The organism is Sulfitobacter delicatus, from assembly GCF_900102535.1.
GTDB lineage: Bacteria > Pseudomonadota > Alphaproteobacteria > Rhodobacterales > Rhodobacteraceae > Sulfitobacter > Sulfitobacter delicatus.
Genome location: NZ_FNBP01000006.1, coordinates 1 through 57,671, shown reverse-complemented (window position 1 = coordinate 57,671; position 57,671 = coordinate 1). Strand labels below are relative to the sequence as shown.

Genomic DNA, 57,671 nt, shown 5'->3' with positions numbered 1-57,671 from the left:
AGCGTCCCGCCGCGCTATGCAGTGCGGATTGCGCCTTGGATGTGGCGTTTTTGGAAGGCAAGCTGGCCCGCGCAGGTGCAGGCCTCCACGGTGGCGCAGACGGCACTGATGCGGCGTTCGAAGGACGCACTTGAGCCACATCTGGAACACTGCGGGCTAACACATATGCTTCGGCATGAAGGCCAGTTGCAGGTTTATGAGGGCGAAGCCGAGTTCCGCGCGGCGCTTCCCGGTTGGGACGCGCGTGAGGCGGCGGGAATTCCCTTCGTCCACCTCAAAGGCGATGAGGTTTCCGCCTATCAGCCGGGTCTCGCACCGTCTTTCACCCATGCGACCTTCACCCCCGAATGGCAGGCAATCTCCGACCCGCGAGATTATGTGTGCGTCATGGCCGACCGCTTTCGTGCGAATGGCGGGGAGATCACCATTGCACGCGCTGAGCGTTTGGTGGCCGGCGGGGTGGAGACTTCTGACGGAGTGATGCGAGGCCGTATCGTCCTGGCAGCGGGTGCCCATTCGCACCATCTCGCGCGGACTGCTGGTGTGAAAATCCCTCTGGAAACCGAACGGGGCTATAACACGACGCTGCCAAAAGGCGCCTTCGAGCTGAAACGGCAGATCACTTTCGGCGGCCATGGGTTCGTCATCAGCAAAGTCGGCAACGGCCTCCGCGTCGGCGGCGCGGTGGAGCTGGGCGGGCTTGATCTGCCGCCGAACTACGCCCGCGCTGATGCGATGCTGAAAAAGGCAAAGCGTTTCCTGCCAGACCTCGACATTACAGGCGGTACACAATGGATGGGGTTCCGCCCCTCGCTGCCCGATAGTCTGCCTGCCATCGGGCCTCTGCCGGGGCGACCGGATGTCCTTTGCGCCTTCGGCCACGGACATCTGGGGCTCACCCAATCAGCGGGCACCGCGGCCATCGTCGCCGACCTTTTGACAGGCCAAGACCCCGGCATTGACCTCACCCCCTTCTCCCCCGCGCGTTTCTCGAGGCTGACATGACGCAACACACCTTCCCCTGTATCGATGGCCATACCTGCGGCAATCCGGTAAGGCTCGTCACCGGCGGCGCGCCTCTGCTTAAGGGGGCGAACATGCTGGAGAGGCGCGCGCATTTTCTGGCGGAGTATGACTGGATTCGTACCGGGCTCATGTTCGAGCCGCGCGGTCATGACCAGATGTCGGGCGCGATCCTTTATCCGCCGACGAGGGATGATTGCGATGTCGCCGTGCTCTTCATCGAAACCTCGGGCTGCCTGCCGATGTGCGGCCATGGCACCATTGGCACTGTTACCATTGCGCTGGAAAATGGGCTGGTGCATCCCGCAACACCCGGCCACCTCCGGTTGGAAACCCCCGCCGGACGCGTCGACGTGACCTACCGCCAAGAAGGGCGTTTTGTCGAAGAGGTGCGGCTCACCAATGTGCCTGCGTTCCTACATGCCGAAGGGCTGGCAGCTGAAGTCGAAGGGCTTGGCGAAGTGGTGGTGGACGTGGCCTATGGCGGCAACTTCTATGCTATTGTCGAGCCGCAGAGGATCTTTCGCGATATGGCCGACTTCACCGCCTCCGAACTGGTCCAGCTAAGCCCCCAGCTGCGCCAAGCGCTGAATGCCAAATATGAGTTCGTCCATCCAGAGCATCCAGACATCAACGGCCTGACGCACATCCTCTGGACCGGCGCACCGCGCGCAGCCGAAGCGCACGCTCGCAACGCGGTGTTCTACGGCGATAAGGCGATTGACCGCTCCCCCTGCGGCACCGGCACGTCGGCCCGAATGGCGCAGCTTGTGGCGAAGGGAAAACTGGCCGTGGGCGATGACTTCGTGCATGAATCGATCATCGGCTCGATGTTCAAGGGCCGCGTCGAAGCGGCTGCGGAAGTGGCAGGAAAGCCAGCAATCATTCCCTCCATCTCAGGCTGGGCGCGGGTCACTGGGTTTAACACGATTTTCATTGATGACCGTGACCCCTTTGCGCATGGTTTCAGCGTTACCTGACCGAAAGTCCCTCATGGCCCAAATCATCGTTCCCGCTGTCGCCGAAGGCGCGGTTCTTGCCTCGGCCGAGGGGCTGAGCTTTTGGGGAGGCGTTGATCCCGCCACCGGTATGGTCATTGACGCACATCACCCGCTCTGTGGACAATCGCTGGCAGGCAAGGTGGTCTTGATGCCGACCAGCCGCGGCTCTTGCACAGGCAGCGGGGTCTTGCTCGAAATGGCGCTTAATGGGCATGCGCCGGCAGCGCTGGTGTTTCGCGAGGCGGAGGATGTCCTGACCCTCGGCGCGCTGATCGCGGGTAAGATGTTCGACAAGCCGCTGCCTGTCATGCGGCTGGGGGCAGAGGATTTCGACCGGCTGGCCAAGACCCGTCGAGCTCAAATCTCGCCGGACATGCTGCGTGCGGATGGTTGGGCTTTGCCGCTAACAGGCCAATCGGCCCGAAGCTTGATGCTCAGCGCTCAAGATCAAGCGATGCTCGACGGTGCCGAAGGCCCTGCGGTGCAATTGGCGATGGAGATCATCTGCACGATGGCAGGCGGGCAGGGGGCGGCCCAGCTTATCGACGTGACGCGTGTGCATATCGATGGCTGCATCTATGCCAGCCCCGCCAATCTACTGTTCGCGCAGACGATGGCCGATATGGGGTCGCAGGTGCGGGTGCCGACGACGATGAATGCGATCTCGGTCGATCACGGCAACTGGCGCACTCAAGGTGTCCCGCCCGATTTCGGCCTGCCCGCCAGTCGCCTCGCCGATGCCTATGTCACCATGGGCGCACAGCCGAGTTTCACCTGCGCCCCCTACCAATTGCCCGCCCCGCCCGAGCACGGCGAGATCATCGCTTGGTCCGAGTCGAACGCGGTGATCTATGCCAACAGCGTGCTCGGCGCGCGAACGGTGAAGCATCCTGATTTCTTTGACCTCTGTATCGCGCTGACCGGAAGGGCGCCGTTGTCGGGTGTCTATCTTGACAGTCAGCGCGCGCCGCGCCGCGTGATCGAGGTCGAGCTACCTGCGCAGTATGACGAGGCGATCTGGCCCATGCTTGGCTGGCTGGCCGGACAAGCAGCGCCGGATCGGATTCCGCTTTTGCGCGGGCTAGAAACGTCCGCGCCGAACGAAGATGACCTCAAAGGTCTTTGCGCCGCCTTCGGCACGACCTCTGCAGCGCCGATGTTACATGTGGCCGGGATCACGCCTGAGGCGGATCTACCGACAAGCGCGCAGGCTGATACGGTTCAGATCACGCTCGACGATCTGCGACAGGTTTGGCGACGGTTTAACGCGGGGCCGGCTAAGGTTGACTTGATCGCATTCGGCAGCCCGCATTTTTCGCAGGCTGAATGTCAGGCCTTGGATGCCGCGCTCGCCGGGCGACGATGCCATTCCGACACGGCGGTTATCGTCACCTTGGGTCACGACACACTTAAAGCCGCGCGCGAAGATGGGACTGCCGCGCGGCTCGAAGCGGCAGGGGTTCAGGTGGTGCCTGACATTTGCTGGTGCTCGATTTCCGAACCGGTGTTTCCACCCTCTGCGGAAGTATTGATGACCAACTCCGGCAAATACGCTCATTACGCGCCCGGCCTCTCGGGCCGTGCTGTGCGCTTTGGGAGTATTGCGGATTGTGTCGAAGCGGCTGTCACAGGTTATGCCCCTGACGCCCTGCCGAAGTGGCTTGCAGAAGCGTAAGTGCTGTAGAAAGCATCTTCGCCCTTCTGGTTTTCCCGTTCTTCGCGAAACAGGTGAAGAAGATAATTGCAAACGCATATAAATTTGTCTAGCGTTCCTGTGGGATCACCGCACCGGGAGAGGGTGCGTCAATCAGGGAGAAAGATAAATGAGTGCAACAGACGTAATGCGCGATTTCGGGGCGATGTTGGCCTCAGGCGGTGTCGAAGTGGTGGACTGCTCCGGCGTCCTTGGCCCCGACACACCGATTCTACAGCTGCCCGCAGACTTCGCCAAGCCAACCCCCAAGGTCGAGATTCACAAGATCAGCGAATACGACGAAGACGGCCCGTTCTTTGCTTGGAACTGGATGGTACTGGGTGAACACTCGGGCACCCATTTCGACGCGCCGCACCACTGGATTACCGGCAAGGATTACGAAGATGGTTTCACCGACACGCTCGACGTGCAGCGCCTTGTTGCTCCGGTAAACGTCATCGACTGTTCGCAACAATCCCAAGAAGACCCGGATTTCCTCCTCGACGCAAAGGGCATCAAGGAATGGGAAGCTGAATATGGCGAGATCAACGCGGGCGACTGGGTCGTTATGCGGACCGATTGGGACCAGCGGGTAAACGACGAAGCGCGCTTCCTCAACGCGGATGAAACCGGGCCGCACAGCCCCGGACCAACCCCGGACGCCATCGAATACCTGATGAGCAAAAAGATCGTCGGCTGGGGCACCCAGTGTATCGGGACAGACGCGGGCCAAGCTGGCGGGATGGAGCCGCCGTACCCTGCGCACAACCTGCTGCATAAGAACAACTGTTTTGGTCTGGCCAGTCTTGCGAACCTCGACAAGCTGCCGCCAAAGGGTGCGGTGCTGATCGCGGCCCCGCTCAAGATCAAGAACGGCACCGGCAGCCCGATCCGGGCGCTGGCGCTTGTGCCAAAGGGCTAAACGATGAGCAAACCGTCCCATGATAACGCGGACGAAGTGCCGCTGGAGCAGCTCGGGCTCGACAATTTCGCGCCCTATCTGATGAACCGGATCATGGGGCGGTACAACGCTGCCCTATCCACTGAAATGGCAGCCCTTGGGCTGACGACGCCCCAGATGCGTTCGCTCGCGGTGCTGTCGGTGATCGACGGCATTTTGATCCGCGAATTGGCAGTCTATGCGGTGGTGCAGCAATCGACATTGAGCCGCGCGCTTGATGCTTTGGTGCGCGACGGCATGGTGCGGCGCGAGACCGACGCGACCGACAGCCGTGCCACCCGTGTCTATCTGACCGAAAAGGGGCGCGAGGCTTACGAGCGGCTCTGGCCCCATATGGCGGCCTCCCATGACGCGATGTTCAAGGGCATCGACGCCGCCGAAAAAGAGGCCTTTGTGGCCACCCTGCGCACCATGCTGCGCAACATCCGCAAACACGATTTTTAAGAGGGTCCGATGGCCGAGCGTTCGTTCAAGGCAGAGGTAGAGCACCTGCGCAAGGGAGACGGCGACGTCTTCACAGGTGAGGGTATCCTCGCGATCACCAAGGCGTTGTTGGAAAACGGGGTCGGCTATGTGGGCGGCTATCAGGGCGCGCCGATCTCGCATCTGATGGATGTGCTGGCCGATGCCGAAGAGCTAATGGGCGAGTTGGGCGTGCGGTTCGAGGCGAATGCGTCCGAGGCAGCAGCAGCGGCGATGCTGGCGGCGAGCGTGCATTACCCCATTCGCGGCGCGGTGACCTTCAAAGGGCCGGTGGGCGTGAACGTCGCCTCGGACGCTTTGGCGAACCTTAGTTCTTCCGGCGTCACCGGCGGCGCTTTGGTGATCGTGGGCGAGGACTACGGCGAAGGCTCCTCGATCATGCAGGAACGCTCCCACGGCTTTGCCATGAAATCGCAGTTCTGGATGCTCGACCCGCGCCCGAACCTGCCTTGCATCACAAAGGCGGTGAAGGACGGCTTTGAACTCTCGGAGGCCAGTAATACGCCGGTCATGCTGATGGTGCGCATCAGGTCGTGCCATGTGACCGGCAGTTTCGAGACCAAAGACAACCAGCGCCCGCCGCTGACGGTGGCCGAAGCCGCCGCCAACCCGCGGTCGGATTTCAACCGCGTGGTGCTGCCGCCGATGTCCTATCTGCATGAGAAGGACAAGATCGAGAACCGCTGGCCCGCGGCGGAGAAATTCATCCGCGACAACAAGCTCAATGAGGTCTTCGGCCCCGAGAAAGCGCCTTTGGGCATCGTGGTGCAGGGCGGCATGTACAATTCGGTCATCCGTGCGCTTCAACGGTTGGGGCTGGCGGATATCCACGGCGAGACCGACGTGCCGCTTTATGTGCTGAACGTGACTTACCCGCTGCTCAAGGACGAGTTCGACAACTTCTGTGCGGGCAAAGAACATGTGCTGGTGGTCGAGGAAGGGCAGCCCGATCACATCGAACAGCAGCTTGGGTCCTACCTTTATAAGTTGGAGCGTAAGGTGAAGCTGCACGGCAAAGACGTGCTGCCGATGGCGGGGGAATACACCGGGCAAGTGCTGCTCGACGGGGTCACGGGCTTTCTGAAAATCGCAGCACCGGAGATGCTGCCCGGCGCGGTGCGCGCGCCCAACGCCGAAGCCCCCGCGATCCCCGACCTCACCGACACCGTGCCAATCCGCCCGCCGGGTTTCTGCACCGGCTGCCCGGAACGTCCGATCTTTGCCGCGATGAAACTGACCGAGCAGGAATTGGGCAAACACCAGATCACCGGCGATATTGGCTGCCACCTCTTTGGCGTTCTGCCGCCTTTCGAGATCGGCGGCTCGACCATGGGCTATGGCCTCGGCCCGGCCTCCAACGCGGCTTTTGACGGAGGCGGTGACAAGCGGGTGATCTCGATCCTGGGCGACGGGGGGTTCTGGCACAACGGTCTGTCGACCTCGATCGGCAACATGGTGTTCAACAAATCCGACAGCGTCGCGGTGATTGTCGACAACTACTATTCCGCTGCCACCGGCGGGCAGGATGTGATGTCTTCGCGGGCGCATAACGACACGAAATCGACGAACAACCCGATCTCCAAGGCGCTTAAGGGAGTCGGCGTCGAATGGGTCCGGCAGATTGATCGGACCTATGACGTGGGCAAGCTGCGTGAGGTGCTGCGCGAGGCGCTGACCACGGATTACAAAGGGCCGAAGGTCATCGTCGCCTCGTCGGAATGTATGCTGAACAAACAGCGGCGCGAGAAGCCGCTGCGCAATAAGGCCATTAAAGAAGGCCGGCGTATGGAGGTGCCGCGCTTTGGTGTGGATGCCGATGTTTGCACCGGCGATCACGCCTGTATCCGACTGTCGGGCTGCCCATCGCTGTCGCTCAAACGCCTCGATGATCCGCTGCGCGACGATCCGGTGGCGCATATCGACCAGACCTGTGTGGGCTGCGGCAACTGTGGCGAGGTCGCCGATACGGCGGTGCTTTGCCCGTCTTTCTATCAGGCCGATGTGGTGCATAACCCAACCCGGTTCGAGCGCTGGCGCGCCGATAAGACCGCGCAGATCATCCGCTGGCTGCAAGATCGGCGTGACGCCAAACGGCTGCGCAGCGAAGGAGTGACGACGTGAATATGGTGCTGCCGCAAAAAACCCCCGACGTGCGGGTCGAGAAGATCATCAAGCTGGCCGTCATGGCCGTGGGCGGGCAGGGTGGCGGCGTGCTGACCGGCTGGATTGAGGCCATGGCGCGGGCCGAGGGCTATGTCTGTCAGGCGACCTCGGTCGCGGGCGTGGCGCAGCGCACGGGGGCCACGATCTACTATGTCGAAATGGCCCCGAAAGGCGCGCTCGACCCGGTTTTCGCGCTGGCCCCGGCGGCGGGGGACGTCGATGTGCTGATCGCGGCTGAAATGATGGAAGTCGGGCGCGCGGTGATGCGTGGCTTTGTGACGCCGGATCGCACGACGCTGATCGGCTCGACCCACCGCGCGCTGGCGGTGAGCGAGAAAATGGCCCCCGGTGATGGCATTGCTGACGCCGATGAAGTCCGCGCGGCGGCTGAAATCGCGGCGCAGAATTTGATCCTTGAGGATATGGAAGGGCTGGCGGTTGGCGCTGGCTCGGTCATCTCAGCGTCGCTTTTTGGTGCGCTGGCAGGCTCCGGCGCGCTGCCCTTCCGCCGCGAGGCTTATGAGAACGCCATCCGCGCAGGCGGCAAGGGGGTCGAGCCTTCCCTGCGTGCCTTCGCCGTGGGCTTTGACGCCGCACAGGGCAAGCTGCAGCAGACCGCCCCCGCTGCGGCAGAGAAGGAAGCCGCACCGTTCCAACTCGTCGGGCCAGAGGCACTTCAGGCGGAGTGGACTGCCCTCGTCAGCCGCGCTGACCGTCTGCCCGAGCCCGTACATGACTTGGCACTGGCCGGACTGGCCAAAGTGGTGAATTTTCAAGACTGTGCCTATGGGGCGCTCTATCTCGACCGGCTCGACACAGTATTGGCCCGCGACAGTGCGGCGCGGGACTGGCGACTTTCGGCAGAGGCCGCAAAATACATTGCCAATGCCATGGCCTATGACGACATCATCCGCGTCGCAGACCTGAAAACCCGCGCCCCGCGTTTTACCCATATCCGACAGGAGATGCGTGCCGGCGATGCAAACCTCATGCAGTTGACCGAGTATTTCCATCCGCGTGCAGAGGAAATCGCCGGTCTGATGCCCGCGCGCCTCGGCGCGAGGGTTGAGGCTAGCGACAAATGGATGGCGCGCCTGAACCGCTGGTTCGACAAAGGCCGCCGGTTGCGCACCGACCGGCTACCGGCATTCCTGATGCTGCATTTTCTGGGAGGGCTGAAGGGATACCGCCTCAAGACACATCGACACGCGATTGAAGTGGCACATCTCGACAACTGGCTGGGCAGGTGCCTTGACGAAGTCGACGCTGACTACGCCCTCGCGGTGGAACTGGTGAAATGTCGGCGGCTGATCAAGGGTTATTCGGACACCCACGCACGGGGCCTCGGCAAGTTCGACAAGGTGGTGGATGCCGCTGATCTTTTGCGCGGACGGGAGGACGCGGCAGACTGGGTGGCGCGTTTGCGCGAAGCGGCGCTGCAGGATGCAGATGGCGAGGCGCTGGACGGTGCAATTGCGACGGTGCGGTCCTTCGTCTGAGCCGAGGGGGGGAGATCGCAGGATCTCCTCTTTTCGCCTAGCCTGTTCCGGGGAGGGGCATTAGCTCTTCTACGGCGGGGCAGCACTGCGGGTCAGCGCCGACCGAATAAGGGCAAGCCCTGCAACGACAAATAGCGCGGCTGTAACGCCCTCTATCCAACATTTGAATTCTGCGTAGCCACGCATAACGGGCTGGAACGAAAAAGCGACGGCATAGACGGCGTAAATGATCAAACCGATCAAGGCACAGCCGACGGTGGCAATGCCAAGGCCAAGAATGCCGTCATCACCCCCAAGCCCGACCGACAGGGCTGCCATCCAAGCAAAGACAGCTTTCGGGTTCGACAGGTTCAAGACCAAACCGCGCCAGAACCAATTATCCTTTTGCGGCAGCATTGGATCACGTTCCACCTGCGACGGACGCCAAGCAGATCTGGCAGAGCCGTAAGCAAGCCAGAGGAGATAGAGCCCACCTGCAATCTTCAGACCTGTCAGCAAAACGCCGGTGCTCTGAAGGATCGCCCCGAGCCCCGTTGCAGCAACCAGTCCCCAGAACCCCAACCCTATGGCAAGGCCAGCACCAAAGATTGTGCCGCTGCGCCGTCCGGATGCAGCTGATACGGTCGCCAGGGCCAATGTCGCCGGGCCCGGTGAGGCTGCAACGACGAAGAATGCGGCGAAGACGGCGAGGATTCCGTGCCAATCGATCATGATGCTTGCGACCCTGTTTGCAGTAATAGGGTCGATGCTAACGAGGGTATCGCGAAAGGTCGCGCGAAAACTGCAGCGCTCCTTACAGTTCCGCTTCCCACCGCCGTGACAGTCTCATCGCGCCGTTGATGATGCCCACCATGGAATAGGTCTGCGGGAAGTTGCCCCAGCCTTCGCCGGTCGCAAATGCGGTGTCTTCGGACATCAGACCAAGGTGGTTGCGCGCTTCCAAGAGCTCTTCGAAGAGCTTGCGCGCCTCTTCCTCGCGGCCAATCCGGGCCAGCGCGTCGATGCGCCAGAAGGCGCAGACGTTAAAGCCCACTTCCGGCACGCCAAAATCGTCAGCTTCCTCATAGCGCAACATGAAGGGGCCGCGGCCCAGGACTTCGGACAGGCGTTCGACCGTGGCGATGAAACGCGGGTCATTCGGCGGGAGGAAACCGACTTCGCCCATCAGCAGCACGCTGGCGTCCAAGGTCTTGCCGCCGAAGCTTTCCACAAAGGCGCCGCGCTCTTCGGACCAAGCATTGTCGAGGATCTTGTTGCGGATCACTTCGGCGCGTTCGGCCCAATGAGTTGCGCGTTCGGCTAGCCCGAGGTGTTTGGCGATCTTTGCCAGACGGTCACAGGCGGCCCAGCACATGAGCGAGGAAGACGTGTGAATCCGTGCACGGCTGCGCAGCTCCCAGATCCCGGCGTCAGGCTGGTCATGCAACTCCCACGACTGTTCGCCAAGCGGCTCCAACCGTTCAAAGGCGGTGCGGCCAGTGTTCAGCGGCAGACGGTGATCAAAAAAGGCCGGAGCCGCGCCGAGGATGATGTTGCCGTATGTGTCGTGCTGGAAATGCTCATGCGCTTGGTTGCCGATCCGCACCGGTCCCATCCCGCGATAGCCCTGCAAACTGGGGGAGATGCGCTCGGTCAATTGCGTCTCTAAGCCGAGGCCAAGCACTGGCTGGATATGTCCGCCTTCGGCGTCGGCCACGGCGTTCATCAACCACTGAAAATAATGCTCCAAGGTCCGCGTCGCCGCGAGACTGTTGAGCGCGCGGACGGTAAAGAAAGCATCGCGCACCCAGCAATAGCGGTAATCCCAGTTGCGGCCTGAATCCGGGGCTTCGGGCAGAGAGGTGGTGATGGCGGCAATCACCCCGCCGGTTGGCTCATAGCTGCAAAGCTTTAACGTGATAGCGGCGCGGATGACGGCTTCTTGCCACTCAAAAGGGATCGCTAGACGTTGCGTCCAGCGCTGCCAATAGCGCAGGGTTTTGGTGCGGAAGGCGGTGCCGATCTGCTCAGGGCTATCAGAGAGCGTTTCGTCCGGGCCGAGGATAAAGGTCATCTCGCCTTCGAGGTTCATCAACCGCGCGTCCAGAATGTGATCAATTGGCGCATCTGTTGTCAGGCGCATCCGTTGTTCGGGCCCGATAAATCGCACGTGGTTCGAGCCGCGGGTCAGGGTGGGGGCCGCTTCGCCATAGTCGAAACGAGGGCGCAGGCGGATGCGGACGCGGGGTGACCCTTCGAGCCGGCGGACCTGACGCACCAGCATTTGCGGTCGAAAGCTACGGCCATAGGCGGTGAAACGGGGGCAGAAGTCGACGATCTCAACTGCGCCCTTTGGGCTGCGTAACACCGTGCGCAGGATGGCGGTGTTGGGCAGGTAGTGTTGTTCGGTTGCAGTCACGTCCTCCAGATCAACGGCAAACTCACCGTCACCCTCTTCGCCCGCGCCGTGGCCCATCAGGCTGTGGAACACAGGATCACCGTCAAACCGCGGCAGGCAGAACCAATTGATCGCCCCCTGACGGTTTACCAAGGCGGAAACCGCGCAGTTACCGATGACACCCAGATCCATAGTATCCTCTTTCAATGTCTTTAGCTGGCCCGCGCAAAGACGGTCAGCGTAATATCAGTTCAAGCCAATCCGCGAAGGCTTCGACGTCGTCCAACCGGTGCACCGCATGCGTTTCGCCGGTGCCGATCTTGATGCCAAAGCCGCCCTGCGCCTGCGCGGCGCGGAACCCGTCTTCGTCGGTGACATCATCACCCACCATGATCGGGGTCCGGCCTACAAACCCATCTGTTGCAGAGATTTTCTCGAGAGCGCCACCCTTGTCGATGCCCTTGAGCGCGACTTCGCTGACCATTTTTCCGTGTAAGGCGCGCAGGGTTTCGTCCTCGGACGTCAATGTGTCTACAAAGGCCCGGCAGGCATCGGCTTGGTCAGGCGTTTTGCGGTAATGCAGGGCGATGGCGCCGGGCTTGCGCTCAGAGGTGACACCGTGGAGCACCGCAAATTCTTCGACGCGGTCTATCACGGGGTTGGGCATGCCGGACTGATCCGCCGAACCGCCAGCACCATTGGCGAGCCGCAATTCCATCCCATGCGAACCCGATATGGGCAGTTGCAACGTACCGAGGATCCGGTCGACATCGGCCAGCGCGCGACCGGAGACAACCGCAACCGCCCCATCCGTGGCGGCAACCAGACGGGTCAGCAAATGCCGTGTGCGGTCGGGCAGGGATACGTCTTGCGGGTTGTCCACGATGGGCGCGAGTGTCCCGTCAAGATCGAGGAAGAACCCATGCGCGGCAGGATCGATCTGCGGCGGAATGTCGGACTGATGAACCGTGTCGGGCATTTGTTTTACATTCTTCAATGTCAGGTTAAGGCTGCTCAGCAACCTATGCGCCTGAAGCATGAAATCAATGCACGGTTTTGACTAGACGCTTCTTGCGGGAACTGGGCCGCTCTTTCCACGTTGACCTGTTGTATCGCAAGGACAGGCTGTTTTTTAAGCAGCTCAGCGACCGGTGCCAGCCCCTTTCGATCAATCGGAGCCCCCATGACCGCGCCTGCTTCTCTGAGATACTACCCCGACAGCTCCCCAGGCATCTCGCGTCGTCGTTGTGGTAAGGGGTTTTCGTTCTTCGCGCCCGATGGGCGTTGTATCAAGGACAAGGAGGAACGCGCACGGCTCGTCTCACTGGCCGTGCCGCCCGCGTATAAAGACGTCTGGATCACGCCCTATGAAAACGGGCACCTGCTGGCCACCGGTTTTGACGCGAAGGGCCGCAAGCAATACCGTTACCATCCGCTATGGGCAGAAGCGCAGGCGCAGGAGAAATATGCGGGTTTGGCAGACTTTGCCGAGACGATCCCCCGGCTGCGCCGTCGCGTGCGGCGCGACCTGAAAGGCGAATTAGGGGCACGCGCCTTCGCGCTGGCTGCAGCGGTGGCTATGATCGACAGGCTGTCGCTACGGGTCGGCAATCAGATCTACGCCGAAACCAATCAGACCTATGGCACGCTCACATTGAAGCGCCAGCACCTTCGGTTGCGTGACGGTAAATTGCAGGCGTCTTTTATGGCCAAGGGCGGGAAGCGGGTGCGGCGTCAGATCGCCAACCGGACCTTGATGCGCGCCTTGCAGAAAATTCGCGATCTGCCGGGTGCGGAGTTGCTGACGTGGTTGGACGACGAAGGGCAGCCGCGCAGTCTGACATCGTCTGCTTTGAATGATTATATCAGCGAAGTCACCGGGGCCGAGGGGTTCTCAGCCAAGACCTTTCGCACCTGGGCCGGGACACTGGCCGCCTTTGAGGTCGCCTTGGCCGAGGACACGCCCACGATCAAAGCAATGGCCGAGGCCGCGTCCAAACGCCTGCATAATACGCCGACCATCGCGCGAAATAGCTATATCCATCCTGAGGTAATTGAGCTGTGCAAGACCCCGCAACCGCTGCCGGAAGCACGCGATATCGACGAGATGACACAGGCTGAGGCCCGTCTCCTGACCTTTCTACAGGAAAAAGCCTAAGGTCTTTGCTGAACTTTTGCTCCGCTCAGGCATTAATTTGTTAACAGGTGGTATAACCGCTGGGCAGAAGGAGTTCCCACTCATGGCCGACAAAGACGCGCCATCCCTGAACGGGGTATTGGACCAGATGGAGCATCTCTCGGGCGGGGAGGATCGGCAGATCACCGTGGAAGAGATAATCGATTGCCTCGGAAAGCATTCCTTTGCCTCTACGATCCTTGCGTTCTCGCTGATCTCTACCTCTCCCGCCAGCGGCATCCCCGGCATCACTGCATTCGTGGCCCTCGTCGTTATGTTCTTAGTGGTTCAAATGATCGTCGGGCGCGATAGCCTGTGGCTGCCCGGCTTTATCATGCGGCGTGACATTGCTGCGAAAAAGCTGCGCGAAGGGGTTTCGTGGCTGCGCAAACCCGTGGGTTTCGTGGACCGTTTCTTGCACGAGCGTAGCACCTATCTTCTGCACCGCCCTTGGGTATATTTGCCCCTGTTTATGGTTTTGGCACTCACACTTTTTATGCCGTTTATGGAGGTGATCCCAACTTCGGGCTCGATTGCTTCGGCCATGATTGCTATATTTGCAGCGGGATATCTGATGCGAGATGGCCGGGTGGTGATCCTTTCAATGATCCTGATGTCATTGCTGCCAATCGGCGTTGCCTGGTTTCTGATGGGACGTTGAGAGGGCAGGGCTGCACATAAATTAGGCGTGTCTCGCCGATCCATTCGGAACTGTCGTGTTATGCGGGAACCTTCGGGCTTCTCGGTCATTGTTCCGTTAAGAGTGCAGTACGCGCGCCTTTTGCGCGGGTCCCGGTGCCTAAGCCGGTAGAGATGTTCCTGAGGCTAAAAGATGGCTGGAAAGCTGATTGTCATATCAAACCGTATTCCATCCGAAGCTGCGCCTTCCGGTGGTCTGGTTTTTGCTTTGCATGAGACGCTGCGGAAAACCGGCGGCATCTGGATAGGCTCGCATCCCGATATTGCTGACAAACCATCCGAAACCCTGAGCGAATATGGTGAGCAGGGGGAATATTCGCGCTTCAGTTTCACCCTTTCTCAATCAGATTACGAAGAGTTCTATCTCGGGTTTTCCAACTCCGTGCTCTGGCCGGTTTGCCACCGCCGTGGGGATCTGGTGGAGCTCAACCGTGGTTTTGAAGAGGGCTATGCCCGCGTGAACGCGCGTCTTGCCCGTCAGGTGGTTAAAGTCGCCGGCCCGGACGATATGATCTGGGTTCATGATTACCATTTCTTCCCTCTCGCCAGTGAGTTGCGCAAGCTCGGCTACACCGGCAAGATTGGGTTTTTCCTACATATCCCCTTCCCCGCTCTGGGTGATATGGGGGCCCTCCCGCGTGCGGCAAATCTGCCACATTGGCTGGCGGACTATGACTTAGTGGGCCTCCAGACCCGGGCGGATGTCGCGCGTTGTTTGGAGATGTTCCGCGCCGAAAGCGATGCTGAATTTATGATGGACGGGACCGTGAAATGCGGATCGCGGACGGTGGCGGTCCGGTCCTTCCCCATCGGCATCGACGTTGAAACCTTCGTTAAAGCAGCGCAGGAACGGACCGAGCAGGACAAGCTTGCGGATGACATGGCGGGTGATCTGGTCATCGGTGTGGACCGGCTGGATTATTCCAAAGGTCTGCCCAACCGGTTCCGCGCCTTCGGGCGTTACCTCGAAACCCGCGATGAACGCGAGCGCCGCGTGAGCATGGTCCAGATCGCCCCGCCGAGCCGTGAGGAAGTCGCGGCCTATCGGGAACTCCGGTATGAGCTCGAAGAACTGGTTGGTCGCGTGAACGGGGAGCATGGCGAGATCGACTGGACCCCGCTGCGCTACATTCACCGCAATCTGGATCGCGGCTTGCTGGCGCGGCTCTACCGCCGCGCGCGTGTGGGGATCGTCACGCCTTTTGCCGACGGTATGAACCTCGTGGCCAAAGAATATATCGCGGCGCAAGATCCCGAGAACCCGGGCGTGCTTGTGCTGTCCCATATGGCCGGTGCGGCGGAAGATTTGACTGATGCCCTGCTTGTTAATCCTTATGACATCGAAGACATGAGCGAAGCGCTGAAGACCGCATTGGCCATGCCGTTGGATGAGCGCAAGCGGCGGTATGCGAGCTGTATGAAAAAGGTGCGGGAGACCGATGTTAGCAACTGGAGCCGAAAATACGTCCAAGCGCTAAAGAGTTGCCCCGCGACGCTGCCGGTTAGGTCAGCGCCGCGGGTCAAATCAGAAGCTTAACCACCGACGGGCGTACCGCCATTCGGGTGCAGCACTTGCCCGCTCATATAGGATGAATCCTCACAGGCGAGAAACAGCAGCGACGGCGCCACCTCATTTGGCTGGCCGGGGCGGCCAAGAGGGCTGTTCTTGCCAAACTCTTCGACTTTGTCAGCGGGGAAAGAGGCCGGGATCAGCGGTGTCCAAATTGGACCAGGCGCGACACCATTCACCAGAATGCCCTTCGGGGCCAGTTTGCTTGCCATTGCGCGTATGAAGGCGAGGATCGCCCCCTTGGTGGAGGCATAGTCAAGCAACAGGTCTTGGCCCTTATAAGCGGTGATCGAGGTTACACAGATGATCCGCGCGCCTTCTCTCAGATGCGGCAGAGCGGCTTGGGTCATAAAGATCTGCCCGAAGATATTAGTGCGGAAGGTGCGCTCGACCTGCGCTTCTTCGATGTCTTCAAGGCTGTCTTGCGCATGTTGCTCGCCCGCGTTGTTAACCAAAATGTCGAGCTTGCCAAAGTTTTCCAGCGTGCGGCTTACCGCCTCTTCGCAAAAGCTTTTGTCGCCAACATCGCCCGCCAACAGCAGGGCTTTACGGCCCTCGCCTTCGACAAGACGTTGGGTCTCTTTCGCGTCACGATCCTCGTCGCGATAGACAATCGCCACATCGGCCCCTTCACGAGCATAAAGCACTGCGGTCGCGCGGCCAATGCCGCTGTCCCCGCCGGTGATCAGCGCGATCTTTCCTTTCAGCCGGTCAGAGCCGGGGTGGCGTGGCATATACTCCGGGGCAGGATCCATCTTGTACTCGCGCCCGGGCTGCTCCTGCGGACTGTCAAGGGCGTCAAAGTTCTCATCGGTCATAACAGTCTCCTGTTCTGCGGAGGTCGGCAAAGCTGACCTCCGTGAGAGATTGAAGATACGTTGGACCAATGTTTGACCGCGGAGCCAGTTCCCCGGTGGCAGGTAGATGGGAGGTTTCCCGCTCGCTCAGGCTCAGCCCTCAGCTGGGGCGAATACCACCTCGGTATGCCATTCGCGGCAGTTCTCAGACAGGCCGGGGGGCAGGGGGAGATCGGTGAAAAACATATCCATCTCGCGCGCCGAGGCGATGCGGGCCGGGGCCGAGCGTTTGAACTTGGAATGATCGGTGACCAGAAATGTCTTGCGCGATTGGGCGATGATGCTCTGGCTAACGCCGACCTCTTCAATGTCGAAGTCGAGCAGATCGCCGTCGGCATCCATTGCCGAGCACCCGATCACCGCAATGTCGAATTTGAATTGGCGGATCGTCTCGATCGTGAGGTTCCCGACCAAACCCCCATCCGCGCGCCGCAATGCGCCGCCGGTCAGAACGATGCGGCATTCCGGATTGTCGACGAGGATGTTCGCCACATTCATATTGTTGGTCACCACCATCAGATCACGGTGGTGCAAAAGCGCGCGGGCCACGGCCTCAGTGCTGGTGCCAATGTTGAGAAACAGCGAGCAACCGTCGGGGATATGCTCGGCACAGGCACGGGCAATGCGGGTCTTGGCTTCCTCATGCAAATTGCGCCGTTCGGCATAGCCGATGTTGCTGGCGCCCGAGGGGAGCACCGCCCCGCCATGCACGCGCTCAAGCTTGCCGCTATCGGCCAACTCGGTCAGATCGCGCCGGATGGTTTGATGGGTAACGCCAAAATGCTCGGCCAAGCCATCCACGGTGACTTTACCCTCGCGCCGGGCGATTTCCAGAATGTCGGGATGGCGAAAAGTCTGTGAAATGATGCCGCTCCTGCCTGATCTGCTTCGTTTTATCGCCGATCCGAGTGCCAACGCAAGCTGTCGCGCAGTTCGACATGCCGAGAATGTTCGCAGTCGGACTTAAACGAACATAAACGAAAATAAAACTTGTGCAGTTGAGAGTCGTTTCGTAACACTACCGCCAAGGCAGACAGTCAACGCTGGGGAGGGCCGAATGACGCAATGCATGCCCGGACAGGCAGAGGCCCAGAAACCGGTCGATCTTTTCGTGATCGGCGGCGGTATCAACGGGGCAGGTATCGCGCGCGATGCCGCTGGCCGGGGCCTGAGCGTTACTTTGGCCGAGATGAATGATCTTGCTTCAGCGACCTCGTCGGCCTCTACCAAACTCTTCCACGGTGGTCTGCGCTATCTGGAGTATTTTGAGATCGGTCTGGTGCGTCACGCGCTTGCGGAACGCGAAGTGCTGCTCAAGGCGATGCCGCATATCTCTTGGCCCATGCGGTTCGTTCTGCCCTATCATCGCGACATGCGGTTCGAGGGGGACACGCCCACCTCAAAACTGCTGCGGGTTTTCATGCCGTGGATGCGGGGCCGCCGTCCGGCCTGGCTGATCCGTCTGGGGCTTTTCCTCTATGACAACCTCGGCGGGCGCGAAATTCTGCCCGCGACGCGTAGCCTAGATCTGCGGAACAGCCCCGAAGGCGCGCCGCTGGAAGACCGGTTCGAGAAGGCCTTTGAATACTCTGATTGTTGGATCGAAGACTCCCGTCTAGTTGTCCTCAATGCCCGCGATGCGGCTTTACGCGGTGCGCGCATCATGACCCGCACGAAAGTGCTTTCGGCCGCGCGGGAGGCCGATGGTTGGGCCGTTACCGTCGAACATGGCGCAAGCGGGGCGCAAGAAATAATTCGCGCGAAAATGCTGGTGAACGCTGGCGGGCCTTGGGTGGGCGACATCATCCACAACACGGCGCGGTTGAACTCTTCCGAAGGGGTGCGGCTGGTGCGCGGCAGTCATATCGTGACCAAGCGCCTTTATGACCACGACAAATGCTACTTCTTCCAAGGCACCGACGGGCGGATCATTTTCACGATCCCTTATGAGCAGGATTTCACTCTGATCGGCACCACGGATGCGGATCACCCAGACCCGTCAGTCGCACCTGTCTGCACGCCCGAAGAGCAGGAGTATCTGATCAACTTCGTGAACGGCTACCTCAAGCAGGACATCAGCCGCGACGATATTGTCTGGACCTATTCCGGGGTGCGCCCGCTCTACGACGACGGCGCAAGCAGCGCCACAGCGGCGACGCGGGACTATACGCTGAAGGTGGACGAGACCGGTGGCGCGCCGATCCTGAACGTCTTTGGCGGTAAGATCACGACCTACCGAAAGTTGGCCGAAGACGCACTTGAACTGATCGCGCCGCATTTCGATCGCCTGCCAGACCACTGGACTGCGGGTGTAGCCCTTCCGGGCGGAGATTTCCCGGTCGACGGCGTCGCGCAGTTGATCGCGCGGCTGAAAGCAGATTACGATTTTCTAGAACAAGACTGGGCTGCCCGGCTGATCCGCGCTTACGGTACCGATACATGGGCGATTCTTGGGGAGGCTAAGACGCTCGCGGATCTCGGCAGGCATTTCGGCGCGACCCTGACGGAGCGCGAGGTCGCTTGGCTAATGGATCGCGAATATGCCGGTACGGCGGAGGATGTGATCTGGCGTCGGAGTAAGTTGGGCCTGCGGATGGACAAGGCGCAGGTCACGCGCCTTGAGGAATGGATGCAGGCGCGGGCGGAGAAAAAAGCCGTCCCGGCGGCGGAATGAGGGGAGGACAGACGTGAGTTTGATCCTAAAGAACGTGTCGAAGAAGGTGGTGGGTCAGACCCATATCCACCCGACCGACCTGACGTTGGAAAAAGGCACGATGAACGTGCTCTTGGGGCCGACGTCCTCGGGGAAAACGTCGCTAATGCGGCTGATGGCGGGGCTCGACCAGCCGACCACGGGCCGGGTGATTTGGAACGATGAGGACGTCACCGGCATGCGCGTGCAAGACCGCAAGGTGGCGATGGTCTACCAGCAGTTCATCAATTACCCGTCGATGAGCGTGTACGACAACATCGCTTCGCCGATGAAGCTGGTCGGCAAGTCGAAAGACGAGATCGACCGCGCTGTGCGCGAGACCGCTGAGCTGATGCAGCTGACTCCCATGCTGGAGCGCAAGCCGCTGGAACTGTCGGGCGGGCAGCAGCAGCGCTGCGCGCTGGCACGGGCGCTGGTCAAGAACGCCGGTCTGGTGTTGCTGGACGAGCCGCTAGCCAACCTCGATTACAAGCTGCGCGAGGAACTGCGCGCCGAAATCCCGCGCATCTTTGAACGCGCGGGCTCGATCTTTGTCTATGCCACGACCGAACCCGAAGAGGCGCTTTTGCTGGGCGGCAACACCACGACGCTCTGGGAGGGCCGGGTGACGCAATTCGGCCCAACGCCGAGCGTCTACCGCCGCCCCGAGAATGCCACCACCGCGCGGGTGTTTTCCGATCCGCCGATGAATTTTCTGAGCATGACCAAGGCGGGCAATACCCTGCGCTTTGACGGCGGCGAGATGCCTGCGCCGGCCAATATGGCGGGTCTGAAAGACGGTCACTACACCGCCGGTTTCCGTCCCAACCACCTGACGCTGAGCGCCCAGACCCCGACGGCCATTGGCTTTGACGCAGTCTTGAACGTGACCGAGATCACCGGCTCCGAGACCTTTGTCCACCTCGATTACCACGGCGCGAAATGGGTCGGTCTGGTGCATGGCATCCAGCGTCTCGACCCCGGCCAGCCACTGCCTGTCTTTCTTGACCCGGCGCATGTCTATCTGTTTGACGACACCGGCGCGCTGGTCTCGGCGGCACCCTATGCGGAGGCGGCATAATGGCTAAAATCACGCTTGATAACCTCGCCCATTCTTACCTGCCGAACCCGGCTCATGAGAATCACTACGCGCTCAAAGAGTTGAACCACGATTGGATCGACGGCGAAGCCTATGCGCTGCTCGGCGCCTCGGGCTGTGGCAAATCCACGCTGCTCAACATCATTTCCGGACTGCTGCAGCCAAGCCAAGGCCGCATCCTGTTCAATGACCGCGACGTGACCCATGCGCCCACCGCCGAGCGCAACATCGCGCAGGTGTTTCAGTTCCCGGTGGTCTACGACACGATGACGGTGCGCGATAACCTCGCCTTTCCGCTGCGCAACCGCGGCGCGGACGCGGGCTATGTGGCGGAGCGTGTGCAGCAGATTGCCCAGATGATCGGCATGGAAGACGAACTGAACCGCAAGGCGCGGGGCCTCACGGCGGATGCCAAGCAAAAAATCAGCTTGGGCCGTGGCATGGTGCGCGAGGACGTCAATGCACTCTTGTTCGACGAGCCGCTAACGGTGATCGACCCGCATATGAAATGGGAACTGCGCACGCAGTTGAAATCGCTGCATCACGAGTTCGGCCACACGATGATCTATGTGACCCATGACCAGACCGAGGCGCTGACCTTCGCGGATAAGGTCGTGGTGATGTATGATGGTCGCGTGGTGCAGATCGGCACGCCACAGGAATTGTTCGAGCGGCCCGCGCATACTTTCGTGGGCTATTTCATCGGCTCACCGGGGATGAACCTCTTTGACGCCGAGATCACCGGCAGTACGGCCCAGGTGGCGGGCACAACCGTCGATCTTGGCGCGGGCTATGCCCCCAAGGGCGGCAAGACCCAGTTGGGCGTACGCCCCGAGTTTATCCGCCTGAACGGCAGTGGCGACGGTCTGCCCGCCAAGGTCACGCGGGTCGAAGACGTGGGCCGGCACAAGATCATCCGGCTCGATGTGGCGGGCCAACCCGTCAGCGCCATTGCCGAAGAAGGCGCAACCGTGCCCAGCGAAAACACCGCGATCCGTTTTGATCCGGCGGGCATCAACGTCTATGCCGACGATTGGCGCGTCCGCGCAGAGGAGGAAGCCGCATGAACAAGACCGTCAACCAAAAGGCATGGTTTCTGGTCCTGCCGGTTCTGATCCTCGTGGCCTTCTCGGCCGTGATCCCGCTGATGACTGTGGTGAACTACTCGGTGCAGGACACATTCGGCCGCAACGAATTCTTCTGGGCCGGGCTTGAGTGGTTTTCCGACATGCTCGACAGCGACCGGATGTGGGACGCGCTTGGTCGGCAGTTAATCTTCTCGGGCGTCATTCTGGCGATCGAAATTCCGCTTGGCATTTTTGTCGCGCTCAACATGCCGAAAAGCGGGTTCTGGGCCAGCTTCTGTCTCGTGCTGATGTCGCTGCCACTGCTGATCCCGTGGAACGTGGTCGGCACGATCTGGCAAATCTTTGGCCGTGTCGACATTGGCCTGCTGGGCTATACGCTCGACAAGCTGGGCATCACCTACAACTACACCCAAGACATCACCGCTGCGTGGATCACCGTTGTGGTCATGGATGTCTGGCACTGGACGTCTCTGGTGGCACTGCTGGCCTATGCCGGTCTGCAATCGATCCCAGACGCCTATTACCAAGCCGCCAAGATCGACCAAGCCAGCCGATGGGCCGTCTTCCGCTACATCGAACTGCCGAAAATGGCAGGAGTGCTGATGATCGCGATCCTGCTGCGCTTTATGGACAGTTTTATGATCTATACCGAGCCCTTTGTCGTCACCGGGGGCGGGCCGGGCAATGCCACGACCTTCCTCAGCATCGACCTCGTGAAAATGGCCATCGGGCAGTTTGACCTCGGCCCTGCCGCCGCCTTCAGCCTGATGTATTTCCTCGTGATCCTCCTGATTTCATGGGTGTTCTACACCGTCATGGTCAACCTCGACAAAAGGGATGGTGTCTGATGACCGATAGCACCGCACAAGCCCCCGGCGCCGCCGCCCTTCCCGGTGACCTGACCGAGAGCACCCCGGCGCGCCGCCGCTTCCGGCCCAAAGGCTCGGTGGTGGTGATGACGCTATACCTGATCTTCCTGCTGCTGCCGATCTATTGGCTCATCAATATGAGCCTGAAGACCAATGCCGAGATTTTGGGCAGCTTCTCACTTTACCCGCGAGACCTGACGCTGGCGAATTACGCCAAAATCCTCACCGATCCCAGTTGGTACATGGGCTACGTGAACAGCCTGATCTATGTGGTGATGAACACGGTGATCTCGCTCGCCGTGGCGCTGCCCGCCGCCTATGCGTTTTCGCGCTACAGCTTCATGGGCGACAAGCATCTGTTCTTCTGGCTGCTGACCAACCGCATGGCCCCTCCTGCCGTTTTCGCGCTGCCGTTCTTCCAGCTTTACTCCTCGGTCGGGCTCTTCGACACGCATATTGCCGTGGCGCTGGCGCATTGCCTGTTCAACGTGCCGCTGGCGGTCTGGATTCTGGAAGGGTTTATGCGCGGCGTGCCAAAAGAAATCGACGAGACCGCCTACCTCGACGGCTACTCCTTCCCGCGCTTCTTTATCCGCATCTTTACGCCCCTGATTGCCAGCGGCATCGGCGTCGCGGCCTTCTTCTGCTTCATGTTCTCATGGGTCGAACTGCTGCTGTCGCGCACGCTGACCTCGGTTGATGCCAAACCCATCGCCGCCACCATGACCCGCACCGTGAGCGCCTCGGGCCTCGACTGGGGCGTGCTGGCCGCCGCTGGGGTGCTCACAATCGTGCCCGGTGCGCTGGTGATCTATTTCGTCCGCAACTACATCGCCAAGGGCTTTGCCCTCGGCCGCGTATAAGGGAGACCGCTCATGTCTTGGATGGCTTGGACCATGCCCACCGCGATCTTCTTCGGTGTCATCGCGCTGTTACTCGTGACCTTCACGATCCTCGCGATCAAATTTCCTGAAACGCCCCGCACCGGCATTCTCAGGATCGAAACAACCCGTGGTGACCGTCTGTTCATCACGCTTCTCGGCTCGGCCTTTATCAATTTGATTTGGCTGGGTTTCGAGGCGGGGCCGCAGCCCTATGCGCTGCTGGTCTGCCTTGCCTATGCCGCAGCCGTATTTCGCTGGGTCTAGGCGCTTACCACTGGCCGACCCCGCACAATCGGGGCGGTTTACGATACGACCAGATGTCTAGGGAGGACACAATGAAACGTTCAATGATGAAATCAAGCACCGCGCTTGCGGTCACGCTTGGCCTGCTGACCGGGCCTGCTTTTGCGGATATGGAAGCCGCGAAAAAATTTCTCGATGAGACCATCGAGCGCTCGGCCCTGAGCCGCGAAGAGCAAGAAGCGGAGATGCAGTTCTTTGTCGATGCCGCCGAGCCGTTCAAGGGCATGGACATCAAAGTGGTCTCCGAGACCATCACCACCCACGAATATGAAGCCAACGTACTGGCCCCGGCCTTTACCGCGATCACCGGCATCAACATCACCCACGATCTGATCGGCGAAGGTGATGTGGTTGAAAAGCTGCAAACGCAAATGCAGTCGGGCGAGAACATCTATGACGCCTATATCAACGACTCCGACCTGATCGGCACCCACTGGCGCTACAAACAGGCGCGCAGCCTGACCGACTGGATGGCCAATGAAGGCAAAGACGTCACCAATCCCGGTCTCGATCTGGACGATTTCATCGGGTTGGACTTTACCACTTCCCCCGACGGCGAGTTGTACCAACTCCCCGACCAGCAGTTCGCCAACCTCTATTGGTTCCGTCAGGACTGGTTCACCGATCCTGAGTTGATGGCCGAGTTCAAAGAAAAATACGGCTATGAGCTGGGCGTTCCGGTCAACTGGTCTGCCTATGAGGACATCGCCGAGTTCTTCACTGGCCGCACCATCGACGGCGTCGAAGTCTTTGGCAACATGGACTACGGCAAGAAAGACCCGAGCCTTGGCTGGCGCTACACCGATGCGTGGATGTCCATGGCTGGCATGGGCGACGTGGGCGAGCCCAATGGCCTGCCGGTTGACGAATGGGGCATCCGGGTGAACGAAAACTCGCAGCCCGTCGGCTCCTGCGTTGCGCGTGGCGGTGCCACCAACGATGCGGCGGCGGTCTATGCGATCACCAAATCCATCGAGTGGCTTGAGAAATACACGCCCCCCGCCGCCGCTGGCATGACCTTTGGCGAAGCCGGTCCGGTGCCTGCCCAGGGTGCGATTGCTCAGCAGATGTTCTGGTACACCGCCTTCACCGCGGACATGGTCAACGACAGCGCCAAAGCCGTGTTGAATGAAGACGGCACGCCCAAGTGGCGCATGGCCCCCAGCCCGCATGGCGCCTATTGGAAAGAGGGCCAGAAGGTCGGCTATCAAGACGTGGGCAGCTGGACGCTGATGGAAAGCACGCCGGTCGACCGCGCCAAGGCCGCATGGCTCTATGCGCAGTTCGTGACGTCGAAAACCGTCGATGTTGAAAAGGCCCATGCCGGTCTGACCTTTATTCGCGAGTCGACCATCCAGCACGACAGCTTCACCGAACGCGCGCCGAAACTTGGCGGTTTGGTGGAATTCTACCGCTCCCCTGCGCGCACCGCATGGTCCCCCACCGGGACAAACGTGCCGGATTACCCCAAGCTGGCGCAACTCTGGTGGCAGAACATCGGCGACGCCATGTCCGGTGCGAAAACCCCGCAAGAAGCGCTCGACAGCCTCTGTGCCGAGCAGGAAAAAGTGCTGGAGCGTCTGGAACGCGCCGGTGTGCAGGGTGACCTTGGTCCGAAGATGAACGAGGAAATGGATGCCTCGCATTGGCTCGAGCAGGAGGGTTCGCCCGTTGCCAAGCTCGACAACGAAGACCCCGAGCCCGAGACCATCAGCTATGAAGAGTTGATCAAGTCCTGGCAGTAAGCCAAACTTTGGGGGGCCGGGGCGCAGCAGCGTTCCGGCCCCTTTTTCGTTTTATCTAACATCCGTTTCACCAATCACCGGGGGCCGCGCCATGACCCATATCCTCGCCATCGACCAAGGCACAACGTCCTCGCGGGCCATCCTTTTTGACAGCGACATGAGGGTCGCGGCCACCGCCCAAGAGGAATTCCCGCAGCATTTCCCGCGCTCTGGCTGGGTCGAGCATGACCCGGGCGATCTGTGGTCCACCACCGCAGGCACCTGCCGCGCGGTGATCGAAAAGGCCGGGCTGCGCCCCGATGACATCGCTGCCATCGGCATCACCAACCAACGCGAGACCACGCTGGTCTGGGACGCCAAGACCGGCAAACCGGTGCATAACGCCATCGTCTGGCAAGACCGCCGCACCGCCGACTTCTGCCGCCAGTTGCGCGACAGCGGCGACGACAAGATCATCACCGAACGCACCGGCTTGCTGGCCGATCCCTATTTCTCGGGCACGAAACTGAAGTGGATTTTGGACAATGCCGAAGGCGCCCGCGAGAAGGCGCGCCGGGGCGAGTTGCTCTTTGGGACCGTCGATTGCTACCTAATCTGGAAACTCACCGGCGGCGCGCGTCATGTGACCGATGCCACCAATGCTGCGCGCACCATGCTTTATGACATCCACAAGGGCCGCTGGAGCACGACGATCTGCAAAATGTTCGACGTGCCGGTCGAGATGCTCCCCGAGGTCCAAGACTGCGCCGCCGATTTCGGCACCACGCGGCCCGATCTCTTTGGCCGCGAGATCCCGATCTTGGGCGTCGCGGGCGACCAGCAGGCCGCGACCATCGGTCAGGCTTGTTTCCAGCCCGGCATGATGAAATCGACCTACGGCACGGGCTGTTTCGCGCTGCTGAACACCGGCGACACTGCGGTGACCTCGACCAACCGGCTGCTCACCACCATCGCCTATCAGTTGGACGGCAAGCCAACCTACGCGCTCGAAGGCTCGATCTTTGTCGCGGGTGCCGTGGTGCAATGGCTGCGTGATGGGCTGAAAATGATCCGCGAAGCGAGCGAGACCCAAGGGCTGGCCGAACAGGCCGATCCGCATCAAAACGTCGTGCTGGTGCCCGCCTTCGTCGGCCTCGGGGCGCCTTACTGGAACGCCGAATGCCGCGGCGCGATCTACGGGCTGACGCGCAACTCCGGCCCCGCCGAACTGGCCCGCGCGGCGCTCGAAAGTGTCGGCTACCAGACCCGCGACCTGCTTGAGGCGATGCAGGCCGATTGGACGGCACAGGGGCAGGCGGGAGAGATTGCCACCCTGCGCGTCGATGGGGGCATGAGTGCGAGTGATTGGGCGATGCAGTTTCTGTCGGACGTGATCGGCGCCTCGGTGGACCGCCCCGATGTGTTGGAGACCACGGCCCTTGGCGCTGCATGGCTCGCCGGGCAGCGCGCCGGGATTTATCCCGATATGGAGGGTTTCGCCCGTGGCTGGGCGCTCGACCGGCGCTTTGAGGCGCAGATGGACGCCGAAACGCGGGGCCAAAAATACGGCGCCTGGAAGCGCGCCGTGAACGCCACGTTGCAATTTTGATGGAGATCATCGCCCCCTTCGCTTTCGCCACCGCCGGACGCATCCGCTTTGGCCGTGGTGTGGCAAGCGAAGCCGTGGAGGCCGTGCGCGGCTATGGGCACAAGGTCTTGCTGCTGCGTGGCGGGTCGGTCGCTTGGGTCGATGATCTGGCGCAGGCCTTGGCGGCTGCGGGCTGCGAGGTTGTGCAGTTGCGCAGCAGCGGCGAGCCGTCGGTCGAAGACGTGCGCGCCGCTGTGGTGGCCGGGCGCGGGGTGGATGTTGTGCTGGGCGTCGGCGGCGGTGCGGTGATTGATCTGGCCAAGGCCGCCGCCGCGCTGATCCCCTCGGATTGCGATGTCATGGACCACCTTGAAGTCGTGGGCGCGGGCAAGCCCCTTGCAGCCGATCCGCTGCCGATGATCGCCATGCCCACCACCGCCGGGACCGGGGCCGAGGTGACAAAAAACGCCGTCATCGCCGTGCCCGAAGCCGGGCGCAAGGTCAGCCTGCGCGATGACCGCATGTTGCCGCGTTTGGCTTTGGTCGATCAGGCTTTGACGGATAACGCCCCCCGGGGTGTGACCCTCGGCTCCGGCCTCGATGCGCTGGTGCAGGTGATCGAGCCCTATCTCTCATCGCGGGCCAACCCCTTCACCGATGCCCTCTGCCGGGCCGCGATCCCGCAGGGCATCGCCGCCTTGCAACGGCTGGCCAAGGGCGAGGATGCGGCGGCCCGCGATGCGCTGGCCTATGTGAGCCTTTCGGGCGGTTTGGCGCTGGCGAATGCAGGCCTCGGTGCGGTGCATGGGCTGGCAGGCGTGATTGGCGGCCGCTTCGGCGCGCCGCATGGGCTGATCTGCGGGCGGTTGCTGGGGCCGGTGCTGGCGGCGAATGCCGATGCTTTGGGGCCGTCGAAGCGCATGGCAGAGGTGCGCAGCTGGCTGGCGGAAGGGTTCGATTTGCCGGACGCCGGAGCGTTTTACGCGCTGTCGGACTTGTTGGACGAGTGGGGGCTGGATCGGCTGGGCCGCTGGATACCCGAGGACGGCGACCTAGGGGAAACGGCCCTCGAAGCGGCGGTGTCATCGTCGATGAAAGCCAACCCCTGTGTCTTGTCTGAGGCGGCTCTCGAAAGCTGCATCCGGGCGGCGTTGTAGAGCGGGCAGGGGTGCTAATCCCCCGCCCGGTTCCAATTAGCCCGCACGCGGCGGCGTGTTGCCCTCGCCCAAATCCCAGAACACCCCGGCCATCACCCGCAGCGCATCACGGCAGACGGGTTTCAGAACATGTTCATCCGGCGCATGCTGCGAGCAGCTGCGGTAGGAATGCGGCACCCAGACAGTGGGCAGGCCGAGAATGTCGCTGAAACTGTCGTTGGGCAGCGAGCCTGCGAGGTTGGGCAGGATATGCGGTGCTTTGCCGGCGCTTTTCTCCAGCGAGGCGGCCACGAACTTGACCCACGGATGATCCGCATCCAGCCGCGTGGCGCGGAAGAAGCCGCGGTCATGCGGCACGATCTGCAGCTCTTCAAAGCCGTGTTTGTCGAGATGGCGGCGCAGTGATGGCAGGATGTCTTCGGGATCGGTGCCCACAACATAGCGCAACTGGCAAGCCGCCTTGGCCGAGGCCGAGATCGCGTTGACCGGCGCTTCGGGCACGCCGCTCTTCATCGCCAGCACGGCAAAGCTGTTCCAGCCATAGGCGCGCTCGACCGGGGTCAGGTCAGCCTCGCCCCAGTCACTGTCGATGGCCGGGCCGTCGTCGCTTTCAATCGGCAGACCGTCGAGGGCTTCGCGGACCGACGGGGTCAGACTGTCGGGCCGCCACTCGGGGATCTGGATTTGCCCGCGCCTGTCGGTGATGACCGACAGCGCCTGCGCCAAGATCATCGCCGGATCGGACAACAGCCCGCCCCAGTTGCCCGAGTGATGCGCGCCCTCGCGTTTGTCAACGATCAGGTCGAAAGAGACCCCGCCACGCGAGCCCATGAACATCGTCGGCACATCCGGTTGCAGACGCGGCCCGTCGGAGGCGATCAGCACATCTGCCGTCAACTTGTCGCGGTGTTCGGTGAAGAACTCAGGGAGTCCCGCGCTGCCGGTCTCTTCGCTCATTTCGATCACGATGCGACAGTTAAAGCCGAGCTTGCCGCGGGTTTTCAGCACCGCTTCCATCGCGGCAATGTTGATCAGGTGCTGGCCCTTGTTGTCGGCAGTGCCGCGGCCATAGAGACGCTCGCCTTCCTCGACCAGTTTGAAGGGATGCAGCCCCTCGCGCCACTGGTCGGCCTGGGCGCGGATCACATCGCCATGGCCGTAGGTCAGCACGGTGGGCAGGTCGTCGCCCTCGTGCCGTTCGCCCACCAAAAGCGGGCCGCCGTTGGGGGCGGGGTTGTCGTGAAGCGAGCAGCTAAAGCCGATGGCCGTAAGGCGCGGCTCCATGGTTTCTCGCAGGTAGCGTTTCAGTTCAGGGGCTTGGTCGGGGTTCTGGCTTTCGGTCTCATAAGAGACGAGGTTGGCCAGTTCGGACTGGAAAGTCCCTTCGTCAAAATAGGTCGAGATCGATTCAATTGCGCTGTCGCGGGTCATGCTTAATCCTTTGTCATATCTTCGGAAACGGCGTCGCCCCAAGGCGACATGATCTCGGTGCAGCCGGAATTGCGCCCCGCATCGCGCATCACACCCGCCGGGCAGGCGAAGGCGTAGGGGAAGATCGTGCGTTTGGTTTCGGCGACGTCGTTGTCCTCGCGCAGGCGGTCGAGCACGGCGCGGGGCAAGTCTTCGTCGGCGATCAACTGGTTGGCGTCTGAGGCGTCGATACGCGGGGCGTGGAAACTGTCCTCCAGCGACATGTCGAAATCGGTGACGAAGGAGGACAACTGCGCCACTGCGCCGAGGATTTTGCGCCCGCCGGAGGCTCCGAACGCGAACCGCTTGTCGCCCTGCTCGCCGATCACCGGGCAGACGTTCATCAGACAGCGCTTGTTCGGCCCGAGCGAGTTCGGGCGGCCTTGCACCGGGTCGAACCACATGATGCCGTTGTTCATCAGGAACCCGGTAGAGGGGGACACCACGCGGGAGCCGAAGATCGACAGCAGCGTTTGGGTCTGTGCGACCATATTGCCCTGGCCGTCGACGACCGAAAAATGCGTGGTGCAGCTCGGCGCATCGGGGCTTTCGCCGCTGTCGCCCATTGAGTCGAGGCGGCGGACATAGGCGCCTTTGAGCGCGGCGGCCATGGCGGCATAACTGTCGGGGCCGGGGGTACTGCCGAGGTCTTCGGTTTCCAGAGACGCGAAGGTGTCGCGGAAGGTTGGCCCGGCGGTGAGGCCGGGCACGACATGAAAGCGCGCGTCGCGGTAGGCGAAGTCGAGCGGGGCGTGAAATTCGGCGCGGTAGGCGTTGAGGTCGCTTTGCGAGAGAGAGCCACCCTTGTCCTGCACGTCTTTCGCCATGGCGGCACCGAGGTCACCGTCATAAAGGGTGCGTGCCCCGTGCCGGGCGATCTGGTCAAGGCTGTCGGCCATGCGCGATTGGTCGAGCCGTTTTTCGGCCAGTGCGGTCCAGCCGCTGATCGTAGGCCATTGCCCGTCTTCAAGGAAGAGTGCAGCGGCGTCGGCGTCATTGGCCAGTGCGCGGGTGCAGGAGGCGATAACAAGCGCGGCGTACCAATCCACCGTCAGCCCTTCGCGGGCATGGTCAATCGCGGGGGACAGCAACTCGCCCCAAGGCATTTTGCCGAAGCGGTCGTGGGCTTGGCCTAGCCCGTCCACGACCCCCGGTACGGCAATGGCCGAGGCACCCTGCACGTTGCGGTCGCCTTCGACATGCTCCCACGGGAAAAGATCGCCCGCCTTGCCGCGCCCGCTCAGCGGATAGTCCGCCGGATCAAGCGCACAGGGGCTGCGCATGCCGTGATTCAACGCATGGGCTTGGCCCTCCTCGGCGCGCCAGAGCATCATCGCCCCGCCACCTGCCGGGCCGCTCATCCACGGCTCGAGCACCCCGATGACGAAGGAGGTGGCGACGGCGGCATCGACTGCGTCGCCGCCTGCCGCCAGCACTTCGGCCCCCGCGAGAGCCGCCAGACGGTGTTGGGCTGCGACGACGCCATGCTCGGTTTCAATAACAACTTTGCGGGTCTGCGTGCTGTGCGACAGGTTTTGCGACATGAGGTTACTCTTGCTCGTACATAGGGGTTTCCGGATCGTGCAGGTGGCAGGCAACATGCCCCTGCGGGATCGGAATGTGACGCGGGGCCTTTTGTTTGCACAGGTCCGTGGCGCGCGGGCAGCGCGGGTGGAAATGGCAGCCGGGCGGCGGTGCGATCGGGTTGGGGTAGGCCATGCCAAGCTGCGTGTCCGGCACCCCCAAGCCCGGCTCGGGCGTCAACACGGATTTCAGCAGCGCTTGGGTATAGGGATGGCGCGGCGCGTCGAAGAGGCCCGCGACGGTGTTCTGCTCGACGATCTCGCCAAGATACATCACCGCCACGCGGGTCGCGAGGTGTTCGACCACCGCGAGGTCATGGCTGATGAAGAGATAGGTGAGGCCGAACTCTTCGCGCAGCTCGCCCAGCAGGTTGAGGATCTGGCTTTGCACCGAGACATCCAGCGCCGAGGTCGGCTCGTCGCAAATCACCACCTCGGGCTTCATGATCAACGCCCGCGCAATGGCGACGCGCTGGCGTTGACCGCCGGACATCTGGCTGGGGTAGGTGTTCATCACCCGTTGCGGCAGGCCGACGACGTCGAGGATTTCTTTGACCTTTTTCTTGCGGCTCTCCTCGTCGCCGATGCCATGCACCCGCAGCGGCAGGGAGATCACGTCATAGATGCTCTTGCGCGGGTTGAGCGAGGAATAAGGGTCTTGAAAGATCGGCTGGATGCGGCGTGCCAGCGCCAGACGGCCCTGTTGGGTGATCTCCTCTCCGTCGATCTTGACGTGCCCGGCGGTGGGCTGTTCCAGTCCGAGCAGGATTTTGGCGAGGGTGGACTTGCCGCAGCCAGACTCACCAACCAGCCCCAGCACCTCGCCCCGGCCAAGTTGCAGCGAGACGTCGTTCACGGCCGTGAGCGGTTTGACCTTGCCAAAAAGCCCCTGTTTCACCCGATAGGTTTTGCTGACGCCGGAAAGCTCCAGCACCGGGGGGGTGTTCACGCTGTCCTTCATACGGTCAGCTCCTTCTCGGAATGGCGTTTGCCATCGGGGAAAATGCAGCGGAAGGCGTGACTGCCGTCCTCGCGTTTGGGGATGTCGCCGCGACATTCGGCGACGGCATGCGGGCACCGGGTTCGGAAGACGCAGCCTTCGACCTCGCCCACCAGCGACGGCACGATGCCCGGGATGGTGCCCAGTTTCGCGCCGCGGTCGGTCTTGCCGGGGAGGGGGATGCAGCGCAGCAGCCCGCGGGTGTAGGGGTGCGAGGGCGCGTTGAAGATGTCGCGTACCGGGCCAGTCTCGACCAACTCGCCCGCGTACATCACCGCGACCTTGTCGGCCACACGCGCCACGACGCCGAGGTCATGGGTGATGAGGATCACCGCCATGTTCATCTCGCGCCCCAGATCGTGCAGCAGCCGCAGGATCTGCGCCTGAATGGTCACGTCGAGCGCGGTGGTGGGCTCGTCCGCGATGATCAGTTCCGGCTCGCACATCAGCGCCATGGCGATCATCACGCGTTGACGAAGGCCGCCGGAGAGTTGGTGCGGATATTGGGACAGACGGCTCTCAGCGGCGGTGATGCCGACCTTTTCTAGCAGTTCGATCGCCCGGTCCCGTGCTTGCTGGCGGCTGACCTTGCGGTGCAAGAGCAGCGCCTCGGCCAGTTGGTCGCCGATGGTATAGGCGGGGTTGAGCGAGGTCATCGGCTCTTGGAAGATCATCGCCATGCGCGCGCCGCGCAGCTTGCGCATCTGGCTGTTGCTGGCGGTGGTCAGCTCGGTGCCGTCAAATGTCATCCGGTCGGCGTTGCGCTTGATGGATTTGCCCAACAACCTCATCAGCGCCAGCGAGGTCAGGGATTTACCCGACCCGCTTTCGCCGACGATGCAGAGGGTCTCGCCGCGGTCGAGGTCAAAGTCGATCCCGCGGACCGCCTGCAGGGTGCCGCTGCCCGTGGGAATGTCGAGCCGCAGGTTGCGGACGCTCAAAAGTGGTTCTGTCATGGGTCAGCTCCGGTTTTCGGGGGCGGTGACGTCGCGCAGACCGTCGCCCATCAGGTTGATCGCCAGCACCAGCACAAAGAGCACCGCGCCGGGGATCAGCACGAGCCATGGCTCGAACAGCATCATGTTCTTGCCTTCAGAGACCATGAGCCCCCAGCTGGGCGTCGGTGGTTGCACCCCGAGGCCAAGAAAGGACAGTGCCGCTTCCAGCAGGATCGCGTGGGCCATTTCCAGCGTCACGACGACAATCAGGTTGTTGGCGATGTTGGGCATGATTTCGGACAGCAGAATGCGCGGGGTCGAGGCGCCGATGACCTGCGCCGCCGCCACATACTCACGCCGCCGGACCTGCATGGTCGAGGCGCGCATGACCACGGCAAAGCGGTCCCAAAGCAACAGGCCCAGCACGCCGATCACCACCTGTAGCGAACCACCAAGGATCGCGACAACCGCGAGGGCCACCAGCACCACGGGCATCGCCAGACGCACGTTGATGAGAAAGGTCACAACCGCGTCGACCTTGCCGCCGAAGTAGCCCGCGGCCACGCCCATGGCGGTGCCGATCACGCCCGAGATCAGCGCCGCCACGGCCCCGATCAGCAGCGAGATGCGTGCGCCGTAGATCAGGCGCGAGAGGTAATCGCGGCCCAAATGGTCGGTGCCCAAGGGATGCTCCCAATCGCCGCCCATGAACACTGGCGGCTCCATCCGGGTCATCAAGCTTTGCGCATAGGGGTCGTGCGGCGCAATCCACGGCGCGAGGATGGCCACGATGGTCAGCAGGATCAAGACGATCGCGCCGATCAGAAAACCCTGATGCCCAAAGATGCGCTTGCGCAGCATTTGGCTGGGGGTTGGGCCGGTGATTTCGTCCAATAGGCTGTCATGGGTGCTGGCGGTGATCATGTCAGCTGCTCCTCATGCGGGGGTCGAGCCATGCGTTGAGCACGTCGGCCAGAAAGGTGAAAACGATGTAGAACATCGAGAAGATCAGGATCAGCGCCTGCACGGTGGGCAGGTCGTTGCGCGCAATGCTCTCCCACGCCAGATACCCCGCGCCATGCAGGGCAAAGATCGATTCCACCACGATGGAGCCGCCCAGCATGAAACCCATCTGCACAGCGGCGAGGCTCACCACCGGGATGATCGCATTGCGTAGGGCATGGCGGAACATCACGCGGGTCTCGTTGGCCCCCTTGGCGCGGGCGGTGCGGATGTAATCGGAGTTCAACACATCTAGCATGCCTGCACGGGTGAGGCGCATGATGGCAGGCATGGCGTAATAGCCCAGCACCACCGTCGGCAGGATGAAATGCCGCCATGTGTCCGTGCCCGAGGGCGGCAGCCAGCCCAGTTGAATGGCGAAGACCACGATCAGGATCAGACCGAACCAGAAGCTTGGCATGGCTTGGCCCGCGACCGAGATGAACAGGGCGATGCGGTCGATGATCGAATTGGGACGGATCGCGGCGACCACGCCGAGGGGCACGGCGGTCAGCAGCGCAAAGGTGATCCCGCAGACGCCGAGCGTCATAGTGACGCTCAACCGATCAGCAATCAGCGAGGCGACGGGCAGGCGGAAATAATAGCTTTCGCCAAAGTCGCCGCGTAGGGCCGAGAACAACCAGTCGCCGTATTGCACCAACATCGGGCGGTCGAAACCATAGAGCCTGCGCAGCGCTTCGATGTCTTCGCCACTGGCGGTTTCACCGGCCAGCGCCGCGGCGGGGTCGCCTGAGAGGAACAGTAGGCTGAAGCTGATAAACGACACGGTGAAGGCCACGAGAATGGCCAGTCCCAATCGTTTGAGAATGAATTGAAGCACGGGTGCACTCACCTATGGCTGCGCCGCACCAAGCGGGGGGCGGCGGATTGGTTTGGGGGGAGGAACGTCAGAAAGGCGAGGGCGCGTCAGGCGCGCCCTCGCAGATGGTTTACTTCCAGCTGGCCGTGGTAAAGCGCAGCACTTCGTCCGCCGTTGGGGTGTATTCTACCTCGTTGGTCATGACGTAGTTGGTGTTGTAGGAGAACATCGGGGCCCAATAGGCTTCTTCGGTGATCCGTTCGATCGCCTTGGAGTAGTTCTCTTTACGCACTTCCGGATCGGTCGAGCTGTCGGCGACGTTGAGATACTCAAGCGTCTCGTCGTCCATCGCATAGTCCAGCGAGCCATGCTTGAAGAACTGGCTAACCATCGCAGAGGCGTCGTTGATCGAATAGCTGCCCCAAGTCTGGAAGGAGATCGGTGTTTCGCCCTTCATGTTCAGCTCGCGCAAGGCGGAGTACTGCAACATCTTGAAGTTGGTATCGATGCCAACTGCGTTCAGGTAGCTGGTGATCGCCTCGGCATACTCACGGTCGCGGTAGGCGTAGAAGTCAACGGAAAGCCCGTCTTCGTAGCCTGCTTCGGCGAGCAGCGCTTTGGCCTTCTCGGGATCGTACTCATATTCTACAGCCGCTTCTTCGTCGCAGCCAAACTGGCTGGGGAAGCAGGGGGTGTAGACGACCTTGGATTTGCCCTTCAGCAGCGCGTCGACCAGTTCTTGACGGTTGATCGCGTGGTTTACCGCCTTACGGACGCGGACGTCGGTGAAGGGGCTGTCCTCGGACCGGCCCGCTGCGTCCATCGCGAGATAGCCAACCCGCATGGTGGATTCGTTGGAAACCTGGAACTCGTCACGCTCGGCCAGTTTTTCAGCCTGATCCGACGGCACCTGCCAGATCACATCAAGCGATCCGCTGAACAGTTCCGCCATCTGCGTGTTCACATCCGGAATGGTACGGATGTCGACGTTCTTGATGCTCGGCTTGCCCTTGGGGCTGTCGTGGTAGCCTTCGTAGGCTTCAAGCTTGAAGTGCTGGCCGGGAACGACTTCAGTGACCTTATAGGGGCCGGTGCCAACGGGTTTCAGGCCCATGCCCTCGGGGCCAGCTTCCTCGTAGTAATCGCTGGGGTACATCGACACAGGACCGGAAAGGAATTCGATCGCTGCCGGGAATTTCTCTTTCAGCATGATGCGGACGGTGTAATCGTCGACTTTCTCAGCCGATTTCATCCAGTTTACATTGCGCTGCGTCTTCACGCCGTTGGCCTCATCCGCCACATAGTTGACGGTAAAGACGACGTCATCTGCGGTGAAGTCAGACCCGTCATGGAACTTCACGCCTTCGCGCAGTTTCAGTTCAATGGTGGTGTCGTCAATCCAGTTCCACTCGGTCGCGAGATTGCCTTTGTATTCGTTGGTCACGGGATCGCGGTAGATCAGACCGTCCCAAACGGCGCGCTGCAGCACCACGCCTTCGCGGGAGGAGTTGAAGTAGCTGTCGACGTTCTCAAGCTCTTTGGTAAAGGCGACGCGCAGCGTGTCGTCAGCCTTGTCCGCCCAAGCAGCGCCCGTCGCGGCAGCGAGGACGAGCCCGGTGATGGTTGATTTCAGGACCGTGGATTTCATGGTCAACTCCCTGTGGTTTACGAATTTGCTTCCGTAGCATTTTTGGCTTGCAGCGAAGTATCATATAGTAATACTCAATATCGCTATACGATTAGTAAACGCAAACTGATTACAAGTCGTCAAGGCCCGCTTGGCGAAACCTCTGGATTTTTAAGGCAAGTGATTGGAAATGAAGCAAAACACTCTTTACGTTGGGTCACTTGCCAAAGGGTTGCGGCTGCTGCGCGCCTTTGATGAATCGCATACGGAACTGTCCTTGGTAGAGCTTGCCGCGCGCAGTGGGCTGGACAAAAGCGCGGTTCAGAGGCTCGCAAACACGCTTCATATCGAAGGGATGCTCGACAAAGATCCGGCCACACGGCGGTTTCGCCCGTCCCACGCATGGCTCGAATTGGCGTATGCCTATTACTGGTCGGATCAACTGGTCGGGCAGGCGATTCCCAAGCTAATCGATCTCAGCCAAGAGATCGGCGAGACGGTGAACCTTGCCGAGTTGTCGACAGATCATATCATCTACGTCAGCCGTCTGCCCTGCCAACGCACCTATTTCGCCGCGACCGTCATTGGGCGGCGCTTGCCTGCGCTGTCGACCTCCGCAGGGCGGGCGATCATCTCGACCTTCTCGCCTGAAGACCGTGAAGAGGCGATAGAGACTTGGCCGCTAAAGCCCTTTACTGCACGGACAACGATGGACCGGGGAACGATCCGTCAAAGCATTGGGGAAGCGGTAGAGCAGGGCTATGCGATCTCCAGTGATCAGATGATCCTGTCCGAGATCGGTGTCGCCTGTCCGATCACTGGTCCGGACGGACGTGCCTTTGCAGCGGTGCAATGTTCGGTCTCGGCTCATACCTGGACGCGAGAGCGCATCGAGGCTGAAATCTTGCCGCGGTTGCAGGACACGGCCAATGCTATTTCACCGTCCTCGCAGGTGCACAGACGGTAGAAAAAGGGCCGAAGCGTCTTGCTCCGGCCCTCCAGTCTTTATTCCCAGTTCAGCTTTTCTTCCCGCTCCCAGAAGCGCAGCTTGCGACAGGTTTTGGCGAAATCGGTCGCATTGTCTGGTGAGACCTCCATCATGCCGCCATCCATATCGTCAGCGCCGGCAGCTTTCAGCAACGGCTCAGCTGCCTTGGTCCACGCAATAAACTTGTTATGTGCATAGGCGTCAGAGACGAAATCCTGCGAGGGTTTGTTCTTGGCAATCTTCCCGCTTGCGTCGTCCGAGAAAACCAGCGCCACCGCGTCAAAGACCACCGAAGGCCCCCCGTCGATCTTTTCGTCCGCTGCGCGGGTGCTGCCGTCCGACAGGGTGACGCCTTGGATATGCGGGGTCACGATCGCCACCATCGCACCTTCATCGGCAAAGGCCTTCTCTAGTGCCTCGACCACGGCGGCCTCGGCGCCGTCTGTCAGATAGAGACCAAGTTTGCGTCCGGCAAAACTGTCGGGCCCGTTCTTGAGAATGCTGAGCGCATCTGACGGCGGCAGATCGGTGATCGGCTCGCGGGCAGGGGTGGCAGGCTCGGGCATCTGGGTGACGCCAAGGCCCTCGGCCACCTGTTTCGCCAAGTCGTCATGTACGTTCATCAGATGGCTGAGAACCCGCAGGCGAATGGGCTCTTCCTGACATTTCGACAGCTCAAAGGTGTAGCCTGCCGCGATATGCTGCTGCTCAATCTTGGTCTGGCTGATGTAGAACTGGCGCGCTTGGCTATAGTGGTCGGCAAAGGTTTCCGAGCGCACACGTTGCTTCGTCCCGCTGACTTCTTCGGGGTAACTTTTGAAGCCTATCTCTGGGTTTTCACGCGGGTTGCCGTCTTCGCCCCAGCTGTTCGGCTCATAGTTCACCCGACCTTTAGGGTTGTGCATCGCCATATGGCCGTCTTGCTGGAAGTTGTGGAAGGGGCACTTCGGCGCGTTGATCGGGATATGGGTAAAGTTCGGCCCGCCGAGGCGCTTGAGCTGCGTGTCGAGGTAAGAGAAGTTCCGCCCCTGCAAAAGCGGGTCATTGGTATGATCGATCCCGCGCACGATGTTTTGGGTGCAAAAGGCGACTTGCTCGGTTTCCGCGAAGAAGTTGTCGACATTTGCATCCAGCGTCAGCGTGCCGATGATGCGGACAGGCACCTGCTCTTCGGGGATAAGCTTGGTGGCGTCGAGGATGTCGAACTCGAAGTTATCGGCAAATTCGTCGTCGAACACCTGAATGCCCAAGTCCCACTGGGGGAAGTCACCCGCGTCGATGGCATCCCACATGTCGCGGCGGTGGAAGTCGGGGTCCGCACCGTTGATCTTGAGCGCTTCGTTCCAGACCACTGATTGCAGGCCCTGCTTGGGCTTCCAGTGGAACTTCACGTAATGCGATTTACCCTCGGCATTGACTAGGCGGAAGGTATGGACGCCGAAACCCTCCATAAAGCGGAAAGAGCGCGGGATCGCGCGGTCGGACATCTGCCACAGCGTCATGTGAATGGCTTCAGGCGAGAGGGAAATGAAGTCCCAGAAGTTGTCATGCGCCGATTGGGCCTGCGGGAAGCCGCGGTCGGGTGCTGCTTTGACGGAGTGGACGAGATCGGGGAATTTCATTGCGTCTTGGATAAAGAAGACGGGGATGTTGTTGCCAACGAGATCCCAGTTGCCTTCCTTGGTGTAGAACTTGGTGGCAAAGCCGCGCACGTCGCGTGCCAGATCGAAGGAACCTTTGTTGCCCGCCACGGTCGAGAAGCGGGTGAAGGTCGGGGTCTTTTCTCCGACCCGTTGGAAAATATCTGCCGCGGAGAGCTCGGGGATCGCTTCCTTCAACTCGAAATGCCCATGCACGCCGTAGCCGCGGGCGTGGACGACGCGCTCGGGGATGCGCTCATGGTCGAAATGAAACATCTTCTCGCGGAAAACATGGTCTTCCATCAGGACCGGGCCGCGAGGCCCTGCGGTAAGTGAGTTTTGATCGTCCGAGATCGGCCCGCCCTGAGCGGTCGTCATCGTGCGGTCGCGGTCAGTGGTTTGCTGCCGGGGTTCGCCGCCTTTGCCACGGGTTTCATCTGTCATGAGGTACACTCCCTGTTGCGCGTCCGGTCGGACGTCGGATCATCATTCTGAAAAAGACGCGCGTCGGTCCCGCGCGCAGCCTATGTAAATTCAACCAAGACGCGACGTGCCGGTTCCCCGGTTTTCTGAGAAACAGACCGCTGGTCAGCCATCTGTTGAAGGAGCGGCATAAATTGGCTGCTGGGCCGACGACGTGAGGCTCTGCGTCGGACTCTTGGGTGGCATTGCCGCGGCATTCGCGGGCACAGCGGCTGCAAGAAACCTACGTAGTTTGTTGCAATGGGCAGGAAGGTCGCGCGCCGGTACGCAATCGCCGGGGGCGAGCTGCGGGGGCCAACTTGGAACTGCGCCGCTGCGGATTTGGTGGATCAGGTCATCAGCGCGTGGTAGACAGTCATCCGCCGCGTAATTGTCACCTGACAATCGCGCGCGCAAAGTATCCGCCATGCCACCCGCCGCACGTCCGGTAAGACGACAGGATGCAGCAACGCGGATATCGCTTGCGTGGCGCACCCGCCGCCCCAAGCTCCGCAGTGTGCGAATGATTTGGCGATCTTCGCCGCAGGGGATCGGTTCAAACCCGCCTGTCGCGACATAGGCCGACCGGGTAAAGCCGAGGCTCGCACCGGGGGTCTGCCCATGGCTGCCGCGCAGATCAGTGCAGTTTGACCCGTAGCGCGCAAATGCTTCTTGAACCAAGCCGCGGTAGGTGTCTTCGATATCCTGCAGGCTCTTATCCAGCCCCGCGAGCCAAGCGGTCTCGCCGGGGTGTAAATCAACTTTGCCGCAGACTGCATCCGCCTCTTGCAAATGATATAGGTTTCGCGCCACCCAATCCGGCGCGACCCGGCAATCGGCATCGGTTGTAAGGATATGGTTTAGATGGGGCAGGCTGCGCAGCGCCTCCGATCCACCCAAGCGCCGCGCCTCGCCCACGCCGCGTTGCGCCGGGTAGGCCACGTTAAGAACGTGTAGGTTGATGTGCAGCGCCGTTGCGGCAGCATTGGCGATCTCGGCAGTATCGTCGCCGGTGTTGTTTACGACGAGAATAACCTGCACCCGTTCGCTGCATTGTGGTGCAAGCGCATCAAGACAATGCGCAATGCGCTCAGCCTCATCGCGGGCGGGGATCACGATGGCAGTGTCTATGCAACGCGCGAAACTCATTGGGATACCTCCGTCAGCCCGCGGTCGATCCGGTAGTCTTCAGTCTTGGTCACGCAGGTGAACGCATGGTCAGGCAAAGCGGCGGTGAATATCCGCAGCGCTTCTTTTCCCTGCAGAGGGTTTCCGGTTGGGCCAAGCCAAGTCACGCAGAGGATTTCCGCATCGCCCCAACGCGTGGAGATATCCTGCGCGAGTTGGGTCAATCCGGCGGGGTCGAGAAAATAGAGTACTTCGGAAAGGATCAGCAGGTCGAAATCACCCTCTGGCAGGGGACCGGGGTAAAACCCCTGAACAAACCGCGCATCTGGTACACGTTCACGTGCTGCCCGTAGCGCCGTAGCGATGGCGTCCATTCCGGTATAGCGCGCGCAGATATCGCTGAGATGGGCGGCAAGCTCGCCATTGCCACATCCTAATTCAAAGGCCGACCGATAGCCACTTTTTGACAGGGCTGTGCGGGTCGCGGCGAACTTGCTTTGCTCATAGGCGCTTTCTGCGAACCCCCAAGGGTCAGAAGTGTCTGCGTAAAGCCCCTGAAGGTGATCCAAGCCCACGCCCATCACGGCATCCTCCAAAAAATCTCGCTCTCGCCCACGAATTTCTCCACGAACCCAGCAGGTAAGACGAAGCCTTCGGGGTCGTCTTTCACGACCTCACCCAATTGGCTGCGGTGTGCGGAAATCGCTGCCCGTTTGCGGGCCGCGGCTGTAGCATTGTCTAGCATCACCGCCCGATGGGAAGCGGCGCAACTTGCAAAGTCTGGGTCGTCCCAACGGGACCAAACGGGATAGCTGTAGAATTGGATATCCGGCCGACGTGCCCGCAAAATGCCCGCGATCCGCGCAGTGGTCTTATGGTCGCAATGTTTGTCTTCCTGCGCGGGCACGAAGACATGGCGTACCTGCTCGCGCTCAATGACTTCTTCTAACCGAACAACAATCTCCTCGGCGTCTACCTCGTGAAGCTGGCTGTCGGGCAGGCCGAGCCATGTAAGATTTACTGCAGTGCCTCCCAAAAGAATGAGCGCTTCTTGCAGTTCTTCGCGGCGCTTCTCTGCCAGCTTATCTGCTGGCCAGTCGTTTGAGCCGGGATGGCTGGCGCTGCCGTCCGTCATGCAAACGACATGTGCGCCTGCGCCGGCAAAGGCATTGGCCAGCAAGCCGCCGCAGGCGAGGGATTCATCGTCAGGATGGGGCGCGAGGACGAGGATCTTCTCGTCTCCTGCAAGGATTTCGGCGGCAATTGGCGGCGTAGCGGTCACTTGAACACTCCCCAGAGCCCGTCATCCTGTGAAAGGGCGTGTGTGGCTGCGCGCTGCAGGAAAGCATCGCGGGCCGCCTGACGCAGATAGACAGAGAGATCGCGCGCCATGCGCCCTGTCTCCGAGTTCTGGGTGAAGTGCCGCAGGCCGAGGCTCTGTTCGACAGCATTTATCGCGTCCAGACCCACTTCCTCGGTATAAAGCCGTGCCGCGATAGCATTGGCGACGAGCGTGTCTGGGGAAAAAGCGTTCGACTGGGCTGCTGTGGCCGCTCGCTCAACCAGCGCCATCCCTGCCCACACGCGCATCAGGACCTGCATCAACCGTGCCTTCTGCGCTTCCGCTTCTAACCTCTCCATGTTCCGCAATTGCTTGGCCGCTGCGCCAAGCAACCCTGCCGAGGCCCCCGCTTGGAGGGCAGCGATACGCCAGACGCCGCCGACAAAATGCGGTTCGCGTAGATAGTCGCCAGGCGCCCCAATCAGATCGCCTTCGCCAACCGTCAATCCGGAGAAGTCGTATTTACCTGACGCCGTCGCCCGCATGCCTAACATGTCCCATTGTGACGCATCGGCCCGTTCTATGTCGCGGACGTCGATTAGGATAAGCTGTGCCTCGGGACCAGCGTTTGCCGTTACAAGCGCATGGGTGACGGTGCCCAGACCGGAGGCAAAAAGCTTCTCGCCTTGGAGCGTGCCGGTTTCAGCGTCAAGTGTAACAGGCGTCGACCCGTCGGCACCCCAAACACCAAAGAGTGCATCGGAAGTGATGAGACCTTCTGCGGTTTTCTGCTGCGATGCAGAACCATAAAGCCGGATCAAACGCAGTGCGTTGACATGACCTTCCCAAAGGCGCCCCACGCCGAGATTGGTCGCCCCGATTTGCGTCAGCGCTTTGTAGGTTGTCTGTGGATCAGTCGCGCCGTCTTGGCGCATCAGACCTTCTTGCCGCAAGATATCTATGGAGCCGCCGATCGGCTGTTCGCCCCGCTCTTCATCGGCGGCGCGGTCTAACAGTTGATCTTGGGCCGCATCGGAAAGAGCCGCGTTGGACTCCTCGGCAGGAGGGAAAAGAGGAAAACGAGCCGCGCTGTTCATCGCCCAACCCAGTGCGCTTCATAGGGTGCCTTCACCAGTTCAAGCGTCACATCTCACTCCCTATCCTTTGACTTGAGCCGTTCTGTACAAAAGCGAGTTGCTTGCAGAACGGCTCTCGAAAAAAGCAACCTTTCGGACAGGGAAATGGTTCCCTGAAACCTGTAGGTTGCAGGGAAAGGGGGGCTTAGGTCTGAGGTTCTTTTCTGTAGAAAGGGGTATGGGGGCCCGTGTCAGCCCTCTGGGATTTCGCCCATCACCTTAGGCACATGATAACCTTTTTGCACCGCTTCACGCGCCCGCAATTGCTGGTACCAACGGCGCACGTTCGGATAGTCGGCAAGGTCAATCTGCTGCCATTCATAGCGCGAGGCCCAGGGCCAGCAGGCCATATCAGCGATGCTATACGCGCCGCAGATATAATCCTGCCCCTCTAGCTGTTTGTCCAATACGGAATAGAGCCGCTTCACCTCGCCCGCAAAGCGTTCTTCGGCATAGGCCGCTTTGCCGGGGTTGAAGTGGAGGAAGTGATGGGCCTGTCCGGCCATGGGGCCAAAGCCACCCATTTGCCACATGAGCCATTGCATCACCTCGGCCCGTGCGGTCTGGCCCTCGGGCAGAAAGCGGCCATGTTTCTCCGCCAGATACCACATGATCGCGCCGGATTCCATCAGGCGTACGCCCGTCTCATGGTCCTCAATGGCGGGGATTTTGTTGTTCGGGCTGATCTTAAGGAAATCCGGGCTGAACTGTTCGTCCTTGCCGATGTTGATGGCGTGAACCTTGTAGTCGATGCCTAGCTCTTCGAGCAGGATAGAGACCTTGCGGCCGTTCGGAGTGGTCCAAGTATAAAGATCAATCATGTGGTTCTGGTCCCTCTGGCATCGGCATTGTTTTCCAAACCCTATGCAGGCGGGCGGGGAGGGTCAATCTGCGCACCACCGTCGGAACCGCTGCAATGGCAGAGGGTTAATTCGCTATTATAGACCTCAGACAGTTTCGGGGATGGGAATTAGGGATATGTTGTCGGAAGAAGAACTGGCGAGGCGTGCCAAGACTGTTTTGCAGAAGCTTTGCGACCGGGAGCTAAAGGTCACCACTGCGGAAAGCTGCACCGGGGGACTGGTCGCCGCTCAACTGACCGATATCGAAGGATGCTCCCACGCCTTTGAACGTGGCTTTGTCACCTATACTGATCCGGCGAAACACGAACTGCTCGGCGTCGATCAACAGATGTTGGCGCAATGCGGCGCGGTTTCGGAACAGGTTGCGCGTGCGATGGCTGAGGGAGCTATGATGCGTTCGGGCGCGGATATTGCCGTTTCCACCACCGGTTTCGCGGGCCCGGCGGGGGAGGATGACGAAGAGGGGCTTGTACATTTTGCGCTTGCACGTCTAGGTCGGAACACGGTTCATCGGGTCAGGTCTTTTGGCGTGATCGGGCGCGACCCGATCCGACAGCGCAGCCTTGAGACGATATTGGAAATGTTGGAGGAGACATTGGCATGAGCACCACCGGCCAGGCAAATTTCGCAGCCTATCACCAACATGGTTTCATTCGGGTCGCCGCCAGCACCCCTCGGGTGCGTCCGGCTGATGTCTCTTTCAACCGCGACAGCCTGCTTGAAGAAATGCAGCGCGCCGATGCGGCCCGTGTCGATCTGCTGGTCTGCCCCGAACTCTGCCTTTCCTCCTACGCCATTGACGATCTCCACATGCAAGACGCGTTACTAACAGCGGTGGAAGAGGCGCTCGTCACCCTTGTCGAAGCCAGCGCTGATCTGACACCCGTCACGCTCATCGGTGCACCGCTGCGGCGGGAAGGGCGGCTCTACAACTGTGCGATTGCGATCTCGCGCGGGCAGATTTTGGGTGTGGTGCCGAAATCCTACTTGCCGAATTATCGTGAGTTCTACGAAAAACGCTGGTTTGCCCATGGCCGCGACACGGATGGGGAAATTAACGTCGCTGGCCAGACCGTGCCTTTTGGGGATGATCTGATCTTTGAGGCGACGGACCTGCCGGGCCTCATTTTCCACACCGAGATTTGCGAAGACCTCTGGACCCCCTCGCCGCCTTCGTCCGAGGCCGCCTTGGCCGGGGCGCTGATCCTGACCAACCTCTCGGCGTCCAACATCGTGATCGGCAAGTCGTCGGACCGCCATCTGCTCTGCCGCTCCCAGTCGATGCGCGCCTTTGCGGCCTATGTCTATTCAGCCGCCGGACCGGGAGAGAGCACCACCGATCTGGCTTGGGACGGGCAGGGGATGATCCACGAGTTGGGCGACCTCATGGCAGAGTCCACGCGGTTCCCGCTTGAGCCGGAACTGACCATTGCGGATATCGACAGCGGGCGTATCCAATCCGAGCGGATGCGCACAGGGAGTTTCCACGATGCCTCGCGCCACCGCGAACCCGCGTTCCGCCGGGTGCGGTTTGAGCACCAACCGCATTTTGAGCCCGCCGGTCTGATCCGTCCTGTGCGCCGCTTTCCCTACGTGCCGAACCGCGAAAGCCATTTGGATCAGGATTGTTACGAGGCGTTCAACATTCAGGTTGAAGGCCTGCGCCGCCGGTTTGAGGCGACGCCGGGCGAGACCATGGTGATCGGCATTTCCGGCGGGCTGGACTCAACCCATGCACTTATTGTGGCGGCCAAGGCTTGCGACCGCATGGGGCTCCCGCGGGAGCGCATTTTGGGCTATACGATGCCGGGGTTTGCGACCTCCGAGGGCACCAAATCTAACGCTTGGAAGTTGATGCGCGCCATGGGCATCACCGCCGATGAGATCGACATCCGCCCCGCCGCCCGGCAGATGTTGGAAGATATGGATCACCCCTTCTCTGGCGGTGAACCGGTCTATGACATCACTTTTGAGAATGTGCAGGCGGGCTTGCGCACGGACTATCTGTTCCGGCTGGCGAACCAGCGTAAAGGCTTTGTCATTGGTACTGGCGACTTGAGTGAACTGGCCCTTGGCTGGTGCACCTATGGAGTCGGCGATCAGATGAGCCACTATGCCGTTAACGCTGGCGTGCCCAAGACGCTCATCCAATATCTGATCCGCTGGAGCATCCAGAGCGATCAGTTCGATCCTGAGACCAACGCCGTGCTTGATGCCATCCTCGGCACCGAAATTTCGCCCGAGCTTGTGCCCGCCGGGGAGGATGAAAAAATCCAGAGCACGGAGTCGATGATTGGCCCCTATGAGCTCAACGACTTCTTCCTGTTCCACACGATGCGCTACGGGCTGGCGCCGTCGAAGGTCGCCTTTTTGGCCTATCAAGCGTGGCATGATGCAGAGCAGGGCCTGTGGCCTGCCGGTTTCCCGCGGACCAAGCGCAATGCCTATGACCTGCAGACCATTCGGGCGTGGCTGGAAAAATTCCTTCACCGCTTCTTTGCCACCAGCCAGTTCAAGCGCTCGGCGCTGCCGAACGGGCCAAAGGTCAGCGCTGGCGGGGCGCTTAGCCCCCGCGGGGATTGGCGCGCGCCCTCCGACAGTGTGGCGACGCCTTGGCTAGACGAGCTGCGCAAGAACGTTCCCGAGGCTTGGCCAAAGGGTTAAGCGCTCGCTGTCTCTTTGCCGGGGTCATGTTCTTCCCGGCTGAGATCACCTTCGACGAAGTTCGATGTCAGCGGCGGCGCGCCGTGGCGTTCTTGCGTCTCTGGATCGCTGCGCAGGGTCATGCGCAGCAGGCCCCAAGCCACAATGGCCAATTGAAACCCACCAAGCGCCAGCGGTAGACCGCGTGGCCCCATGACATCGAGCAGCCACCCGGCCAAGAGCGGCCCGATTGCCGCGCCGATACCCTGCATCAACACTAGCCCGCCGGAGACCGCGACCACCGCCGAACCCGGCGCGCGGTCGTTCACATGGGCCACGACGATGGATTGCGCGGGCAGTACCAAGCCGCCAATCGCAAAACCCAAAACCAAAAGCACGCTGCCTGAGGGGGCGGGGATCGGTAAAGTGAGCATCATCATAAAGCCGCCCGCCGCTGCAAGCCCGACACCCAGCCCCCGCCGGCTGATCCGGTCCGACATCCAACCCAGCGGAAACTGCAGCAGCAGCCCGCCGATGGTGAAGGCGGCGATCAGCAGGGCGATCCGGGATTGGGTGTAGTCCATCTCCTGGGCGAAGAGGGGGGCAAGGCCGTAGAAGGTCCCGATAGATGCGCCCACCAAGCCAGCGGCCACGGCGCCATAGGGCGACAAGCCCCAGAGCCTGCGCAGCGAAGGTGGTTCTTGTGCCTCTTCCGAACGCGGCCCTTCGACGCGCGAGAGCGAGATGGGCACCAGCGCCAGCGACATAACGATTGAAACAAGGACGAAGAGGGTGAATTCTGCGGGATCTCCAAGGTTCAGCAAAAACTGACCCGCCGCGCCAGAGGCCATTCCCACCATGCCATAGACGGCCAAAAGCTTGCCCCGCTGCGCGGAGCTGACCGAGGCGTTGAGCCAGCTTTCGGTTACGATAATCAACCCGGCAAAGGCGAAACCCGTCAGGCAGCGCACCGCGATCCAGACCCAAGGATCGATGAATGCCAGATGCATCAGGGCCGCTGCGGAGGCGACCGACGCCAGGGCCGCAAAGGTACGGATATGCCCCACGCTGCTGATCAACCGGGGCGCCACAAAGGAGCCGATGCTCAACCCAGCAAAGAAGCCCGACATGATCAGACCAGTCGCCGTCCCGCCGAAACCTTCAAGCCCCGCGCGAATGGCCAGCAGGGTGCCTTGCAGCCCGTTGCTCATCTGCAAAAGCGAAAACCCGAGCAGCAAAGTTACCAATGGCAGGATCGTGGACCGCATGTTTTCTCCTTGCTCTTGATCAGCATTTGGCGGGACAGTTCAACCGTGTTGGCCGCTCCACATGTGCAACGGTCTGGCCCTTTTCAATAGAGCCAACTGTGGCGGCGGGCGGCGGCTTCAAGCAGTTTTGACGTGCCTTTTGGCCCTCGCTGGTAGATTATGCCCATTGTAAAGCATTCAGAAAGCACTGCCGTGAAAGCCCTGCGTCAAACCATCGTATTCCTGCTCGTTCTTGCAGGCGGTGGTTATCTTTTGATCACCTACGTCCCCGAGGCGCGCAGCTTTGCGGCCCAAACCGGGCTGCTCGACCGGCTCGGGATCGAAATCACCCCCGAGGCTTCCGCAGCGCCGAGCGCAGACCGTCGGCGGGGCGGTGGACCGGTGCTGGTGGTGACAGAGCCGGTGGCAGAGGAGAACTTGGCGGACCGCATCACGGCCATCGGAGACGGGCGCGCCAAGCGGTCGGTCACGGTACGGTCCAACGCCGTGGGGGTGATCACTGACCTTTCTCTGCCGGAGGGGGGCAAGGTCTCCGCTGGTAGCGTGATTGCGATGCTTGAAGACGAGGCCGAAGAAATTGCGCTTCAGGCGGCGCAGCTTCAGTTGGACAATGCCCAGACGGAACAGTCCCGCGTCGCGCGCCTTCAGAATACCGGTGCGGTGAGCGAGGTACGCCTGCGCGAAGTTGAACTGGCACTGCGCCGCGCCGAACTGGCTCTGCGTCAGGCAGAGTTCGACCTCGCCCAAAGGCGCATCACGGCGCCGATCACGGGCTGGGTTGGCATTACCGACATCGAAGTGGGCGACCGGGTAAGCGCGCAGGACGTTCTGGCAACATTGACGGACCGGAGCGAGATACTGATCGATTTCCGCGTCCCGGAACGGATCGTCGGGAAACTGGAACTGGGTCAGGAGATCACCGTCACTCCTTTGGGTCTGCGGGATATAGAACTGACCGGCGAAGTGAGCACCATCGACAGCGTGATTGACCGCGGCAGCCGGACACTGCGGGTGCGTGGCCGGGTGCCCAACCCCGAAGACTTGTTGCGCGCGGGCATGGCCTTTTCGGTTACCCTCAGTTTCGCGGGTGCGCCGTTGCTTTCCGTTCCACCGCTCGCCGTGCAATGGGACAGTGAAGGCGCCTTTGTCTGGGCTGTGCAAGAGGGCGTAGCGCGCCGCGTGTCGATTGAGATCGCGCAACGCAACAGCGGGTCGGTCTTGGTCCGCTCTGACGGGATACATCCCGGTGAAGCGGTCGTAACAGAAGGCGTCCAGTCCCTGCGCGAAGGGGCTGAGGTGCGGGCGACCAACCGGGCTGGTAGTGCTGAAACAGACGCCGCCCGCCGCGCGGAAGACACGCTATGAGTGAGGCCGCGCTCTCCGGCACGGCACTGTTTGTCCGGCGACCCATCCTCGCGATGGTGCTGAATGCGCTGATTATTCTCGCTGGTGTGGCGGCGCTTTTCGGAGCGGAAATTCGCGAGTTGCCGAATGTTGACCGTCCAGTGGTCACGGTGACAACGACCTTTACAGGAGCCTCACCGGAAAGCGTGGACAAAGAGCTGACGGGCCGTGTCGAAGGGGCCGTAGGGCGCGTCTCGGGCGTGCGGGCGATTTCTTCCAGTTCCAACTTCGGGCGCAGTCGGGTGACGCTGGAGTTCAGCGATGATGTTGATATCGACGTTGCCGCCACCGATGTGCGCGATGCCGTTGCCCGGATCGCCAACCAACTGCCCGAAGGCGCCGAGCAGCCGCAGATTGTCAAAGCGGATGCCGACGCCCAGCCTGTTATGCGCATTGCGGTGACCTCAACCGGGCGGTCGCCTGAAGACCTCACGCGGCTGGTGCAGGAGCGGGTCGAAGACCGTCTCATCTCTGTCAGCGGTGTGGCCGATCTTCAGGTCTATGGCGATAGAGAGCCGTTCTTTCGCGTGGACATCGACCAATTGGCGCTCGCCAGCCGCGGGCTGACTTTGGGAGATATCCAGCGGGTGCTCTCCGACGTTGCCTATGACGCGCCAGCGGGCGATCTGGCGGGTGAGCGACAGTCGATCAATGTGCGCACCACTGCGAGCGTGACGACGCCGGAGGCTTTCGAGAACCTCGAACTGAAACCGAATGTCAAGCTGGGCGACGTGGCACAGGTGACGCTTGGCCCGGCGGATGGTGATACGGTGCTGCGGGCGAACGGGCGGCTGGGGCTGGGTATCGGGATCATCCGGCAGGCCACGTCCAACACGCTGGAAATCTCGCGCGATGTTCGTGCCGTGGTCGATGATCTTGCGCAAACCCTGCCGTCCGATGTCAGTATCTTCGTTACTTCCGACGACGCGACTTTCATTTCAGGCTCAATAGAAGAGGTGCTGCGTACGCTCGCGATTGCTGTCGCGATTGTGGTTGCGGTGATCTTTGTATTCCTGCGCGACCTGCGGGCCACCCTGATCCCGGCGCTGACATTGCCAGTGGCGCTCATCGGCACGCTGGCGGCGATATATCTGGTCGGCTTTTCGATCAATATCCTGACGCTGCTGGCGCTGGTACTGGCAACAGGCATGGTCGTGGATGATGCGATTGTGGTGCTGGAGAACATCGTCCGCCAGCGCGCCGCTGGCATGGCACCCCGCGCCGCGGCGGTCCATGGCACGGCGCAGGTCTTTTTTGCCGTCGTCACCACGACAGCGACCCTTGCGGCGGTCTTTGTTCCGCTGTCCTTCCTTCCGGGGCAGGCGGGCGGGCTGTTTCGAGAGTTCGGCTATACGCTTGCGATGGCGGTCGCCCTTTCGTCTGTCATCGCACTGACCCTTTGCCCGGTGCTCGCCAGCCGTTTGCTTGCCCGCCCATCCGAAGAGACGCCCCGTGGTCCAATGGTCTCGCTCGGCAAAGGGTTGTTTGCCCTCTACGCCGCCACGCTGCGCGGGGCTTTGGCGATGCCATTCGTCGTGATCCTGATCGCGGCCTTTGTCGCCGTTGCGGCCAGTCTGCTCGCAGGGGGAATTCGGCAAGAACTGACCCCCCGCGAGGACCGGGCGGTGGCATTGCTCAGCGTTTCGGCCCCGCAGGGGGTGTCGCTGGACTACACACAAAGCAAGATGCGCGAGATCGAAGATCTCATCGCGCCGTTGCAAGAAGCGGGCGAGGTCACCAACATTTTTTCCATCAGCGGTTTCGGCTCTGGCAACAGGGGGTTCATGGTGTTTACCCTCGCCAAATGGGAAGACCGCGCCCGCGCGCAGGACGAGATCGTGGGCGAGATCAATGGCAAGCTGCGCGGGATCGTCGGCGTACGGGCCTTTGCCATCCAGCCCAATTCCCTGCGTATCCGGGGGGCGGGGCGGGGGCTGGCCTTTGCTATCACCGGCAACAACTACGACCAGCTTGCCGAGGTGGCGCAGACCATGGTGGATCGGCTGAGCGAAAACCCCGCCATGGGCAGCGTGCGGCTGGATTACGAGCGTACGCAGCCGCAGCTATTCGTTCAGATCGACAGGACGTTGGCCGCTGATCTGGGGGTAGATATCGCCGGTCTGGGGCAGGCTTTACAGGCCATGCTCGACGGGCGCGAGGTGGCGTCGGTCTTTATCGAAGACACCAGCTACGGCGTGCAGCTGCTTTCGACCTCGGACAAGATCGATGACCCCCGCGATCTTGAAAACGTCTTTGTGCAATCTGGTGCGGGGCAGATGATCCCGCTCTCCAGTTTCGTGACGCTTGAGGAGCGCGCCGTTGCGCCGTCGCTTGACCGCGAGGGGCAGAACCGGTCCGTGTCGATCTCTGCCTCGCTGACACCTGCGCTGTCGCTCGGCGACGCGCTGGAAGAGGTACGTCGCATGGGAGAGGACGTGTTGGCCGAGGAAAACCGTATTCTGCCACTGGCCGAAGCGGCAGCACTGGACCAAACTGGATCAGGGCTGGCGGTGACATTCGGCTTTGCCATCCTGGTGGTGTTTCTGGTGCTGGCTGCCCAGTTCGAAAGCTTTATTTCGGCCATTGTCGTCATGTCGACGGTGCCGCTTGGGCTGGCCTGTGCAATCTTCGCGCTCCTGCTGACGGGGCAGAGCCTGAACGTCTATAGCCAGATCGGGTTGGTGATGTTGATCGGCATCATGGCGAAGAACGGTATCTTGATTGTCGAATTTGCGAACCAGCTGCGCGACAAGGGCGCCGATATTCATGAGGCGATCTATGGCGCGGCGACGATCCGTCTGCGCCCGGTGATGATGACGATGACCTCTACGGTACTGGGCGGCGTGCCCTTGATCCTCTCTGCCGGCGCCGGAGCAGAAGCGCGCGAGGCGCTCGGTTGGGTGATTGTCGGCGGGCTGGGCATGGCCACGGTGTCGACGCTCTACCTCACGCCCGTCGCCTATTTTCTGCTGGCGCGTTTCACCACGCCCAAGGCGACCGAGGAGGCGCAGCTGCAAAGCGAGTTGGCCGAGGCCAAGCCGGTCTGACCGCAATATTCCTTTGACCATGCAACTTCCCCGCGCCCCGCGCGTTGAGGGATGTAGGGCAGCGCGCAAGTACCGACGCACGCCTTGTTTGGGCTGAACAGCTAGAAGGGGATATGACAGTGGGCGGCGAGCAGAATGCTGAAGGAGCGGTGCATCCGATGACCCCGCATACGGCAAGTCAAACTGCCACACTGTTCAGCGACCAGACCTCTTGGCGCGTGGCGCGGGCCGATAAGTTTGCGATGATCGTCGATGCCGCGGATTACTTCCGTCTGCTGCGCAAAGTGTTTCTGGCTGCCAGCCGCGAATTGCTTTTAGTCGGCTGGGACTTCGACTTTGAGCTCGAGATGCTGCCGGGAGAAAGCGACGCCGAGGGCCTCGCTCCGGACGGCTACCCCAACCAATTGGGCGCCTTTGTCGAAGCTGTCGTCGAGCGCAACCCGGACCTTCATGTTTACTTGCTAAAATGGAACGGTGCCGTGCTCGCCGCGCCGGGTCGTTTGATGCCATCGCTGGCCCTCAGCCTTTTTAGTGGCGACCGGGTCCACTTTGCTTTGGATGGCCACCACCCTTTTGGAGCCTGCCACCACCAAAAGATCGTCGTGGCGGATGACACGCTGGCTTTCTGTGGCGGGATCGACGCGACCGAAGACCGATGGGACACGCCGGAACACCTGCCGGAAGACCCCCGCCGCGTGCGCAAGGACGGCACCCTCTCGGGGCCGTGGCACGACGTCACCTCAGCGATGTCCGGCGATGCAGCTTCGGCCCTCGCGGAACTGTCGCGCCGCCGTTGGTTCCGTGCCACGGGCGAGGAGATCGACAAGCCTGTCGACCAGCGTCATTCAGATTGGCCCCAAGACCTTAACGTCGATGCCCATGACGTCGATGTGGCCATCGCGCGGACCGAACCGCCCTTTGATGGGGAGCCGCTGATCAACGAGATCGAACAGCTCTACCTCGCCGGGATCAAATCGGCCAAACGGCATATCTATATTGAATCCCAATACTTCGCTGCCGAGACGATCTGCACGGCGCTCGAGGCACGGCTGGCCGAACACAACGGGCCGGAAATTGTCATCATCAACCCCCGCCATGCTGAATCGCAGTTGGAAGATGACGCCATGCATGTGCTGCGCGAACGCTTGGTGAAACGGCTGCGAAAGGCCGACCGAGAGAAGCGCTTTCGCATTTACTATCCTGTCACCGAAGCGGGCGAGCCGATCTATGTCCATGCGAAGGTCATGATTATTGACGGCCATCTGTTGCGCTTGGGGTCGAGCAATCTGAACAATCGCTCGATGGGCTTTGACACCGAATGCGACGTGGCGATCGAAGGCCCGGCAGACACGATCGAAGGCTTCCGCACCAAGCTTATGGCAGAGCATCTGGGCGTGCAGCCTGAAGAGGTCGCCGAGCTGATGTCGCGCACTGGTTCGATGATTGCCACGATCAAACGGCTGAACGTGAAGCACGGCCGCGGGCTGCGGCGGGTTTCGCGCGATGCGGTGACCTATGTGGGCAGCTTCCTCGCCAACACACGGCTGCTCGATCCGCGCTACCACCCCGGCGAAGGCATGGCGACGGGCCGTGGTATCCGCCCCCGGCACCTCGCCCTGATCGCTGGTGGTGCGGCAGTGGCCTGGCTCGCTTGGCGCAAATGGGGCGGGCGTGACCGCTAGTCGTTAGGCCCAGACTTGGTCCGGGTCGGGCAGAGGGATGGCGTCTAGCAGGTCTCGCGTATAGGCCGCCTGCGGGTTGGCGAAAAGCGCCGCCGTCGGGCCTTGCTCAACGATCTCGCCGCGGTAGAGGACAAGCGTGCGGTCACAGAGCCTGCGGATCACCGACATGTCATGGCTGATAAAAGCCAAGGTGAGCCCCAGTTCCCGCACCAGTTCCTGCAGAAGGTTCAGCACCTGCGCCTGCGACGAGACATCCAACCCCGAGACGATCTCATCCGCGAGGATGAACTCAGGACGCAGAGCAATCGCCCGTGCGATCCCCACGCGCTGCCTTTGACCACCGGAGAGTTCATGCGGATAGCGATTGGCAAAGCTGCGCGGCAATCCGACCATATCCAGCGCTTCGAGTACCTTGGCCCCGATGCCTTCATGCCCTTGCACATGCAGCGGTCCCGCGATGATGCCCCCAACCCTGCGGCGCGGGTTGAGCGAGGACATTGGGTCTTGAAAGATCATCTGCATCTGCGCGCGCATGGGGCGCAGGTCGTCCTCGGCCAGATGGGTGATGTCCTGCCCGTTGAAGGTGATGCTGCCGCCGGTCGGTTCCAACAGCCGCAGCATTGCCCGACCGAGCGTCGATTTGCCCGATCCGGACCCACCGACGATGCCGAGCACCGCGCCCTGCGGCACGTCAAAGGTCAGCCCGCGCAGGATCTCAATTCGCGGCGCCGCCCCTAAGAGCGGTTTGCGCGTCATGTCGGGCAGGGAAAGTTGGAGGTCTTTGATCTGATACATCATGGTGCGGCCCTCCGGTCGTGGTCCTGCACTTCGCGTTCCACTTGTTCGATCACCGATTGCGGCACCGGGGTCAGCGCGCCTTCGGGGTCTTCATAGCTGGGTGTCGCGGCCAGAAGGGCGCGTGAATAGGGGTGGATGGGCCGGGTGAAAAAACGCCGCATCCGGGCGTCTTCGATCACTTTGCCTGCGTAGAGCACGCTGAGCGTGTCGCAGACTTTGGAAACCACGCCGAGGTCATGGGTCACGAACAAAAGCGCCGTGCCGTGGCGCGCTTGCATGTCTGCGATCAGGCGCAGGATTTGCTTTTGTACGGTCACATCGAGGGCGGTGGTCGGCTCATCGGCGATGATAAGCTTTGGCTCTGCTGAAAAAGCAGCGGCAATCAGGATGCGCTGGCGCATGCCGCCCGAAAGTTCATGGGGGTAGCTGCGCATGACGCGGGCGGGGTCGGGGATTTGGACTTCCTCCAGCAGATGCAATGCGCGGGCTTCGGCATCGCTGCGCGACCAGCCCAAGATATCGACCAGCCGCCGGGTGATCTGCGGCCCCACGCGCCGCACCGGGTTCAGCGCGGTCAGCGGGTCTTGCGGGATCAGCGCGGCGGTGGCGCCGATGCGGCGCTGGCGCTCGCGCGCAGGCAGGCTGAGCAGATCGACACCGTCGAGCCAAATCTCACCGCGGGTCACTTGAAGCGCGCGCGGCAGGGTGCCCAGCACTGCCTTGCCGATCATCGACTTACCCGCACCGCTTTCGCCAACCAGCCCATGCACCTGCCCCGCCGCCACATCCAGCGAGACCCGCCGCAGGATCGGGATGCCGCCCTTAAGCGTCACACAGAGGTTGCGGATTTGCAGATAAGCACTCATCGCAGCACCGGATCGAAACGGTCTTTCAACCCTTCGCCTAATTGAGAGAAGCTGAGCACCGTGAAGAACAGGGTAATCAGCGGGAAGACCAACACCCACCAAGCCTGATGGACCGAGGTGCGGCCCTCGGAAATCATGCCGCCCCATGTCGGGCTGTCGGTCGAAATCGACAGATTCACGAAGCTCAGGATCGCCTCGACAATCACCGCGATGCCCATTTCCAAGGTCAGCAGAGCGACGACGGTGGGCAGCACATTCGGTAAGATCTCGGCTAGCATTGTGCCCATCCGTTTGCGCCCCGCGACTTGGGCCGAAGCGACATAGTCCATCGCGCCTTGGGTCATCGCTTCGGCCCGGATCACGCGGGCGAAACGGGTCCAGTCGATCACCACGATGGCGATGATGATGGAGGTGAGGCCGGTGCCCAGCACGGCGATCAACAGAATGGCAAAGAGCACCGGCGGGAAGGCCATCCAGATGTCGACAAAGCGGCTGATAATGCGGTCCGGCCAGCCCCGGTAGTAGCCCGCGATCAGGCCAAGAGCAGTGCCTATTATGCAGGTTAGAGTACCCGCTACCAGTGCCACGATCAGCGCAAGACGGGCGCCATGGATGATCCGGCTCAGCACATCGCGGCCCAGTGAATCCGACCCCAGCCAAAACCCCGGCTCGGCGCCGCTTTCCCAAAATGGCGGAAGGCGGGAGGTGAAGAGGTCTTGGGCCAGCGGGTCTTGGGGGGCGATCCACGGGGCCAACAGTGCGGCCAGCGCCAGCAGCAACAGCCAACCGCCCGAGAGCCAGAGGCGCAGCCCGAGGGGGCGTTTGATGTCTCCGCGGGCGTCACGCATGGCGAAGCCTCGGGTTCAGCACGACATAGAGCATATCGACAGCGAAGTTCACGAGGGTAAAGATCAGCGCAAAGAGGATCACGATGCCCTGGATCAGCGGCAGATCGCGGTTGATCACCGCATCAATCGCCATATTGCCCAAGCCTTCGTAGCTGAACAGACGCTCAATGATGACGGTGCCGCCGATGAGGAAAGTGAACTGCACACCGACCAAAGTCAGCGTTGGCAGAATGGCATTGGGCAGCGCGTCGCGGGTGATGACATGGGTCTCGCCATAGCCATGGGTGCGCGACAGGGTGACGTAATCAAGATGCATGGTTTCTTTCAGGCTTTGCTTGAGCAGCTGCGCGATGATCGCCGAGAGCGGGATCGCCAGCGCCAGCGCGGGCATGAACATATGGCCGATCAAATCGCCCAAGACGTCTAAGCGCAGGCGCAGCAGGGCTTCGAAGAGGTAGAAATTCGTGGTGAAATCAATGTCGAGCGCGGGGGAGATGCGCCCCGAGATGTGGAACACCGGCCAGAGCACGCCGAAGAGCAAAATCAGCACCAAGCCCCAGAGGAAATCCGGGATCGACAGGGCCATGCCGGCGGAGATGTCGATGGCCCCCTCGGCACGGCTGTCGCGCCGCAGCGTGCCCATCAGCGCCAGCGTGCCGCCGATGGCGATGGCGATCAGCAGTGCGACGATACTCAGCTCCAGTGTGGCGGGCAGTCGGTTCAGGACAAGGCTACTCACCGGTTGGCGCAGCGAGATCGAGGTGCCGAAATCGCCCTGCAGGACGCCACTGAGCCAAATCACGAACTGCCCAAAGATCGATTTGTCGAACCCGTATTGCGCCTGCAGCCGGGCGATATCGGCCTCCGTCGCGCCGGGGGGCAGCATCATGGCAATCGGGTTGCCGGGGACCACGCGGATCACCACAAAGACGATCACGGCCACGCCAAAGAGCGTGATGGCGGTGCTGAGAAGCCGCATCAATATGCTGCGCAATAGGGTCATTTTGCCTCGGGAATTTGGTGTGACGGGACAGCCTTTGCCGCCCCGTCAAATGTTGCGTTACGCGCGTGTCATCAGATGCGGCAGCAGCGCGCCGGAGCGGTGCGGCACGACTTTGATGCCCGATACATGCAGGATCGGCTGCACATATTGCAGCAGCGGGATCACCTCGGCGTTCTCGGCGATGTGGCGGTCTACGGCCTTCCAGCCCTCGATGCGCTTGGCCTCGTCCTTCTCGCCCCAAAGCGGCAGGATCATGTTGAAGGTATC

General features: G+C 61.3%; 48 protein-coding genes and 1 pseudogene (1 of these 49 running past the window's edge). 25 read left to right on the top strand and 24 right to left on the bottom strand.

Going from position 1 to position 57,671, the window contains the following annotated elements; translation table 11 throughout:
* The 7 genes from BLS57_RS11725 to BLS57_RS11695 form a co-directional block, all read left to right on the top strand.
* A protein-coding gene (locus BLS57_RS11725; RefSeq protein ID WP_093742762.1) for an NAD(P)/FAD-dependent oxidoreductase crosses the window boundary here: on the top strand, positions 1–1,005 show its 3' portion. The gene continues 231 nt to the left of window position 1, outside the view; 1,005 of the gene's 1,236 nt are visible here — the last part of the coding sequence; its start codon lies off the left edge, out of view; it ends in the stop codon at positions 1,003–1,005.
* Entirely contained in the window at positions 1,002–2,003 is a 1,002-nt protein-coding gene (locus tag BLS57_RS11720) for a 4-hydroxyproline epimerase (RefSeq protein WP_093742478.1), read from the top strand. The genes BLS57_RS11725 and BLS57_RS11720 overlap by 4 nt, the downstream gene beginning before the upstream one ends.
* 13 nt (positions 2,004–2,016) lie before the next feature.
* Positions 2,017–3,699: a cis-3-hydroxy-L-proline dehydratase gene (gene lhpI / locus BLS57_RS11715; RefSeq protein WP_093742476.1), complete on the top strand. Its 1,683-nt coding sequence runs from the start codon at positions 2,017–2,019 to the stop codon at positions 3,697–3,699.
* Positions 3,700–3,847: 148 nt separating this feature from the next.
* Positions 3,848–4,639: a cyclase family protein gene (locus BLS57_RS11710; protein WP_093742474.1), complete on the top strand. Its 792-nt coding sequence runs from the start codon at positions 3,848–3,850 to the stop codon at positions 4,637–4,639.
* A 3-nt stretch (positions 4,640–4,642) separates the two neighbouring features.
* Positions 4,643–5,122: a MarR family winged helix-turn-helix transcriptional regulator gene (locus BLS57_RS11705; RefSeq protein ID WP_093742472.1), complete on the top strand. Its 480-nt coding sequence runs from the start codon at positions 4,643–4,645 to the stop codon at positions 5,120–5,122.
* Positions 5,123–5,131: 9 nt separating this feature from the next.
* Complete coding sequence (locus tag BLS57_RS11700; RefSeq protein ID WP_093742470.1) at positions 5,132–7,282, top strand: thiamine pyrophosphate-dependent enzyme; 2,151 nt, start codon at positions 5,132–5,134, stop codon at positions 7,280–7,282.
* Positions 7,283–7,284: 2 nt separating this feature from the next.
* Entirely contained in the window at positions 7,285–8,823 is a 1,539-nt protein-coding gene (locus BLS57_RS11695) for an indolepyruvate oxidoreductase subunit beta family protein (RefSeq protein WP_093742468.1), read from the top strand.
* 69 nt (positions 8,824–8,892) lie between these two features.
* Here the strand turns inward: BLS57_RS11695 and BLS57_RS11690 are convergent, their stop codons facing one another.
* The 3 genes from BLS57_RS11690 to otsB form a co-directional block, all read right to left on the bottom strand.
* The gene (locus tag BLS57_RS11690) at positions 8,893–9,534 is read right to left on the bottom strand and encodes a LysE family translocator (protein ID WP_093742465.1); all 642 of its coding nucleotides are present in this window, start codon (positions 9,532–9,534) and stop codon (positions 8,893–8,895) included.
* A gap of 82 nt (positions 9,535–9,616) precedes the next feature.
* A complete protein-coding gene (locus BLS57_RS11685; protein WP_093742462.1) occupies positions 9,617–11,392 on the bottom strand; it encodes a glycoside hydrolase family 15 protein in 1,776 nt (591 codons plus the stop codon).
* Between the two features lie 43 nt (positions 11,393–11,435).
* Complete coding sequence (otsB, locus tag BLS57_RS11680; protein WP_167356421.1) at positions 11,436–12,179, bottom strand: trehalose-phosphatase; 744 nt, start codon at positions 12,177–12,179, stop codon at positions 11,436–11,438.
* Positions 12,180–12,383: 204 nt separating this feature from the next.
* On the opposite strand from otsB, the gene BLS57_RS11675 reads away from it, so the two are divergent.
* From BLS57_RS11675 to BLS57_RS11665, 3 genes are all read left to right on the top strand, one after another.
* Positions 12,384–13,358 (top strand): DNA topoisomerase IB, encoded by a 975-nt coding sequence (locus BLS57_RS11675; RefSeq protein WP_093742458.1) that lies wholly within the window; start codon positions 12,384–12,386, stop codon positions 13,356–13,358.
* A gap of 82 nt (positions 13,359–13,440) precedes the next feature.
* Positions 13,441–14,037 (top strand): exopolysaccharide biosynthesis protein, encoded by a 597-nt coding sequence (locus BLS57_RS11670; RefSeq protein ID WP_093742456.1) that lies wholly within the window; start codon positions 13,441–13,443, stop codon positions 14,035–14,037.
* Between the two features lie 171 nt (positions 14,038–14,208).
* Positions 14,209–15,612 carry an alpha,alpha-trehalose-phosphate synthase (UDP-forming) gene (locus tag BLS57_RS11665; protein WP_093742454.1) on the top strand — a complete coding sequence of 468 codons (1,404 nt, stop codon included), beginning with the start codon at positions 14,209–14,211 and terminating at the stop codon, positions 15,610–15,612.
* Here BLS57_RS11665 and BLS57_RS11660 read toward each other — a convergent pair.
* Complete coding sequence (locus BLS57_RS11660) at positions 15,609–16,463, bottom strand: SDR family oxidoreductase (protein WP_093742452.1); 855 nt, start codon at positions 16,461–16,463, stop codon at positions 15,609–15,611. The genes BLS57_RS11665 and BLS57_RS11660 overlap by 4 nt on opposite strands.
* 132 nt (positions 16,464–16,595) lie before the next feature.
* Positions 16,596–17,366, bottom strand: a complete 771-nt coding sequence (locus BLS57_RS11655; protein ID WP_093742761.1) for a DeoR/GlpR family DNA-binding transcription regulator — start codon at positions 17,364–17,366, stop codon at positions 16,596–16,598.
* Positions 17,367–17,559: 193 nt separating this feature from the next.
* Between BLS57_RS11655 and glpD the strand changes: the two genes are divergently transcribed.
* The 9 genes from glpD (at position 17,560) to BLS57_RS11610 (ending at position 27,906) form a co-directional block, all read left to right on the top strand.
* Positions 17,560–19,176, top strand: coding sequence for a glycerol-3-phosphate dehydrogenase (gene glpD / locus BLS57_RS11650; RefSeq protein ID WP_244153673.1), 1,617 nt, complete (start codon positions 17,560–17,562; stop codon positions 19,174–19,176).
* A 13-nt stretch (positions 19,177–19,189) separates the two neighbouring features.
* On the top strand, positions 19,190–20,275 hold the full coding sequence (locus BLS57_RS11645) for an ABC transporter ATP-binding protein (protein ID WP_093742448.1): 1,086 nt from the start codon (positions 19,190–19,192) through the stop codon (positions 20,273–20,275).
* The gene (locus tag BLS57_RS11640) at positions 20,275–21,360 is read left to right on the top strand and encodes an ABC transporter ATP-binding protein (RefSeq protein ID WP_093742446.1); all 1,086 of its coding nucleotides are present in this window, start codon (positions 20,275–20,277) and stop codon (positions 21,358–21,360) included. Before BLS57_RS11645 ends, BLS57_RS11640 begins: the two co-directional genes overlap by 1 nt.
* Positions 21,357–22,229: a carbohydrate ABC transporter permease gene (locus BLS57_RS11635; protein WP_093742444.1), complete on the top strand. Its 873-nt coding sequence runs from the start codon at positions 21,357–21,359 to the stop codon at positions 22,227–22,229. The genes BLS57_RS11640 and BLS57_RS11635 overlap by 4 nt, the downstream gene beginning before the upstream one ends.
* On the top strand, positions 22,229–23,113 hold the full coding sequence (locus BLS57_RS11630) for a carbohydrate ABC transporter permease (protein ID WP_208597561.1): 885 nt from the start codon (positions 22,229–22,231) through the stop codon (positions 23,111–23,113). The genes BLS57_RS11635 and BLS57_RS11630 overlap by 1 nt, the downstream gene beginning before the upstream one ends.
* A 12-nt stretch (positions 23,114–23,125) precedes the next feature.
* Complete coding sequence (locus tag BLS57_RS11625) at positions 23,126–23,398, top strand: DUF2160 domain-containing protein (RefSeq protein ID WP_007121386.1); 273 nt, start codon at positions 23,126–23,128, stop codon at positions 23,396–23,398.
* Positions 23,399–23,484: 86 nt separating this feature from the next.
* Positions 23,485–25,182: an ABC transporter substrate-binding protein gene (locus BLS57_RS11620; RefSeq protein ID WP_093742756.1), complete on the top strand. Its 1,698-nt coding sequence runs from the start codon at positions 23,485–23,487 to the stop codon at positions 25,180–25,182.
* Between the two features lie 91 nt (positions 25,183–25,273).
* Positions 25,274–26,770 (top strand): glycerol kinase GlpK, encoded by a 1,497-nt coding sequence (gene glpK / locus BLS57_RS11615; RefSeq protein WP_093742441.1) that lies wholly within the window; start codon positions 25,274–25,276, stop codon positions 26,768–26,770.
* A gap of 8 nt (positions 26,771–26,778) precedes the next feature.
* Positions 26,779–27,906, top strand: a complete 1,128-nt coding sequence (locus BLS57_RS11610) for an iron-containing alcohol dehydrogenase (protein ID WP_425274347.1) — start codon at positions 26,779–26,781, stop codon at positions 27,904–27,906.
* Positions 27,907–27,942: 36 nt separating this feature from the next.
* On the opposite strand, the gene BLS57_RS11605 is transcribed toward BLS57_RS11610, so the two are convergent.
* The 7 genes from BLS57_RS11605 to BLS57_RS11575 form a co-directional block, all read right to left on the bottom strand.
* Entirely contained in the window at positions 27,943–29,337 is a 1,395-nt protein-coding gene (locus BLS57_RS11605) for a M20 family metallopeptidase (RefSeq protein WP_093742435.1), read from the bottom strand.
* Positions 29,338–29,339: 2 nt separating this feature from the next.
* The gene (locus BLS57_RS11600) at positions 29,340–30,920 is read right to left on the bottom strand and encodes a gamma-glutamyltransferase (protein WP_093742432.1); all 1,581 of its coding nucleotides are present in this window, start codon (positions 30,918–30,920) and stop codon (positions 29,340–29,342) included.
* Between the two features lie 4 nt (positions 30,921–30,924).
* Positions 30,925–31,920 carry an ABC transporter ATP-binding protein gene (locus BLS57_RS11595; protein WP_093742430.1) on the bottom strand — a complete coding sequence of 332 codons (996 nt, stop codon included), beginning with the start codon at positions 31,918–31,920 and terminating at the stop codon, positions 30,925–30,927.
* Positions 31,917–32,915: an ABC transporter ATP-binding protein gene (locus BLS57_RS11590; RefSeq protein WP_093742428.1), complete on the bottom strand. Its 999-nt coding sequence runs from the start codon at positions 32,913–32,915 to the stop codon at positions 31,917–31,919. Before BLS57_RS11590 ends, BLS57_RS11595 begins: the two co-directional genes overlap by 4 nt.
* A gap of 3 nt (positions 32,916–32,918) precedes the next feature.
* Positions 32,919–33,821, bottom strand: coding sequence for an ABC transporter permease (locus BLS57_RS11585; RefSeq protein WP_208597560.1), 903 nt, complete (start codon positions 33,819–33,821; stop codon positions 32,919–32,921).
* Position 33,822: 1 nt separating this feature from the next.
* On the bottom strand, positions 33,823–34,740 hold the full coding sequence (locus BLS57_RS11580) for an ABC transporter permease (RefSeq protein WP_093742426.1): 918 nt from the start codon (positions 34,738–34,740) through the stop codon (positions 33,823–33,825).
* A 109-nt stretch (positions 34,741–34,849) separates the two neighbouring features.
* Complete coding sequence (locus BLS57_RS11575) at positions 34,850–36,367, bottom strand: ABC transporter substrate-binding protein (protein ID WP_093742424.1); 1,518 nt, start codon at positions 36,365–36,367, stop codon at positions 34,850–34,852.
* A gap of 169 nt (positions 36,368–36,536) precedes the next feature.
* On the opposite strand from BLS57_RS11575, the gene BLS57_RS11570 reads away from it, so the two are divergent.
* A complete protein-coding gene (locus tag BLS57_RS11570; RefSeq protein WP_244153672.1) occupies positions 36,537–37,313 on the top strand; it encodes an IclR family transcriptional regulator in 777 nt (258 codons plus the stop codon).
* Between the two features lie 38 nt (positions 37,314–37,351).
* Here BLS57_RS11570 and BLS57_RS11565 read toward each other — a convergent pair whose 3' ends face one another.
* The 6 genes from BLS57_RS11565 to BLS57_RS11540 form a co-directional block, all read right to left on the bottom strand.
* Positions 37,352–39,418, bottom strand: a complete 2,067-nt coding sequence (locus tag BLS57_RS11565) for a catalase (RefSeq protein ID WP_093742418.1) — start codon at positions 39,416–39,418, stop codon at positions 37,352–37,354.
* Positions 39,419–39,562: 144 nt separating this feature from the next.
* Entirely contained in the window at positions 39,563–40,585 is a 1,023-nt protein-coding gene (locus BLS57_RS11560; RefSeq protein WP_093742417.1) for a glycosyltransferase family 2 protein, read from the bottom strand.
* The gene (locus tag BLS57_RS11555) at positions 40,582–41,145 is read right to left on the bottom strand and encodes a class I SAM-dependent methyltransferase (protein ID WP_093742415.1); all 564 of its coding nucleotides are present in this window, start codon (positions 41,143–41,145) and stop codon (positions 40,582–40,584) included. Before BLS57_RS11555 ends, BLS57_RS11560 begins: the two co-directional genes overlap by 4 nt.
* The gene (locus BLS57_RS11550; protein WP_167356419.1) at positions 41,145–41,846 is read right to left on the bottom strand and encodes a PIG-L deacetylase family protein; all 702 of its coding nucleotides are present in this window, start codon (positions 41,844–41,846) and stop codon (positions 41,145–41,147) included. Before BLS57_RS11550 ends, BLS57_RS11555 begins: the two co-directional genes overlap by 1 nt.
* Positions 41,843–42,943 carry an acyl-CoA dehydrogenase family protein gene (locus BLS57_RS11545; protein ID WP_093742411.1) on the bottom strand — a complete coding sequence of 367 codons (1,101 nt, stop codon included), beginning with the start codon at positions 42,941–42,943 and terminating at the stop codon, positions 41,843–41,845. Before BLS57_RS11545 ends, BLS57_RS11550 begins: the two co-directional genes overlap by 4 nt.
* Before the next feature lie 230 nt (positions 42,944–43,173).
* Positions 43,174–43,803: a glutathione S-transferase family protein gene (locus BLS57_RS11540; protein ID WP_093742409.1), complete on the bottom strand. Its 630-nt coding sequence runs from the start codon at positions 43,801–43,803 to the stop codon at positions 43,174–43,176.
* A 157-nt stretch (positions 43,804–43,960) separates the two neighbouring features.
* Between BLS57_RS11540 and BLS57_RS11535 the strand changes: the two genes are divergently transcribed.
* On the top strand, positions 43,961–44,449 hold the full coding sequence (locus BLS57_RS11535; protein ID WP_208597559.1) for a CinA family protein: 489 nt from the start codon (positions 43,961–43,963) through the stop codon (positions 44,447–44,449).
* Positions 44,446–46,509, top strand: a complete 2,064-nt coding sequence (locus tag BLS57_RS11530) for an NAD(+) synthase (RefSeq protein WP_093742405.1) — start codon at positions 44,446–44,448, stop codon at positions 46,507–46,509. The genes BLS57_RS11535 and BLS57_RS11530 overlap by 4 nt, the downstream gene beginning before the upstream one ends.
* Here BLS57_RS11530 and BLS57_RS11525 read toward each other — a convergent pair.
* Positions 46,506–47,756 (bottom strand): MFS transporter, encoded by a 1,251-nt coding sequence (locus BLS57_RS11525; RefSeq protein WP_093742402.1) that lies wholly within the window; start codon positions 47,754–47,756, stop codon positions 46,506–46,508. The genes BLS57_RS11530 and BLS57_RS11525 overlap by 4 nt on opposite strands.
* Before the next feature lie 159 nt (positions 47,757–47,915).
* Here BLS57_RS11525 and BLS57_RS11520 point away from each other — a divergent pair, with 159 nt between their 5' ends.
* The 3 genes from BLS57_RS11520 (at position 47,916) to BLS57_RS11510 (ending at position 53,889) form a co-directional block, all read left to right on the top strand.
* Entirely contained in the window at positions 47,916–49,121 is a 1,206-nt protein-coding gene (locus tag BLS57_RS11520) for an efflux RND transporter periplasmic adaptor subunit (protein ID WP_244153671.1), read from the top strand.
* Entirely contained in the window at positions 49,118–52,207 is a 3,090-nt protein-coding gene (locus BLS57_RS11515) for an efflux RND transporter permease subunit (protein ID WP_093742398.1), read from the top strand. Before BLS57_RS11520 ends, BLS57_RS11515 begins: the two co-directional genes overlap by 4 nt.
* 158 nt (positions 52,208–52,365) lie before the next feature.
* On the top strand, positions 52,366–53,889 hold the full coding sequence (locus BLS57_RS11510) for a phospholipase D-like domain-containing protein (protein WP_093742752.1): 1,524 nt from the start codon (positions 52,366–52,368) through the stop codon (positions 53,887–53,889).
* A gap of 3 nt (positions 53,890–53,892) precedes the next feature.
* Here BLS57_RS11510 and BLS57_RS11505 read toward each other — a convergent pair whose 3' ends face one another.
* The 5 genes and pseudogenes from BLS57_RS11505 to BLS57_RS11485 form a co-directional block, all read right to left on the bottom strand.
* Entirely contained in the window at positions 53,893–54,687 is a 795-nt protein-coding gene (locus tag BLS57_RS11505; protein WP_244153670.1) for an ATP-binding cassette domain-containing protein, read from the bottom strand.
* Positions 54,684–55,553 (bottom strand): ABC transporter ATP-binding protein, encoded by an 870-nt coding sequence (locus BLS57_RS11500; RefSeq protein WP_093742393.1) that lies wholly within the window; start codon positions 55,551–55,553, stop codon positions 54,684–54,686. The genes BLS57_RS11505 and BLS57_RS11500 overlap by 4 nt, the downstream gene beginning before the upstream one ends.
* Positions 55,550–56,401, bottom strand: a complete 852-nt coding sequence (locus BLS57_RS11495; RefSeq protein WP_093742391.1) for an ABC transporter permease — start codon at positions 56,399–56,401, stop codon at positions 55,550–55,552. Before BLS57_RS11495 ends, BLS57_RS11500 begins: the two co-directional genes overlap by 4 nt.
* A complete protein-coding gene (locus tag BLS57_RS11490; protein WP_167356418.1) occupies positions 56,394–57,404 on the bottom strand; it encodes an ABC transporter permease in 1,011 nt (336 codons plus the stop codon). The genes BLS57_RS11495 and BLS57_RS11490 overlap by 8 nt, the downstream gene beginning before the upstream one ends.
* A gap of 57 nt (positions 57,405–57,461) precedes the next feature.
* Positions 57,462–57,671 (bottom strand): annotated as a pseudogene (locus tag BLS57_RS11485) (ABC transporter substrate-binding protein); the annotation flags it as partial.

What these genes read in the sequence shown, in the direction of transcription:
- BLS57_RS11565 (WP_093742418.1), bottom strand. Translation starts at nt 39,418, where the DNA reads ATGACAGATGAAACCCGTGGCAAAGGCGGCGAACCCCGGCAGCAAACC.
- BLS57_RS11495 (WP_093742391.1), bottom strand. Translation starts at nt 56,401, where the DNA reads ATGCGTGACGCCCGCGGAGACATCAAACGCCCCCTCGGGCTGCGCCTC.
- BLS57_RS11660 (WP_093742452.1), bottom strand. Translation starts at nt 16,463, where the DNA reads ATGACCGATGAGAACTTTGACGCCCTTGACAGTCCGCAGGAGCAGCCC.
- BLS57_RS11685 (WP_093742462.1), bottom strand. Translation starts at nt 11,392, where the DNA reads ATGGATCTGGGTGTCATCGGTAACTGCGCGGTTTCCGCCTTGGTAAAC.
- BLS57_RS11605 (WP_093742435.1), bottom strand. Translation starts at nt 29,337, where the DNA reads ATGACCCGCGACAGCGCAATTGAATCGATCTCGACCTATTTTGACGAA.
- BLS57_RS11625 (WP_007121386.1), top strand. Translation starts at nt 23,126, where the DNA reads ATGTCTTGGATGGCTTGGACCATGCCCACCGCGATCTTCTTCGGTGTC.
- BLS57_RS11620 (WP_093742756.1), top strand. Translation starts at nt 23,485, where the DNA reads ATGAAATCAAGCACCGCGCTTGCGGTCACGCTTGGCCTGCTGACCGGG.
- BLS57_RS11510 (WP_093742752.1), top strand. Translation starts at nt 52,366, where the DNA reads ATGACCCCGCATACGGCAAGTCAAACTGCCACACTGTTCAGCGACCAG.
- BLS57_RS11575 (WP_093742424.1), bottom strand. Translation starts at nt 36,367, where the DNA reads ATGAAATCCACGGTCCTGAAATCAACCATCACCGGGCTCGTCCTCGCT.
- BLS57_RS11535 (WP_208597559.1), top strand. Translation starts at nt 43,961, where the DNA reads ATGTTGTCGGAAGAAGAACTGGCGAGGCGTGCCAAGACTGTTTTGCAG.
- BLS57_RS11690 (WP_093742465.1), bottom strand. Translation starts at nt 9,534, where the DNA reads ATGATCGATTGGCACGGAATCCTCGCCGTCTTCGCCGCATTCTTCGTC.
- BLS57_RS11490 (WP_167356418.1), bottom strand. Translation starts at nt 57,404, where the DNA reads ATGACCCTATTGCGCAGCATATTGATGCGGCTTCTCAGCACCGCCATC.
- BLS57_RS11570 (WP_244153672.1), top strand. Translation starts at nt 36,537, where the DNA reads ATGAAGCAAAACACTCTTTACGTTGGGTCACTTGCCAAAGGGTTGCGG.
- otsB (WP_167356421.1), bottom strand. Translation starts at nt 12,179, where the DNA reads ATGCCCGACACGGTTCATCAGTCCGACATTCCGCCGCAGATCGATCCT.
- BLS57_RS11705 (WP_093742472.1), top strand. Translation starts at nt 4,643, where the DNA reads ATGAGCAAACCGTCCCATGATAACGCGGACGAAGTGCCGCTGGAGCAG.
- BLS57_RS11555 (WP_093742415.1), bottom strand. Translation starts at nt 41,145, where the DNA reads ATGGGCGTGGGCTTGGATCACCTTCAGGGGCTTTACGCAGACACTTCT.
- BLS57_RS11710 (WP_093742474.1), top strand. Translation starts at nt 3,848, where the DNA reads ATGAGTGCAACAGACGTAATGCGCGATTTCGGGGCGATGTTGGCCTCA.
- BLS57_RS11630 (WP_208597561.1), top strand. Translation starts at nt 22,229, where the DNA reads ATGACCGATAGCACCGCACAAGCCCCCGGCGCCGCCGCCCTTCCCGGT.
- BLS57_RS11545 (WP_093742411.1), bottom strand. Translation starts at nt 42,943, where the DNA reads ATGAACAGCGCGGCTCGTTTTCCTCTTTTCCCTCCTGCCGAGGAGTCC.
- glpD (WP_244153673.1), top strand. Translation starts at nt 17,560, where the DNA reads ATGACGCAATGCATGCCCGGACAGGCAGAGGCCCAGAAACCGGTCGAT.
- glpK (WP_093742441.1), top strand. Translation starts at nt 25,274, where the DNA reads ATGACCCATATCCTCGCCATCGACCAAGGCACAACGTCCTCGCGGGCC.
- BLS57_RS11700 (WP_093742470.1), top strand. Translation starts at nt 5,132, where the DNA reads ATGGCCGAGCGTTCGTTCAAGGCAGAGGTAGAGCACCTGCGCAAGGGA.
- BLS57_RS11595 (WP_093742430.1), bottom strand. Translation starts at nt 31,920, where the DNA reads ATGAAGGACAGCGTGAACACCCCCCCGGTGCTGGAGCTTTCCGGCGTC.
- BLS57_RS11665 (WP_093742454.1), top strand. Translation starts at nt 14,209, where the DNA reads ATGGCTGGAAAGCTGATTGTCATATCAAACCGTATTCCATCCGAAGCT.
- BLS57_RS11675 (WP_093742458.1), top strand. Translation starts at nt 12,384, where the DNA reads ATGACCGCGCCTGCTTCTCTGAGATACTACCCCGACAGCTCCCCAGGC.
- BLS57_RS11585 (WP_208597560.1), bottom strand. Translation starts at nt 33,821, where the DNA reads ATGATCACCGCCAGCACCCATGACAGCCTATTGGACGAAATCACCGGC.
- BLS57_RS11515 (WP_093742398.1), top strand. Translation starts at nt 49,118, where the DNA reads ATGAGTGAGGCCGCGCTCTCCGGCACGGCACTGTTTGTCCGGCGACCC.
- BLS57_RS11560 (WP_093742417.1), bottom strand. Translation starts at nt 40,585, where the DNA reads ATGAGTTTCGCGCGTTGCATAGACACTGCCATCGTGATCCCCGCCCGC.
- BLS57_RS11590 (WP_093742428.1), bottom strand. Translation starts at nt 32,915, where the DNA reads ATGACAGAACCACTTTTGAGCGTCCGCAACCTGCGGCTCGACATTCCC.
- BLS57_RS11635 (WP_093742444.1), top strand. Translation starts at nt 21,357, where the DNA reads ATGAACAAGACCGTCAACCAAAAGGCATGGTTTCTGGTCCTGCCGGTT.
- BLS57_RS11505 (WP_244153670.1), bottom strand. Translation starts at nt 54,687, where the DNA reads ATGATGTATCAGATCAAAGACCTCCAACTTTCCCTGCCCGACATGACG.
- BLS57_RS11640 (WP_093742446.1), top strand. Translation starts at nt 20,275, where the DNA reads ATGGCTAAAATCACGCTTGATAACCTCGCCCATTCTTACCTGCCGAAC.
- BLS57_RS11520 (WP_244153671.1), top strand. Translation starts at nt 47,916, where the DNA reads ATGCCCATTGTAAAGCATTCAGAAAGCACTGCCGTGAAAGCCCTGCGT.
- BLS57_RS11540 (WP_093742409.1), bottom strand. Translation starts at nt 43,803, where the DNA reads ATGATTGATCTTTATACTTGGACCACTCCGAACGGCCGCAAGGTCTCT.
- lhpI (WP_093742476.1), top strand. Translation starts at nt 2,017, where the DNA reads ATGGCCCAAATCATCGTTCCCGCTGTCGCCGAAGGCGCGGTTCTTGCC.
- BLS57_RS11525 (WP_093742402.1), bottom strand. Translation starts at nt 47,756, where the DNA reads ATGCGGTCCACGATCCTGCCATTGGTAACTTTGCTGCTCGGGTTTTCG.
- BLS57_RS11720 (WP_093742478.1), top strand. Translation starts at nt 1,002, where the DNA reads ATGACGCAACACACCTTCCCCTGTATCGATGGCCATACCTGCGGCAAT.
- BLS57_RS11695 (WP_093742468.1), top strand. Translation starts at nt 7,285, where the DNA reads ATGGTGCTGCCGCAAAAAACCCCCGACGTGCGGGTCGAGAAGATCATC.
- BLS57_RS11530 (WP_093742405.1), top strand. Translation starts at nt 44,446, where the DNA reads ATGAGCACCACCGGCCAGGCAAATTTCGCAGCCTATCACCAACATGGT.
- BLS57_RS11500 (WP_093742393.1), bottom strand. Translation starts at nt 55,553, where the DNA reads ATGAGTGCTTATCTGCAAATCCGCAACCTCTGTGTGACGCTTAAGGGC.
- BLS57_RS11670 (WP_093742456.1), top strand. Translation starts at nt 13,441, where the DNA reads ATGGCCGACAAAGACGCGCCATCCCTGAACGGGGTATTGGACCAGATG.
- BLS57_RS11600 (WP_093742432.1), bottom strand. Translation starts at nt 30,920, where the DNA reads ATGTCGCAAAACCTGTCGCACAGCACGCAGACCCGCAAAGTTGTTATT.